We start from the raw sequence: 57,671 nt of genomic DNA, 5'->3' as shown, positions 1-57,671 counted from the left end.
GGCAGGATAACATTCCAGTCCTGTTTTTTGTTGATGAGGGATTAAAACGCAGTCAGCAAATGTTTGCCGATCTGAACAAATACGCAATACGTCCTAGTCCTTCACTGTCATCACTCTACGATCACCGTGATGCTAGCTCTAGTCTGGCGCGTTATCTGGCTATGTCTGTTGAACCGTTTATCGGGATGACCGAGCTTGAAAAATCAGGTATCAGCCAACGTTCCAATAAATTGTTTACTTTGAGTAGCATCAAGCAGGCAACTCGTGCACTACTGGGTAAAGATCCCAAAGAAGAAAATTTTGAAGAGTGCACTCAACTCGCAGCAAACTACTGGAAAGCTATTTTTAATGTCATGCCAGACTGGCAGCTAGCCGCTAAAAAAGAGGTGTCACCTGTTCAGCTACGCCAGGATTACGTGCATGCTCACGGTATTGCTTTACAGGCGCTCGGACAACTAGGGCATTGCCTGCTGGCAAACTATCCTGAGCACTGGCCAGAGAAAATCGCTGCCCTCAAAACCTTTAACTGGCGCAGAAACAATCCAGATCTGATAAAGCGCGCAATGCAGCACGGTAAGCTGAGTAAAACCAGTTCGGCAATCCAACTTACGTGCAATGCATTAAAGACCGCACTTTCAATTCCCCTCACTCCTGAAGAACAGGAGCTTGAAACTCAAATGGTTACCTTATGAGTAAATTAGTTCAGGCCTTCGATCTGGCTGAATATGAAGATTTTATTAATCAGGAACAGTTCGCTGGGCGTCCCTTAGCCGAATTTGTTGCTGAAGTACAAAGAATTTACTGCGCAGATAAACGTCCGTGGGTTATTGGCTACAGTGGAGGAAAAGATTCTTCCGCAGTGATCACGCTGGTGTATCTGGCATTACTCGGCTTACCCCCGGCAATGCGCAGTAAAGATGTTTTTTTGGTCTCGTCCGATACGTTGGTTGAAACTCCAGTAGTTGTAGATTTGATTAAGAAAACAATGCTTCAGATCGAGGCGGGTGCAAAGCGTAACGGCCTGCCAATAACTCAACATGCAGTAACGCCCAAAACCAACGAAACCTTCTGGGTAAATTTGCTTGGGAAAGGTTATCCAGCCCCAACCCGTAGCTTCCGTTGGTGTACTGAACGTATGAAGATCAACCCGGTTAGTGACTTTATTAAAGATAAGGTCAGCCAGTTTGATGAAGTTATTGTGGTTCTCGGTTCACGTAGCAGCGAAAGTGCCTCCCGTGCCCAAGTAATTGCAAAACACAAAATCGATGGCTCGCGCCTGGCCCGGCATACCACGCTAGCAAACGCATTTATCTATACCCCTATTGATACATGGGATGTAGAAGACGTCTGGAAGCTACTGCGCGGCGCGTTCCGCTATGCCCCTGAAGATATCAACGAGTGGGAAAGCCCATGGGGCGGAAACAACCGTCCTCTATGGACGCTTTATATGGATTCTTCTGCACAAGGCGAATGCCCACTTGTTATCGATGAAAGTACCCCGTCATGCGGAAATTCTCGTTTTGGCTGCTGGACTTGTACAGTTGTAACTAAAGATAAAGCGATGGAAAGTCTGATTAAAAGTGGAGAAGAATGGATGTCTCCGCTGTTGAAATATCGCGACCTGTTAGCCTTTACCACCGACCCGGTGAATAAAGACACTTATCGTAATTACAAACGTCGTACAGGCAAAGTGAGTTATCAGTACGCTAAAGAAAGTGATGAACCAGGCGCTGAGCGTAAACATGTTCCAGGTCCTTACTGGCTAAAATACCGTCAGGAGTGGCTGAGAGAGTTATTGAAGATTGAGCGTGATTTGAATGCTCAAGGTCATACTATTACGTTGATTACCGAGCCGGAGCTACATGCGATTCGTCAGGAGTGGCTGAAAGATCCTAATGAACCAGACTGGTATGACACACTGCCTAGTATTTACCGTGAAGTGTATCAGCGGGATTTAGACTGGGTGGTTGACGATCAGTCCCGCTTTGATGCCAGTGATGCAGACTTACTCGCGCAAATAGCACAGGGATTTAATGTTGTTCCTGAAATGGTAATGAAACTTATTGAGCTGGAAGTCTCAATGGAAGGATTAAGCCGTCGTCAGGGGATCTTTGAAAAACTCGGCACGATTTTGAAGCAGGACTGGGGCACTCTTGAAGAAATCCAGCAACAACAAGTAACGCTTCAAAAACGCAACGAACGGGATATTCATCAGGAAGAAATCACGAAGTTGGAAACTGAACTTCAAGTTTTACAGCGCAGGATCGTTGATGCCAGTGAATCCTCGGTACTTATTGGAGAGGAGAATTAACATGCTTATCAAACAACTGGTATTAAATAATTTTAGGGTATTTAATGGTACACATACCATTGATTTGGCTCCAAGACAGCGTCCCCGCGATTCGAATCCCCGACCGATTGTTCTTTTCGGCGGTTTAAACGGTGCAGGAAAAACATCGATCCTGTCGGCAATTCGTTTAGCACTGTATGGTCGGCTGGCATTTGGTCTTGCAACGCAACAGCAGGATTATATCGAGCAGCTCAGTTCGTTAATTCACAACGGAGCAAGCTATATTGAGCCACGGGAAGAAGCTTCTGTCGAACTGACCTTTACCTATAATAAGGAAGGTCATGAAGCGGAATTTACTGTTACCCGAGCCTGGAAAAAGGGCAAGAAAGATCGACTTTCACTGCAACAGGATGGACAACCACTTAGTGAGTTGGATTACGATCAGTGCCAAGGTTTTCTGAATGAATTAATCCCGCATGGCATTGCCGATCTTTTCTTTTTTGACGGCGAGAAAATTGCTGAACTGGCGGAAGATGAATCCGGCAATATTCTGCGCACTGCTGTGCGCCGTTTATTGGGTCTCGATCTGATATCCAAACTGCGTAATGACTTAATGATTTTTGTTAAGCGCCAGCAATCCAGCCAGTTATCGGATATTCAGCAACAGCAGATTGAAAAGCTTGAAAAACAAAGTAAGGAATTAGCCTGCCAGACAGAAGCATTACTTGAAAGCGCCGATTTTGCCAAAACACGAATGGATTTTCTTTCTAAAGATATAATCCGTTATGAAGGCCTACTAAATGCTCAGGGTGGCGCGTTTGCCCAGACTAAAGCGCAGGAAAAGCAGAAAGTTGACACACTTTTAAAAGATAAAGAAAATCTTGAAAAAGCATTGAGGCAAGAATGTGATGGCTCGCTACCTTATGCGCTTGCGCCCAATATTTTGTCTCGTTTGCTACAAAAAATTGCCGATGAAATGCAGATTAAACAAGCGAAAAGCTTTGAAAAAGAGCTGAGCCAGTTTTTAACCCAACTCAGAAATGATATTGCATTTCGTTCAGCTGGCACTGGTAAAATAGCCGCTGAAGCGATCACTGATAATCTACAAGATTACATGGCAACAAAACCCAAAGGCGATTTGCTCTTTGATATCTCTGAGCGTGAAGCGGGTATGCTTCAACAGTCCATAGAGATAGACAGTAAGAGAGCATGGCAGCGTTTTGAGCTTTATCGCACGCAGTTATCTGAGACTGAAAAGCAGTTAGAACAAGCAGCTGCTAATATTGCCCGTGCCCCTGAAGATGATCAGTTGATGGATCTTTTTGAGAAATTACGTGATCTGGATAGGCAGCGTGAAGCCCAATTGCAGAAATATCGATCATTGCTGGAAGATGCTAAGCGCATTAAACAGCAGCAGTTGGATTGTGTTCGTCAAATACAAAAAGCGCATGATGCTGCTCGTTATCAGCACAGTTACAGTAGTGCATTTCAAAATGCCCAAGAAACGATAAATTTACTCGATCGCTACAGTGATGTATTAACTCAGGCTCGAGTTAAAACGCTGTCTACAAACTTTGAGCTTGCTTACCGTAAGTTGGCTCGTAAAGAGGATTTACAACTTAGCGCACATATCAATCCTCAAACGTTTGATGTGGAGTTGATTGATGAGAATGGCTCAGTAATTAACCGGAAGTTACTTTCTGCTGGTGAAAAGCAGATTTATGCAATTGCCATTCTTGAAGCGCTAGCGAAAACCTCTGGTCGTAACTTACCGGTGATCATTGATACACCATTGGGACGTCTGGATTCTCAGCATCGGGATAAATTGATTAACCACTACTTCCCTGAAGCCAGCCATCAGGTTGTTTTGCTCTCCACTGATACTGAAGTAGATGAGCGTTATTTTGTTGATCAGTTGCGTGATGATATCTCTCATGCTTATGAAATTGTGTTTAATGCGCATACTAAATCATCGGCTCTAAAACCCGGATATTTCTGGGAATTAACTAAAGAGGCCATCTGATGCTCCCAAATCGAATGGTACTGAGTCGTCAGACTGAAGACCAGCTTAAGAAGTTAAAAGTGTATACAGGGATCACTCCTAATATTGCTGCTCGACTGGCATTTTTCCGCTCGGTGGAGAGTGAGTTTCTTTATTTGCCTGAACGGGATAGTAACAAACTGGATGGTACGCTGGTGTTGGATAAGATTACGTGGTTGGGAGAAACATTGCAGACTACGGAACTGGTGCTGAAGATGCTTTACCCTCATTTAGAACAGAAGACATTGATTAAAGCGTGGGCGGCGCATGTTGAGGATGGAATTGCAGGATTAAGAAATTATCGCACACTAATATCAATGGTTAAAGCTATATAAATAAAACCCTACTATAAGCGCAATGCCAAAATAAAAGTCGGCATTGCGCTATTATTTATATATCTTTTAGCAATCGTTTATACTCTGAATTTTCTGCATCATTTTTTATATTCAAATCACTAATCGTCTTTATTCCGGACGCAACAAGTAGTGTATTTCTAATCCTAACTCTTAATTTTGATTGAACACCGAAAAATGGGTCATTATAATTAACAGTGGAAGCTTTTTTTAATAGACCATTAATGTCACAATGTAAATAACCATCCTTTTCACAAATATTTCTAAGAAAGTCAAAACATGCTTGCATACCTAATGTTTTCTTGAAAACATCAAATTCCCACAGATGATTGACGATGGCTTTAAGGAAATTTAGAACAATATCAAATAATGTTTTATCTTTATTGCTGATGTATAATTCTCTAAGAGGGGCTTTAGATGTCATACTCAAAAGCATGTTTCTATTACGACCTTCAGAAACTTTTTTTGTTTGCAATGTATCTCTGTCAGCTCTGGGGTTGTTTGTAATTAATGATAGTATTCCATCAATTATTGATGCCATTGATATGGTTGAGTTTGAGCTACCATTAACTACGCCTAATTTTATTTTACCTTTCAGCGGGGAATTTTCATCCTCTGATAAAACTCTAGTGAAGTAAACTGCAAGAGTCTCTGGTGACCAAGATGATGACTCACCCTGTTCCATATCAAATTGAAATAAATTATAAGCTAGGTTTTTATCCACTCTCCTTTGGTTAATATTTATATTTGTGAAAATTTTACCATGATAAGCTAAGGGGAGATCTAAATAAACCGAGCATAACAACTCCATGCTTTTACAGTTAGAATTAGTGAATCCAAACACTCGGTGTTGCCCATCTATGATAGAAGCTAATTTCTCTTCTGTAGGGATAGTGAGATAATAAAAGCCATTTTCTTTCTGTTCTATATCCCAGCGCTCAGCTTCATCTGTTACCAAAGTTCCATCGCTAGAATAGTTTACACCTAAAATAATTGAATTTGGAAAGCTAGCATCTACAGTTTCAGTATACCTCTTTATTTCATCAAGCCTTGACCTTGTTGTAACCCTCTGATTTCCAACCAGTTTACTTATAAATGTACCTACATGGGAAATAGATTCATCTTCGTAGCCATCTAATATTTCCGCTCGAATTGTATAGCAAACTTTCAGCAAAACCTCAGCAGGAATTGATACGACATAAAAATCCCCTAACGGTTGTTCTATTTTGATTGCTGGCAACTTCATGGGGAATTTATTCATTTTTTTCACCATCTTTAATATTTGATAGAGTAGCCTTTTGATATCCTGTCGGGCCGGGCTCCATTCGGGACGTTTCATTATCAAACTTGTCATCATTTACATTAGCGCATATAAATATAAGTAATGTAATAAAGGTGCCGAAGTTTAATAAGTACGAACTTCCTGTCTTTGTTGTCAAGTATCCTATAACACAGAAAATAAGGGCGACAAGTCCAAATATCATCCCTAAACCTAAGAAATCTTTTGTCGATTTTTGATTATTTAAGATTACATCAACGCATAACGTCCCAAGTATAGCGAACGAATAAGTAAAGACATTTACGCTCTCAAAAAATGATGCATTTTTATCCCCTGAAATTATAGCAGACAAATAGGGTAGCCATAATCCAACACCTCCGACAAAAAGTATCCCTGCAAAAAAAAATGCAATAAATGAGATACTGTTAAATGTATTAACAATTCGCATCCATAATTCTTTAAATACTCCTCCCCATGGATTATGCCTCACCTTTCCCATAGTTAGCCTCCTTTACATAAAAAAGACAAGAGGCAGCCCTATATGCAGGGTGAAATAATTCATTGTCCATAAATCAACTCCCAAAATGCTTTGTCACGCATCTTTTTCACTTGCTTATCTCCATCAATATATAAACTAAAATGCTTCTCAAGTTGCCTAATCTGCCCCATCAGAGACTCCTGCTCGCCTTTATCATCAATGTTAAATACGGCCTTGATATCAGAATTCTTGATCTCAGAAACTCGATGAATTACCCAAGTCAGAATATAAGAAGCATAATTATTCTCGCCTGTTTTAAAGTGGGTAATTTCTTGTGTTGACAGGATTGCCCCGACTCCATATTCGCGGCCTTCTTTAAGAATTTTACGTAGGCTCGCAAAATCCTGCCGCATAAAGTTATCGGCTTCATCAACCAGAATCATTTTAGTTAGCTGGCGATAATCCCCTTGCACCTTCGGTTTGCCGCGCTTTTGCATCTGTGCATAAAACAGGTCCAGCGTCAGCGCAACTACCAGATTTTGAATCTCTGATGGATAACCAGCTAGTTCAATAACTGTGACGCCATCAACCAGATCGTACAAGCTGGTCATCTTCTCTGGATCCGTTTCAAAAATCTGGAAGCCTGCCAGATTATAAAGCGCAGCATATAATGAATCTTCGTCGACTTTCTCTTGTGCCAGGTACTGCTGCCACACATCTTCAATAGTCGGTGCTACGCGATTCCATGTTGATCTATCATGAGGCACTATTCCAGCTAAGTCATAGCACTCCATTATTAGCGTAACCAGCTTCATGCGTTGTTTTACGCCAAGGTTATACGCTTTGCCCATCGTTTCCGCGAACGCCATTGCTGTATGCCTCGGTAGCATGGGCATATCACCAAATAACGATAACGGATTATAAGGTAACAACGATAGCTGATATTTCTTGGCGCCTGTAGCTTCCAGAAATGCATCATCCACATAGTCAGATTTGTAGTCGAAGATCAGCAAGCCAATCGGTTTACCATCAACGTTGCAGGACTGATTGCGCATCAGTTGAGTTACTAGCGATTTAGTAAACTGGGTTTTCCCGGTCCCCATTGTTCCAATAATACCAGTATTGGTATTCATGAACTTCGCAGTGTTAGTTGGCTCCCAGTACAGTGGACTCTGGCGCACAGCATCATGTCCAAACAAGATCTTTAATGGTGTATTGCTGACATTATTGAGCGTCAGTGCTGATACCTCAGGTTGTGAGAACTCCGGTTCAGAAACAGGTTCTGGCTCAGTAGGTGTTGTCACTTGTATTGGTTGTGACGCACTGATATCACACACAGGTTTTAACTGATATTTTTCCGGTACCCGATAGCGTTCAGCCAATGGAGGTTGATCTCCTTGTGCGGCAATTAACGATGAGAGTATTGAGTAAGGAATTTCGATTTGTAAGATTTTCTCTGCAGTCTCTTTATATGAGATATCAAAACAGCTCTCACTATCTACGTGCGCAACCACAAAGCCATCAGCATAGTCGGTAAGTTCACCCAACTGATAGTCGCCGGTGAGCCACCATTCGCGTCGTTCCAGCAGAGGGGATAGTTTATTGTTATCCAGCACGCCATACAGACGCAACTTCTCTACCTGCATTAATACCTGACGAATAAAAAGTGACCGGTATAGCTGTGATGCCAGAGTTTGCTGCCCAAGAATATCTTGCTGTAAATAGCGTTTTAGCTCGCGAGCCTGCTTCCCCGCATAGTTGTAATCGGGACGAGCACCTGTTTTTACTTCAAGTGGCAACAGATAGAGGTTGTTATCTTTGAAACCTACAAAAAGCACATCGTCCGAGATTGCCCCGTTTTGATAACCCTGTAAGTGGCGAGATAAATCGCTTTCTTTCATTCTCAGTCCGACGTTACCAGATACGCGGATCATCTCGGCCACCGATAGCGGAATCCAGCATATATCGGACTGATGCAGCATAGACTGCACGAATTTATAAGCGCCAATAATGCCATGTTTCTCTTTGCGCTCTTTCTCACCAGAACGCAGCATTTTCAGCAGCCACTCACCGTTAAAGGCATTAAATTCAGCAAGTAATTGCTGGCTATCAACGTTGGGTTGTCTGGTGTGATTTCCTGTCTGAAGCAGACGTAAGAACAACTCAACCTGTTTCGTGACGGTTACGGCGTCATAACCTGCGCAACTGGTGTACTGATCAGAGTAATGAATTAGCACAACATCTTTTTGACTGGTAAAGAAATCGAGTGTGACCTTAGGATCGATAATTGTGGTCCAGAGCGAGCTGTCATAAGAGTAGTCGAGCAACTGCTTAAAGTTGCCGCTTACGGCCAGGCTAATTCCCTGACCATGATACTGGCTGTTACTCTGGCGCGCCGGTTGCCACAAACCGCCCAGCAAGCGGGCAAGGCGCAGAGTGCGGTAAGGTTCAGTATCGACATTACGTAAACCAAAAGCAGTAAAGTAGGCATCGCCTTGGGTTTCCGCCCCTTCACCAGCAATAAGCCCATGGCATAATACCCCGCTCGCGGCGTCTTCAATACGTATCTGACGGCAATCAACGGGTGTGGTATTAGTAAAAAATGCCAGATGGGCATAGGCCAGTTTGTCACTTTCTTGCGGCAGAACAAATTTACTGAACGTTAAGCGGCTGCGCAGCAAATCAATCAGCATATCGGCCTCAGCACGCCATGCGCCGCTGTTCAGATCAAGATCGCTTTTAAGCTGCTCATAGCTGCCGCTTTCGGCAAAATGGTCAAACGCATTAGGCAGCAGGCGTTCATCGTAGCAGTTAACATGCACTGAAATTGCGCTTTCTTTTTCCTGTTTAAAATATTCCACCAACCCAAGGAACAGTTCTCTGGCATTGCCCTGATTAATGGCATTGATGATCAGCGCGTTGTGTCCGCTACTCTGGAACAACCGAGAATAAGCATCAGTAAATTCGTTGAGTTTGTCTTTGACCAGCCGTTTAACATAGTCATGGCTCATCTGCCGCTGGGGAATTATGTCAATCCAGAAGCGGTTTTCCGCGACCGGCTGTAGCTGTGCGTACTCATGTTCACTATGGTACACGAACGGCATTAAGCCAGAGGCGATCAAACGATTGAGAGTAATCGGCGGTAATGAGGCAAAGGACGCTAATGTAGGTTGCTCTGGCTCTGCAATGATGGTTTCAGCTAGCTGTAGATGATAGGCCAATACCAACGGATGCAATGGCGATAAGCGTTCATGCATCTCGCCACAGCAAATACCTAGATGTAGCAGCCGTTTCTCCTGAGGTGCCAGCGTCCTGCTCAGCCCAATTTGTTGTAATGCCTGTTCAAATATATCAAGGACATGACTGACCAACGCACGATATTCCGCTGACCACGACACTAAGCTCGGCAAGGTGTTACGGAGCTGATAGTAAGCTAATAGTTGGCGATAGGCATTATGGAGGTCAGGATAGCTAGTATAAAGTTCATCCAGCGCAAATACGCTATTGTCATTGCCTGTACCAAGCAGATTCTGCTCAATTAATGAGGCTTCTAGCATCAGTAACTGCTGACGCACACCGACCACGTTGTGCTCGGTGTTATCCAGAATTACGCGTCCTTTCATCCGGTTCCAGGTCGCATTGCTATCTTCTTTAAAAAGCTTATTGAAGCGACTCTGATCAAAAAGCAGCGGCAGTGTTAACCCTTCCTCAGCCCCTGGCCCTTCTATGTTGAACAGCAGACGAGAATCACCAGAAATCAGCGCAAATTTAATTAACTCACTTTGGTTCGCCAGCCTTTCAAAATTCACCCGAGCATACTGCCGACAGTCAATATCTTCGCTCTCTTCATCCAGCGTACAGGTCTGGTCGCCAGTTTCCGCAATGCGTAACGTGTTATCTTCCAGCTGCAACGTCAGTTGGTCTTTACCCGGTTCAATACGATAACAATGCTGGATATCATTCAGCCAAAATTGTCCTTGTTCAACTAGCAACAGACGAAACTTATACTCCTCTGCCGAGTTATTGCGGTTGACTATTTCGAGGCTAAAAAAGCAGGGTTTGCCGTCAAAAGGTACTGACGCCATTATCCGGGAGGATTTTCCCCCAGCCCGACTGGTGCGCCAAAAAGGCTCTTTCTGTAACCGGCGATGATGAGCAATTTTTATCTGGTCATCCTGAAGGTCGTTGCTTTGAAAGCTGAATTCTAGTTCGACCTGCGATTGTCCCGGCTGTATCAGTACCAGAACACTAATATCACGCTTACCCGCTTTACTGGCGCTTTTGGCTCTTTGCCAGACTTCGCCGTTTACAACGCAGATGTTTTCCAGTACAAGTTTTTGTTCACTGTTGTGCGCTTTCTCATCCTGGTAGACAGAGAAATCAAGCTCGCGCCAGTCGTCTTTATCAACAAAATGTTCCTGAATAAATTTGGTACTGAACTCAGTTAGCACGTTCTCCAGTTGCCCACTGTAACGCTCGATACTGTCCTCTATCTGACGATATAGTTTCTGGTTTTCATTTAACCGGGAGCGAAGCTGTTTACCGCTAAAACTTAATAGATGACTATCGTTGAATAGTTTTAACTCAGAGAAATCAAGGTTACCGTCGTCTAGCAGACGATATAACGATGAAAAACCAAATACGGTTGCTCCTTCATCCAATATTGTTGTCAACTGATCACCCAGCAAACAACGGGATACTTGTGAATGGGCACTGTCTGTGGTGATTAATTTTTCGAGTTGATGACAAAAGGTTTCGGGATGCCAGATAGCACCAGGAGCAGCGACATCCTTGGTACTATTGAGCAAAGTATCCAGCATACTGTTATGAATAATCAACAACGCAGTCTGGGCAAAGATTCCATTGCGGCCGGAAACCTGATCCCGCAAATGGGAAATATAGTTTTCCGTAAATGTGAGCGCGGTATTGCCGTGCAATACCGGAATAAGCTGAACACCGTTACATGATACGTAAGAAAGATGCTGTTCTGGGGCAATCTCTAGTATGTTTCCATCAGCCAAGGACTCGAAAGCCTCCCAGAGCTTTAAGGCATTGTCAGGATCAGGAGATTTAAACTGGTAGCGTTCGCCTGGCTGGATGGTGCTGCTAACCCATGTAATGAAACTTTCCGCTAGATAGGTTTCATACTGTTTTACGGACATATACGGCGTCTCCACTGTCACTCATTCGTTCCACGTTCCCCATGCGTTCATAAAACGCTACCAGCATCTGTGTAGACTGGTTATCCAGATAAAATCCGCGTTGCTCGAAACCGCGCAGCAGTTCATGCAACCGGAGTTTTTTGTTTTTACCTACGGTAAGATTGGTCAGTAACAACAACCGATCCTGATTCAGCACCAGCACTTTCCCCGCTCGGCCACGCACCTGAATGAAGTCAGTACAAATCTGGCTCTCTAGTTCGTTAATGTATTTGCGATTTACTGAGGCGCGTTCGGATTTCTTACCCTGAAATTGTTCAACTGCAACAGATAATAGCTGCTGGAAAGCTTCGTCCAGGTTTGTGGCTCGCTCGCGAGCAGTGAGTTGGCGATCCGCAATAAATTCCTGCACATACTTGTTAAGGTCATTTAATGTCTGTGAAGTAGGCTCTGAATCATTCAAGGCATCCTGATAGACTTGCCACAATGGACGCTTTTTCGCGCCTCTACCCCATTGCAATACCTCCAGAGCTGAGAGTATCGGGAAAAGTTTTTCACTTTGGCTGGCGAACCACTTATAGCCGAAGCGTTTTATCTGGTCCCGCTCTGAACTAGCTTTTTCGGTATCAAGAATAAAAAAAAGCGATTTACTTTGTGGTTCGCCGTCCCGCCAGTTATCAAGATTGAGCGCCAGTTGAGCGCACCAGCTAAAAGCATACAAACGCAGGGTATTGGTCAATTCCTGCAAAAGATATTGCGGATGATCGGCCAGAAAGGCCATATCGGACTGGAAGCAAGTTACCATATAAGGCAGGTAAGGTTGTTCTTCGGCAAACGGACCTTCCCCCAGCAATTTTACTTTCTCATTGAGCTTATTCAGCATTTGCTGTTCGATAAAGTTAAGCTTGTCCTGTATCGGATAATCCAGACTGAACTCCCTCATTAGGTTAGCAAACAGCGTTCCAAGACGTTTATCTGCCGTGGAGCCTGCGTTTATCTTTTCACCATCAAACTGAGCATGAAACAGTAAAAAAAGTGGAGAGACTCGAAAGATGTCCTGATTGGAAAAATACATTCGTTCCAGCACAGGCCAGAAGGATGGTTCATCAATTAATGTTTGCAGGTGCGCTTTGCAGTCCTCACGAAACTGCTCAATATTGTAAGAGTCAATTTTACGCTTCAGGGCATAACTTAGTACCAGACCGGTGACGATTTGCCAGTCAATATTATTGTTTTTATTACGCACCGGCAGATAACTATCTAGCTGGTTGTTGCCTACTTTTAACGTAGATGCAATGGGGTTCATGATGTTACCCCTCCATGCCGCTAATGGTGATCATGTCGTCGTCCGCTCTTGCGCTGTAAACTCGCTGTGAACCATCATAAAATTTAATTTCACGGCTAGATTTGGCCTGTTCCGCAATCAATTCAACGATTTCATCCAGTAATACAATCGCGCTTTTATCATATTTATTTGGGCGATAGCCGTTATTCAATTTGCGTAACAACTCAAATAAATTAAGCCCGATACGAACAGGATCCAGTGAGTTTTGCCCCACTTTTAAGTAAACGTCAAAACAGGTTGGATGGGCCGTGTTTTTCTTAAGAATGGCGTCCCAATCTGGTTTCAGTGCGACTGGCGCGGTAATTTTAACGCCGCCAAATTCGCCTAAAAAAAATTCTTCTTTTTGCGTACTTAATTCTGGTGCTTTACGGTTTGCGTAGCGCTGAATACCCGCTATAAGTTCAAAAGAATAAAACCGGTTCAGTAATCTTTTCTGTTCAAGGTCTGCGGTGTAATTTTTATGCAGATGCCAAACGTCGGAATAATGTTCGAACAAAGACTCTTTAAAAAACGCCAAAAATTTTTGGTGATAATTATTCCCCAACGACTCATGTTGTAAAAGCCAGAAAAGTCGAATCAATGAGGCTGCATCTCCTAGCTTAACGCTTTGGCGATCAAATGTAAGATGTAAATGCGTAAGCGTACCCAGAAAATCATCCAGTTCAGGATCAACTAACCCAAGCTCATATCGTAAAATGAATTGATCAATTTCGTATGTATGCAATCTGGCAGGATCAAAATCAGAAATCTTTTTTATTAAATCATTTTCTACACCATTAAATAGATTATCAAAAAGATATTCTGGCCCAGTCAATAAGTGATGCAAAAAATCCAATAATGCTCTTGTAGTAACAAATTGATCTTTTATTAATCGTGACTTAAATAGCTGGGTTATTAAAACATTCTGAACGCCGGGCATACAAAGCAGTTTAAAGTTAGCAACGATTTTTAAATCATTCCCTACTGACTCATCGCGTTGATAAATCGTATAGAAAAGATTTTTATCGTCATTGGCTGTTAACTGATTTAATAATTTTTTGATAAAAGGGGAGTATTCCTGCTTTTCGTCAAACTCGAATTTCGGATAATGTTCGAAATCGAAGAAAATACAATTCCCACTGCGGTAAGGACGGTCACCTTCTTGTTGCTCTGATAAGAAGGAGTCAATAGCAGCGCGAATAGTCTTGTGGCTGTCAGCACCTTCTCTAGCAAAGTTGGCCAGCATCCCGGTGTTGATACCGATGAGAAGCGGGGATGATTGGGTATGATGATTTGCAAACAAGTCATTCAATGCATCAATTGCAGATTGTTGAGGCGCAAAGCTATGTGTTGCATCTAGGTGAAAAACAAACCTTTGTTGATAACGTGAATTTGATTTAAGGCGGGTTAAAATTTCTGATTTCCCATCGCCACTACTTCCACATAGAAAAATGATTTCGCCTAGGGCAGCTGTATCTAAATAGCGCTGCAGCTCTTCTTCAATATCTTGTTTAACAAAGAGTTGTTCTTTTAACCCATCGAAGACATCCCTCTGCCGATGAGTCTCGGTAGTAACAGAATACGAGGATGATTTTGCAAGCACACCTAAAGCTTTACGTAATGTTATTGCGCTCATAACTTCACGATCTCTAATGTAAGGATACCTTATTCTATAACAAACCAACAGCTGATCACCATATAGAGCCCCCCAGAGACACTAGGATTTTATAAAAAATCAAGATAAACCAAGATACGGACATCTAGATTATGAATTTATGGCAATCTAGCACTGTTAAGCCTGACTAACAGAAACTGACAGTATGTTCTTGTACAATCCTTTTATACTGCATTACGATGCAAATCTAAATAGACGTGAAGATATCTCTTTAATAATATTGAAATTATTGCTATCTCATACATAACTTCCATAGCTATAAAAGTTGTCTTTCTAAGGGATAGTTGAGGTTATTGCCATTACCCACTCGGTATATATGATGGGTTACACATACACAACCAACTTAAGATGAGTTAGCTTAGAAAGATTTTGTTGCAAGAAAAATGGCTTAAGGCCTTGCGAAAACTGGATTTTAGACACAAAAAAAGCCGCCTATAAGCGACTTTTCTCTTTTCCGTGGTGCCGAAGGCCGGACTCGAACCGGCACGTATTTCTACGGTTGATTTTGAATCAACTGCGTCTACCGATTTCGCCACTCCGGCACGGAAGGGATGCGGAAAACGCTGAGGATTATACCCTTACCCACCAGCCGCGCAACCGGAATCACCAACCCTGCACGCTAAACGTTGAAAAAAACATCACCTACCAGTAAGGCGCTCAAAAGGTTGAAGTCTTGTCTAAATGCGTGACGCTATGAGCAGGTGCTTACAACGCCTTTTCAAAAAAGCGAAACGCGGACTAACAGTACAGGCAAGGAAGCCATGCCCTCTTATCTCAGCAGGCATGATGGCGCCACACATAAAAACTTGCACTATTGATATCCCTTTTCGCGAAGCACTCTCTTCCATTGTTAGCCAGAAGCATTGCCGTGGCATCTGGATAATTTTACCCCGGCTTTCTCATTACTGCTTTACTTAATTGAATACTTCCCCTCCCCCGAGCGTCCACATTAATTACAGGAAGGTTTTACTTATAAAAATAAAATCCACAATGAAACAACTTTACGACAACAGAAAGAAAAAAGCACTCTTACAAGCCATCCTTTTTCACAACGATTTTATTTCTCTATTTATGATCTCCCCATGCTGATTTTGCGTAATCTTGAAGCAGAAAAACTAAGCGCACCTGAAATATAGGCCAGTAGCGTTAAGTAAAGAGATAAAGGATGTATCATAGCGAAAGAATAATTAAGGAAATGCAGGATAATAACATCCTCTCGGCCAAAGCATTAGATCGGGCCGTCGCGGGTGTCCGTGATGCTGTTGAAGAACAGGTTGGCAAAATTGATGCAGGAATGACACGCCTGATAAATTATGGCTCATGTTTTACAACGGATTTCTATGATAAGTGCACAGAGCAGAAGGTTGAAGACCAACGCTTTTTTGCAGGTATCTATCACCTCCTCAAGAAAAAAGAAATTTTCACAGAAATGCTCGAGGCCTATTTTGAATTTGTTTTTGACGGCCGTGACTCTCGACAACTACAAAATATTAAGCGCATGCTGATGCAATTTAATATACATATCGCAACGAGTACATTAACCAGCAGAGCACTTGCAACTGGTGTTGCCATGACTGTATGCATGTCACTAAATGTCAGTCTGCCGCTTAGCCGCTTTGCTGGAAGCACGTTGGGGGCAGCAGCATCGATTACAGGCGTCTACAGTATCGTTCAGGAAGCTGCAGAGAGCGCAAACCGTTTGAAAATATTGCACCCAGATTATTACCAGGCCCTCTATATCCTTGAGCTTGAGATGATGTTCTTTCTTATTGAGGATAGATTTTTAAATGCGCGGGCTTTGCGGCAGCAATGGTTATCTGATAATGAAGTTGCGGATGTTATTTACAAACTGGTGAGGTTTCCATGATTAACTTTTTAAAGAGGCTGCTAAAAGTTGAAATGCAGCTCACATTCTGGTCATGGTTTCCTGGCATCATGACAATAATATTCTTTTTTTTCGCTGTTAACTTTTTTCCTGATTATATGATTTCTCTTACCATAGCTTTTTGGATTGCTATGGTTTGCTTAGCGTATTTTCTGTGGCCGCCAGTTAAGTAAATTTGCTTTGATATGTATTTAATCGCTTTGCTGGCTTTTTTCGACAAAAAGGACTTCACTATGTCAACACCCGCTCACCTGTGGCTCACTGATGAAAACGGCTCTCCTGTGAGCGGTGGCTGCTTGATACCCTCTCGCACCGGCTCCATAGAACTGAAATCGCTATCCCATAACGTCACCATTCCTGTCGACCCACACTGGGGAAAGCTCACTGCTACCCGAGTGCATTCACCCGTAGTAATACAAAAGGAATTTGATCAAACGACCCCCGTCCTTTTTCGTGCGCTCTGTGAAGGCCGCACCTTAAAGAAAGCTATGATAAGAATGTACCGCATCATCGATGCTGGTGTTGAGAGTGAATATTTCAATATCGTACTGGATAACGTAAAGATAACCACTATCTCACCCGTTTTACGCCCTGGCGGACAGGTCAGTACGCATCTTGAAAATATTGAACTGCGTTACGAGTCGATTACCTGGAAATATACCGAGGGTAATATTATTTATCGCGACACCTGGAATAATCTGGTCAGAGCATGAATAGCTGCGACACCTTCATCACTGTCCCCGCTATGCTGCGACAGCCACAACCCTCCCCCTACAGAATCCTCCGATTCTCCCCCTTCTCACCTCCCGCACTCGGAACTTTCTCACCCCATGTTCCTCTTAGCAAAACTGGCGCAGCAATGCATCGCGCGCAGGTTGAACATTAACGAGGGTAAAATGAATAAAACCACGCTAGGCACAATTTTGGGGATGGGGTTCAGCGCGCTGCTGCTGGCAGGCAGCGCATCGGCGACAAGCTGGCAGGATCAGCTGAGCAGCGCGGCGTCGCAGCTCAGCCAGCAGAACAACAGCAACACCAGTGCGACCAACAGTACCGCGCAGAACGGCGGACTGTCGCTCGGCTCGCTAACGGGCCTGCTGAACGGCGGCGACAAGGCGGTCAGCGCCAACAGCATGACCAACGCCGCAGGCGTGATGCAGTACTGCGTGCAGCACAACGTGGTGGATAACAACGTGAAGTCGGTGAAAGAGCAGGTACTGGACAAGCTCGGTCTGAGCACCCAGACGGCGCAGACCCAGAACACCGACTACCAGCAGGGCATCGCCGGCCTGCTTAACACCGGCAACGGCCAGCAGCTGAATCTGCAAAGCCTGAGCAACTCGCCGATGGGCGAGAAGCTGAAAACCAAAGCCTGCGACGTCGTATTGAAGCAGGGCAAAAAATACATCGGCATGTAATCCGCCGCTGTACGGGCGCGAGCTGTCCCTCGCGCCTCTCTCTTCCGCTGTCAGCCACTCCCCGTAATCCGGGTTCTGCATCATCCATGTTGCTGGGGTTGTTGTCTCATGCTACCCGCAGCGAAGTCGGATGAGAGAGTCTTAGTTACTGTCACATCGCTCACCAGCTGCGCGCCAGCCATATGCAGGGCGCGCGGTGGGTGCTGGCGGCGGCATTGGGTATAAAAAAGGCCCGTTAAAGCGGGCCTGTAGACAGATGTTATTTCTCTTCACGCGATCCACTCATAAAATAAAGAGTCAGATCCTTAAAAATTGATATTCCCCCATAGAAACAATACAAAACCACTAAGAATCTTGCTATTCCCGGCGGCAACCAGGCCAACCAGCCATTTTGAGGGAAAATATCAACTGAAGTCAGGATCATACCTGCTGTAAGAATCCCTGGAAGGGTGCAAGCAGATTTGATTCTTTTTTCTTTACCAGGTGCATTGTGCGCCATAATTATGCCCCGAACCGCCACCGTTGCCATTGCCATTGCCATTGCCGTTTGAAAAACACTGACCTGTCACGGCTCCTGTTAGCCCATTTTTTATTGCATTGGGCACTGAGGGGGCTCCAGAAAGAGCGCCAGCGATAATTCCAACTGCACAAGGGTTATCATGAAGAACAGAACCCAAATCCAGGCCACAAGAATTGGTTCCTACAAACCCACCACCTTGTCCGCCATAGCGAGTATGGCCGGTATAATTGTTAGGGTTGTTGAAGGACTCATAGTTACCACCCCCGTTGGCACCCGCAACGTTAACAAGCTGTGCTTTATTCAAAAGTTCCATATTCGAATCTCCTGATAATTATCCATCATGAAGGTAAGCAGCGCTGCGTGATTATCGTACTCACAGAGAGACATTCGGTCAAATAAAACGCAGGCATTTAAAAAGGCACAGTATTTATCTGAAATAAATAGGTTTTTCTCAAAAAACCCTCGGTAATTTCGCAAATATTCCAAACTGGATTAATTAACTTTATAAATTCACATAATAACGAGGCGTAAATCACATTATTTTCCACGCATGAAAAAATAATGTTAATCGTAACTATTTTTTCACAGCGACTTTTAAACACAGATAGTACGACGCGGAGAGGTCGCTGTGCTGAGATATTTAAATTAGTGGAGCCAGTAAGTCACCGTTAATAATTCGGTTGCTGGTGCCGGGTTACAGCTTATTCCTTCACGGCCCTAATGCCTCGCTACCCTTCTCGTCTCCTCCTCCACGCCCTGCAGCAGCGCTTGCTCATACAACCGAATATTGATGTAGCCAGTCACCAGCCCGTAGCGCTTCTGCGCCTGCATATACCCGCCGGAGAGCGGCGGCACGCGCAGCTGATGTCGCTGCCATACCTCCGCCAGCGCCACATCCGAAAGGCTGCGCCGCATAAAGGCAACAATAAATCTAATCGGCATGCTCTGCTCGCCTGTATGGGCGACTGATGAAGTTAAAAAAAGCCGCTCGCCAGCCATACGCAGGATGCGCGGTGAGTGCCGACGGCGGCTTTAGGTATAAAAAAGGCCCGTCGAGGCGGGCCTTGCTGATGAGTTATTTGTCTAAAAGTCTCATAAAATACATAGTGAGATCTTTTAAGATAGATATGCCACCATAAAAGCTAAGTAAGATTAAAAAGAATTTCGCAATACCACATGGGATAATCGCCATCCATTCATTCGGCAAAATATTTAGCGATGATAAAAATAACCCAGCTAAAAGTATCCCGGGTATAATGCAACTTTCTCTAATCTTTCTTTCTCTACCACGTGCATTGTCCGCCAATGTTATTGCTCCCTGAGCCGCCGCCATTACCATTCCCGTTTGAAAAACACCCGCCGGTAATTGCTCCTGCTAAACCACCTTTAATTGCGCTTGCCCAGTTACTTGAACCAGCAAAAATCCCAGTAGCAATGCTAATAACGCATTTATTCGCATCGATAAGTGAGCCTAGATCTAGACCAGCAGAATTTGTTCCTACAAACCCACCACCTTGTCCGCCATAGCGAGTATGGCCGGTATAATTGTTAGGGTTGTTGAAGGACTCATAGTTACCACCCCCATTGGCACCCGCAACGTTAACAAGCTGTGATTTATTCAAAAGTTCCATATTCGAATCTCCTGATAATTATCCATCATAAAGGTAAGCAGCGCTGCGTGATTATCGTACTCACAGATAGCCATGCGGTCAAATAGAACACAGGCGCGCATAAAGGCGCAGTATTTGTCTGAAAAAACTGGCGTTTTCTAAAAAAAATTCTGGTGTCTTTTAAAATATTCCAAATTAAATTAATAAATTTTTTAAACCCACATAATAATGAGGTGTAAATCACATTATTTTCCACGCATGAAAAAACAATGTTAATCGTCACTATTTTTTCACAGCGACTTTTAAACACAGATAGTACAACGCGGAGAAGTTACGGTGCTGGGATATTTGAATTAAAGGAGCCAGTAAGTCACCGTTAATAATTCGGCTGCTGGCGCCTGGCTACTGCTTATTTCTTCACGGCCCTAATACCCTGCTACCCTCCTCGTCTCCTCCTCCACCCCCTGCAGCAGCGCCAGCGCCTGCTCATACGACCGAATACTGGTATAGCCAATCACCAGCCCGTAGCGCTTCTGCGTCTGCACATACCAGCCGGAGAGCGGCAGCACGCGCAGCTGATGTCGCTGCCACACCTCCGCCAGCGCCACATCCTGAATGCCGCGCCGCAGAAAGGCGACGATATGCATGCCGCCGTCGCTGAGCTGATACTCAAACAGATCCGGGAAGCACGCCTGCAGCGCGTCGAGCATCATGCGGCGCCGCTGCTGGTAGAGAATGCGCATCTTTTTGATATGGCGGTAGAAGTGCCCTTCGCTGAGGAACTGCGCGAGGATTTTCTGCGGCAGCAGCGGCAGGCCGTTCTCCAGAATCTTGCCCAGCTCGCGAAAGCGCGCCAGCGTCGCTCTGGGCATCACCAGATAGCCGATGCGCATCGCGGGCATGATGGTTTTACTGAAGGTGCCGGTGTAGATCACCCGGTCGTGCGTATCGAGGCTTTTTAACGCCGGGATCACCTTGCGCGTGTAGTGAAACTCTCCGTCATAGTCATCCTCGATAATCCAGCTCGCGTTCTCCTGCGCCCACGCCAGCAGCTGATGCTTGCGCGGCAGCGACAGCGTTACCGCCAGCGGGCTCTGATGGGTAGGCGTCACCACCGCAAAGCGCGCGTCGGCGTGGTAGCGCAGCAGATGATCGACGTCGATCCCGTCGCGATCGACCGGCACATAGTGCAGGTTGGGCGCGATCCGCTTCAGCAGCTTCTGCCCGAAGAAGTAGCCGGGATCCTCAAACAGCACCTTGTCGCCCGCCTGCGCCAGCACCGCCAGGATCAGCCGCAGGTTGACGCGATAGCCGCTGGTGATAAAGATCTGCTCCGGCTGGCAGTCGAGCCCGCGCGAGATGTTGAGGTAGCTGGCGATCGCCTCGCGCAGCGGCGTATAGCCCATCACCGGCGGCATCAGCATCTCATCCGGCCGCAGGCTGCGCGCCGCTTTGCCGGAAATCAGCAGCCACTTCTTCAGCGGAAAGGCGTCCAGCGACGGAACGCCGAGCCGCATCTCGCCCTTGCTCTCCCGCTGCTCAATGCGCAGCGGCAGGTCGCTCTCCTCTGGCTGCCACGCTGGCTCCTCTCTGGTGACAGGCGTAAGCGCCGGGTTGACGCGCGTGCCCTTCGCGCCCTCGCTGACGAAGTAGCCCTCGCCGACAAGGATTTCATAAGCGGCCTCCACCGTTTTGCGCGCCACGCGCAGCTCGCTGGCCAGCACGCGGATCGCCGGCACGCGGTCGCCCGGCTTCAGCACGCCCGCCTGGATCTGCTGACGATAGCGCGCGTAAATCTCTCTGTATCCCACCGCGATGTCCTGCCTGTTTTCACGTTTTATGGCCCTTTTTACTCTGACATAGAAGGCTATGATGCCTCCAGTTTTTAACCGCTTTCCATTACCGTTCTGCAGGAGGAAACCCCCATGACGTTACGCATTAACCACTTCAAAACCGTCCCGGCGCTGGCGAATGCCCTCGGCGAGGCCTCACTGGCGCTACGCAAAACCTCGCTGGACGCCACGCTCAGGCATCTGATAGATGTCCGCGCCTCACAGCTCAACCACTGCGCGTTCTGCCTTGATATGCATGTGAAGGAGGCGAAGCTGGACGGCGAGCGCGAGCTGCGTCTGCATCACGTCGCCATCTGGCGCGAGTCGCCGCTGTTTAATGCGCGGGAGAAGGCGGCGCTGGCGCTGACCGAAGCCCTGACGCGCCTCGGCGAACAGGGCGTGAGCGAGGCGCTCTACGGCGAGCTGCGCGAGCACTTCTCCGAGGTGGAGATCAGCGAGCTGGCCTTTGCCATCGCGCTGATCAACAGCTGGAACCGCCTGCAGATCCTGTCGCAGATGGCGCCGGGCGCGCTCGACAGCGCCTACGGGCTGGACCGCGCTGAACTGCATTAATTTTAACGCCAGCAGCGCAGGCTGCTGGTTGCCCCATGTTTTTCTGCGCGCCCTGAAGCTATAGTGACGTTTTGCACTACAAAGGACAGCACGCATGAAAGGCATCAATATTGCGATTTACTTCGATCCCGATCTCATTTTCGCGACCGTGCACCAGCCGGACGGCAGCTATCTGAGCAAAAACTTTCAGTACGACGATGCGGTAATTGAAGAGATTTATCAGTGGCTGGAACAGTTTACCCCAAATCGCACCCATATCTGCCTGCTTGAGCACGACACTGCCGATATCCTCGCCGACGAACTGGTGGATAACGGCTATCACGTTCATCGCGTCAGCACCCACCTGATGCTGGAGTGGTTTACCTCCTCGCCGCCCGCCACGCCGGACGGTTCGCCGGTGCGCGCGCTGCTGCGCTATCTGGAGGAGGAGAAGCCGGAACAGTATGTGTCGCGCACGCCGCAGATCGAGGCGCTGCTCGATATGTTCGACGATCTCGACGCGCTGGAAGAGGTGGAAGAGGAAGATGACGAAGACAGCCTGCCGGATGACGTGCTGCGCCTGGTGAAGCAGAAGAAGATCACCGCGCTCGCCGCCGCGCAGAGCCTGATCCCGGAGCTGAGCGAACGCATCCGCGAGCACCTGATGCGCTATCCAGAGCTGATGACGCCCGAGCTGCTGGAAGATTTTTTCCCGGAGCTGCTGGAAGCGATGGAACGGCCTAAACACTAATCCCGCGACAGAAGAGGACGCATATGCAGGCGTTATTAGAAGCGGTGGGATTAGGGCTGATCGTGCTGCTGCCGCTCGCTAACCCGCTCACCACCGTGGCGCTGTTCCTTGGGCTGGCGGGCGAGATGAACTTCAGCGAGCGCAACCGTCAGGCGCTGCAGGCCTCCATCTATGTATTCGCCATTATGATGGTGGCCTGGTACGCGGGCAACGCGGTGCTCAATACCTTTGGCATCTCGATCCCCGGCCTGCGCATTGCGGGCGGGCTGATCGTCGCCTTTATCGGCTTTCGCATGCTGTTTCCCGCGCAGCCGGTCGGCCACTCGGTGGAGGCGCAGCACAAGCAGGATGAGCTGGATAACAGCAGCACGCATCAGGAGCCGGTCAATATCGCCTTTGTGCCGCTGGCGATGCCGAGCACTGCCGGTCCCGGCACCATCGCGATGATCATCAGCACCGCCTCCACGGTGAAAAGCGGCGTCGATTTTCCCGCGTGGGTGATTACCGCCGCGCCGCCGCTCACCTTTCTGCTGGTGGCGCTGATCCTGTGGGTCGCGCTGCGCAGTTCCGGCAGCATTATGAAGCTGGTGGGGAAAGGCGGCATCGAGGCGATTTCGCGCCTGATGGGCTTTTTGCTGGTCTGTATGGGCGTGCAGTTTGTGATTAACGGCGTGCTGGAAGTGGCGCATAACTTCCATTAAGGCCGATGTCGAAGAGCGCACATCAGGCGGTCAATATGTTCTATCAGGCAGCTAACAAACTTGAAACGCGGGTGACATGGCCCGAAGAGCAAAGCGTCCCGCGACAGGGATGTCGCGGGCCGAGCGGGCAAGGATGCGTAAAGCGCCTTTGCGATCGGGCCTTGTCACCTGCGTCTGCACATAACAGCCAACAAAAAAGGGCGCCGCGGCGCCCTTCTCTTACTTCTCAGCCGTCTGAAAGAAGACGCAGTGCCCTTTAGTCGTGCTTCAGCGACTTCCGCACATCCGCAACCTGATCCTTGCTCACCGCTGGCGCATTGTTGCTCCAGCCCTGACGGATAAAGGTCGCGAGCTGCGCCACTTCGTCGTCGCTCAGACGCTTGCCGAAGCCCGGCATCGCCAGCGTCGACGGCGCCTTCTCGGTAGAGGGCTGCTGCGCGCCTTCCAGGATAGTGTGGATCAGTCCGGTCGGATCCTTGGCGTTAACAATCGTCGCCTGATCCAGCTCCGGGAAAATCCCCGGCGCGCCCTTGCCGGTAACAAAGTGGCAGGCGCCGCAGTTGTCGATGTAAAGACGCTCGCCTTCGCTCAGGTTCTTCGCCGCCGTCAGCTTCGCTTCGGTCTGCTGCTGCGCCTGCACGTTGTAGGCCTGCAGCGGCGGATTGCCGCCCAGGAACTTCAGATAGGCCGCGACCGCTTTGAGATCGGCGTCGGTCATGTGCGAGCTGCTGTGCTCAATCACCGACTTCATCTCGCCGCCTACCGCCGCCTTATCGTTACGGCCGGTCTGCAGGTAATCGACGATCTCCTGCTCGCTCCAGCGCGGCAGACCGCGCAGCGACGGCACGTCCCAGTTATTCAGGCTGCCGCCCGCCAGGAACTTCTCATCGCCGCTGTCGAGCGCCTTCTCGTTCATGCCGAGGCCGCGCGGCGTGTGGCAGCTGCCGCAGTGGCCGAGGCTCTCGACGATATAGGCGCCGCGGTTAATCTCTTCAGAGGCACCGCCGATCGGCTGGAACGGCTTGTCGCTGGTGAACGCCCAGTTCCAGAAGCGCATGCCCCAGCGCTGGCTGAACGGAAAGCTCAGGCTGGTCTCCGGCGGCTGCTCGGCGCTCGGCTGCACGCCCTTCATGAAGTAGACATACAGCGCGTGCATATCTTCATCGCTGATTTTGGCGTAGTCCGGGTACGGCATCGCAGGATAGAGGCGCGAGCCGTCCGGCAGCACGCCTTTGCGCACCGCGTCGGAGAACTGCTGCTCGCTGTAGTTGCCGATGCCGTGCTCTTTGTCCGGCGTGATGTTGGTCGAATAGATGGTGCCAAGGTTCGACTCAATCGCCAGCCCGCCGGAATAGTCCGGCTTGCCCGCAACAGAGTGACAGGCCATACAGTCGCCGAGGCGCGACAGGTATTCGCCCTTCTTGATCAGCTGGGCCTCATCTTCCGCATGCGCCTGGCTCGCCATGCATCCCAGCAGCACGGCGTTGGCGAGTAACAATGATTTCAGTTTCATATGCTTATGCCTGTACCAGTGGACCGGGGTTCTTCAGATACTGTTCCTTGATCGCCTGCGCCGCCATCAGGGTAATCGCGCCGATGGTATCGGTCGGGTTCGCCTGGAAGTTCTGCGGGAAAGCGTTGCCGCCCGGTACAAACACGTTATGCACGTCCCAGCTCTGCAGATACTTGTTCAGCGCAGAGGTTTTCGGGTTGTCGCCCATTACCGCGCCGCCCACGTTGTGGGTGGAGACGTACTTGGTCAGGTCGAAGTTGGCGTCCATCGGCAGGAAGCTCATGCTCATGCTGTCCGGGTTCAGCTCTTTGCTGATATTGCCGACGATGCCTTTCAGGTACTGCTGCAGCTTGAGCTCGTTCTGTTTCCAGTTAAAGGTCATGCGCAGCAGCGGCTGGCCGCGGTGGTCGGTGTAGTTCGGATCGAGGTCAAGATAGACGTCGCGGTACGACTGGCAGGTCGTGGTAATGCTGATCTTCATGGAGTGGCCGTACCACTCTTCCAGACCCTCTTTGTAGCCCATGCCCCAGCTCGGCGTGCCTTTCGGCAGCGAGGTGGCAATCGGCGTGCCGGTGGCCTGCGAGCTGTGGATCTTCGCGCCGCCGAGGAAGCCGAGGCCCGGACCGTCGAAGTTGCCTGGCGAGATGTCGTTGAACATCTGGCCGGTGGCGCCTGCGGTGGCGTACGGGTTGAAGTTTTTATCCTTGAAGAACAGGGTCGCGCCGCCGTTCGACAGGAAGGCGTAGTTACGTCCAACCACGCCCTCTTCGGTGATCGGGTTGTACGGCTTGCCGATGCCGGAGAGCAGCATCAGACGCACGTTGTAGAGCTGGAAGCTGGAGAGCACGACAATTTTCGCCGGCTGGAACACTTCATTGCCGTCGACGTCGTAGTAGATCACGCCTTTGGCGGTCTTCTTGTCGTCATGCAGCACCACCTTCACCACTTCCGCGTGCACTTCGTAGGAGAAGTTCGGCATGCGCTTCAGCGCATCCATCACCGCAGTCTGCGGCGACGCTTTGGAGTAGTTCAGGCAGGGATACTTCGAGCAGTAGCCGCAGTAGTTGCAGGGGGCGATCTGGTTGCCGTACGGGTTTTTCCACGCGCGGGAGACGCACGCCGACGGGTTCGGGAACGGATGGTAGCCCAGCTTCGTCGCCGCCTCTTTAAACATCACGTTGTTCAGCGTGTCTTCCAGCGCCGGCAGCGGATAAGGCTCGGAGCGCGGGCCTTCGAACGGGTCGCCGCCTTCCAGAATCTGACCACGCAGGTTGCCGGTGGTGCCCGACTGGCCGCAGATCAGCTCAAACTTGTAGTAGTAGGGCTCGATCTCATCCCAGGTGAACGGGAAGTCCATCACGCGCATATCTTCCTGCAGGATGCCCGGCTTGTAGGCCTCGTCCACGTAGGTTTTCAGCTTGATGTCGGTCGGCGTCGGACGGATCAGAACCGCCGTCCAGTGCATGCCTGCGCCGCCCACGCCGGTGCCCGGCGCGAAGGCGCCCCATTTGCGGGTCGGCAGCGCGGTCTGGGTGGTGTCGTAACGCACGGTGACCGCCACCTCTTTCGGCGTGGCGAACACTTTGTTACGCACGTTATAGGCGTATTCGTCAGCCGGTTTCGGGTAGGCGAAATCGGGGTAGTCGCGCTCGCCGCCGCGCTCCAGGGCGCGCACTTCGAGGCCCGCCAGCGCCAGTTCGATGCTCATCAGCGAGCCGGCCCAGCCGAGGCCGCAAACGACGACGTCGACTTCTTTTTTAGTAATCTGTGCCATGATAATCCTGTCTCAAATACCTGATTCAACGCCGTTAAGCGCGTTCACCCAAAAGGCTGACCGGCCCCAGCGGATAAGGCACGTTGTGCTGCTTCACCCATTCGGTGAAGCTGGCGCGCGCGCCGGGGAAGCCGATGGCGATCCAGGCTTTCATGCCTTTATTACCGCCGTACATCGGATCCGCGAGATAGCCGTGCTTGGTATCAGAGAGCAGCTGGCTGAAGAACTGCGACGCTTTCAGATTGCCTTCGCCCAGCGCGGCGAAGTCGATGCCGTTCTTGTTGAGTTTGGTCAACACGTCATCTTTCTCTTCCAGCGTGAGCTGCTGGAACGGCTTGTTATAGGTAGTCTGCACCCACTGCGTCACCAGCTTGATCGCCGTGTGGTACATCTGCTGCGGCGTGAACGGAATCTGGTAGCCGAAGGTCGGATCGGCGTGGACGTTGAACGGGCCCTGCAGGTAGATCTCGTCGCCGAACTCGCTGGTCTGCAGCTGCTGGTCGATAAAGATCGGCACGTTGGTTTCCAGCGCGCCTGGCGCTTTGCCTTTGCCGCCTGCCGGGATCAGGCGATCGGTTGCGGCCAGAATAAACTGCCACTCGTCCGCGCTAAAAAAGCCCGGTTTATAATCGGCCAGATCCGGCGCGGCCATTTCTGCTGCCTGTGCGGCGGTCAGCCCTTTTAAAACCAGGTCACCTAGCGGCAATGCCAGTAGAGACCCGAGCAAAAACTTTCGTCTGGTGGTGGGTTTATCAAGAAGCATAGCGGCACGACTCTCACTTGCTGTAAAAGTAATATATTTGTTAAACACAAATCTTATCGGTCATTTCCGCGGCAATATTAGGGATATAGATATGTCTAAATGTAACAATAAAAGTAGAAATGTGTTTTAGTGAAAATTTATAATTGTGTTATTGGATGGTTACAGACGGGTAACGGGCTGTGAAGACAGGAATTTTGTTTAAAAATGCACAATTGATGGTTTATTGAACAGAAAATTTGTGCGCAGGACCATTTTTATTTGCGCTGCGTGACAGTTGCTAAAAATAATCAATCAAAAAAAATCATACTTCCATACAAGAGAACTATTCTCATCAGCAACAATATATTCACTTAATTACAGCAGCAATGACATATAGCGGAAAATGTGATCGCTCTTTTATCACGCGACTGTTTTAAGGCGGCGGCTGAATAAATGCATTCCCCTCATCCCCACCGCGCTAAAACAGTGAAAAGCGCGAAAAATAGCAGACGATCTTTTTATGCAAAGCTCATAACAAAGCGGCATTTTGACTCTGGCGCGCCGCGGATATAGTCGGTTTATCAACGACTCAGGATAAACTTCTATGCGACGCATTTTGCTTGTGATGTTAAGCGCGCTGGCCTTCGCGCCGATGGCGCACGCCGGGACGCCGAAAGATACGCTGGTTATCGCCGTGCCGCTCGACGGCATTATCAGTTTCGATCCGGCAGAGAGCTTTGAAACGGTCAGCAACAGCAGCCTGCGTAATGTTTACCAGACGCTGGCGGAGCCGAATAAAGACGATCCGCAAAAGCTGTCGCCGCTGCTGGCGCGCAGCTGGCAGCCGGGCGAAACGCCCCATAGCCTGATCTTCAACCTTAATCCCGATGCGCGCTTCGTCAGCGGCAATCCGGTGACCGCGCAGGATGTCATCTTCTCGCTGACGCGCGCGGTAAAGCTCAACAAAGCGCCCTCGTTTATTCTCGGCGAGTTCGGCTGGACGCCGGAGAATATCGACAGCCAGTTCACGGCGCTCAATGACCACCAGCTGGCGATCCGCTGGCCGGCGCAAATCGGCCAGGATCTTGCGCTGCGCCTGCTCACCGCGCCGGTCAGTTCAGTCGTCGACAGCAAAACCGCGCTGCAGCACGCCAGCAACAACGACACCGGCAACGGCTGGCTGAAGACCCACTCCGCGGGCAGCGGCGCGTTTTCTATCAAACAGTTTGTGCCGCTGCAGGCACTGGTGCTGGAGGCCAATCCGCACGCCGTACCGCAGCCGCACCTGAAGCGCGTGCTGCTGAAGGGCGTCGCCGATCCCGGCACCCGTCGTCTGCTGGTGCAGCAGGGCGACGTCGATGTCGCCTACCAGCTCGGCCCCGATCAGATCGCCGCGCTGAAGCGCGATGCCAACGTGCGTATCGACGCCTTCCCGTCGAGCCTGGTCTACTATCTCGGCTTCAACACCAAAAACGCCCAGCAGCCGGCGCTCGGCAACCCGGCGCTGTGGCAGGCGGCGCGCTGGCTGGTGGACTACGACAGCCTCGCCAACCAGCTGCTGAAAGGCCAGTACCGCATCCACCAGAGCTTCCTGCCGGACGGCTTTGACGGCGCGCTCAACACCACCCCGTTCCACTACGACGTCAGCAAGGCAAAGGCGATCCTGAAGGATGGCGGCATCGCCCCGGGCACCCATATCGCCCTGACGGTGGTAAACCAGCCGCCCTATATCGACGTGGCGCAGGCGCTGCAGGCGAGCTTCGCGAAAGCGGACGTTAATCTGGATATTCAGCCGGTGGCGGAGTCGGAGCTGTGGAGCAAAATGCGCGGTCGCGACTTCCAGTCCATCTTCATTTACTGGGGCGCGGACTATATCGACCCGAACACCAACGCCAGCGCCTTCGCCTATAACGTGCCGGGCGGCTCGAAAACCCTGGCGTGGCGCGTGGGCTGGGATATCCCGGCGCTGAGCGCCGAGACGCGCAAGGCGGCGGGCGAAAGCAATGCCGAGCAGCGCCGCGCGCTCTACACCCATTTGCAGACCGAGGTGCAGCAGAACTCGCCGTTCGTCACTATTCTGCAGGGCGCGCAGCAGGTGGCGGTGCGCAAGAATCTCAGCAACGTTAAGCAGGGCATCGGCGTCAGCATGCTGTTGCTGGACGAGGTGCAAAAATAACTCTCGTGGCGCGCGGGCATCGTTCCGCGCGCCAGCCTTAACGGCGCTTATATCGCACAGCCGTTTCAGCGCAATCCTCTCACTTTCCCCCGCCGCGCTTGCTATCCTTCAGACACTGTCCTTTGCCAGAGAGTGAACCTATGACCGCCCCGCTGCTTATTGCCCAGACGCCCGATGTGCAACTCCACCTTCTGCCCGCGATGGCGAACCGCCACGGGCTGATCACCGGCGCGACCGGCACCGGCAAAACCGTGACGCTGCAGAAGCTGGCTGAATCCTTCTCCGCCATCGGCGTGCCGGTGTTTATGGCGGACGTGAAAGGCGACCTGACCGGCATCGCGACAGAAGGCCAGCAGAGCGAGAAACTGCTGGCGCGGCTGGCGAAGATCGGCGTCACCGACTGGCAGCCGCAGCGCAGCCCGGTGATGCTGTGGGACGTTTTCGGCGAGCAGGGCCACCCGGTACGGGCCACCGTCTCCGACCTCGGCCCGCTGCTGCTGGCGCGCCTGCTGAATCTCAACGAGATCCAGAGCGGCGTGCTGCAGATTATCTTCCGCGTCGCCGACGATCAGGGACTGCTGCTGCTCGACTTCAAAGATCTGCGCGCGATGACGCAGTACATCGGCGACAACGCCAAAAGCTTCCAGACGCAGTACGGCAATATCAACAGCGCGTCGGTGGGCGCCATCCAGCGCGGGCTGCTGGCGCTGGAGCAGCAGGGCGCAGAGCACTTCTTCGGCGAGCCGATGCTCGATATCCGCGACCTGATGCGCGTCGACGCCGACGGCAAAGGCTTTATCAATATCCTGGCGGCGGACAAGCTCTACCAGCAGCCGAAGCTCTACGCCACCAGCCTGCTGTGGCTGCTGTCGGAGCTTTACGAGCATCTGCCGGAGGTGGGCGACCTGGAGAAGCCGAAGATGGTGTTCTTCTTCGACGAGGCGCACCTGCTGTTCAATGACGCGCCGCCGGTGCTGCTGGAGAAGGTGGAACAGGTGATGCGCCTGATCCGCTCAAAAGGGGTCGGCGTCTGGTTCGTTACCCAGAACCCCGCCGACGTGCCCGAGAGCGTGCTCGGCCAGCTCGGCAACCGCGTGCAGCACGCGCTGCGCGCCTTCACGCCGAAAGATCAGAAGGCGGTGAAGAGCGCCGCCGACACCCTGCGCGCCAACCCGGCTTTCAACACCGTTGAGGCGATTCAGGCGCTGGGCACCGGCGAAGCGCTGATCGCTTTCCTGGATGAAAAAGGCAGCCCGTCGGTGGTCGAGCGCGCGATGGTGATCGCGCCTGGCTCGCGCATGGGGCCGGTTACCCTCGACGAGCGCAACGGCCTGATTAACCACTCGCCGCTGGCGGGCAAATATGATGAGGAGGTCGACCGCGAATCCGCCTATGAGAAGCTGCAGCAGGGCGTGAAAGGCGCCAGCGAGCAGGCCAATGCGCCGCAGGCGAAAGGCAATCAGGTCGAGGTCGACGACAACATTCTTGGCGGGCTGAAAAAGGTGCTGTTCGGCCATACCGGCCCGCGCGGCGGCAAGCATGACGGCATCGTGCAGAGCGTGGCGAAGAGCGCCACGCGGCAGATCGCTAACCAGATCATTCGCGGCGTGCTCGGCAGCCTGCTGGGCGGGCGCCGTCGCTAAGGCGGTTTCCGCGGCGGTTTCGCCTCTGCTAAGCTGTGAGCATGGATAAATTACGCGAACTTAAACGGACTAAACGTCTGGCGCTCGGCCTGCTGCTGCTGGCCGCCGCCACCTTTATCACCACCCTTTTTCTGCCGCCCAACTTCTGGGTCAGCGGCGTGAAGGCGATCGCTGAAGCGGCGATGGTCGGCGCGCTGGCGGACTGGTTCGCCGTGGTCGCGCTGTTTCGCCGCGTGCCGGTGCCCTTTATCTCGCGCCATACGGCGATTATTCCGCGCAATAAAGATCGCATCGGCGACAACCTCGGCCGTTTCGTGCAGGAGAAGTTTCTGGATACCGACTCGCTGCTGGCGCTGATCCGCCGCCACGACCCAGCGCAGATGCTGGCGCAGTGGCTTAACGCGCCGGGCAATGCCGACCGCGTCGGGCGTCATATGTTGCAGGTGATGCGCGGCTTCCTCGATCTTACCGACGACGCGCGCATCCAGGCCTTTATGCGCCGCGCGGTGCATCGCGCCATCGACAAGGTCGATCTGTCGCAGACCAGCGCGGTGCTGCTGGAGAGCCTGACCAAAAACAACCGCCATCAGGAGCTGCTCGACGCGGCGATTGATCAACTGCTGCGCCTGATGCACAAGCCCGCCACGCGCGACTTTATCGCCCTGCAGATTGTGCGCTGGCTAAAGCGCGAGCACCCCATCAAGGCCAAAATGCTGCCGACCGACTGGCTGGGCGAGCACAGCGCCGAGCTGGTCGCCAACGCCGTGGATTCGGTGCTGGACGATGTGGCGGCCGATCAGGGCCATGAGCTGCGCCTCGGCTTTAACCGCGCGGTGGATCGGCTGATTGAGAAGCTGAAGCACGATCCCGAGATGGCGGCGCGCGCGGAGGAGATCAAGCGCTGGATTAAAGAGGACGCGTCGCTGAACCGCTATATCGGCGAGCTGTGGAACGACCTGCGCGCCTGGCTGAAAACCGATCTCAACAGTGACGACTCGCGCGTGCAGGAGAAGGTGCGTCAGGCGGCGCTCTGGCTGGGCGAGAACCTGGCGCGCGACGACGCGCTGCGCGCCTCGATGAACCGACATCTGGAGGAGGCCGCGCGCAGCGTCGCGCCGGAGTTCGCCGCCTTCCTGACGCGTCATATCAGCGATACGGTGAAGAGCTGGGACGCGCGCGATATGTCGCAGCAGATCGAGCTGAATATCGGCAAGGATCTGCAGTTTATCCGCATCAACGGCACGCTGGTGGGCGGCACCATCGGGCTGATCCTCTATCTGCTGTCGCAGCTGCCGGCGCTGTTGCCGCTGCTGGCGCGTTAACACCCCGCAAGGCGAAAAACAGAACCCGCTTGTTAAGGCGGGTTCTTTTATGGCGTTGATCGGTGTGGAGTACAGCTTAGGACGGTTACTGGTCGTCGAGGCGGTCTAATTCTTCTTCCGTCAGCCCGGTAGCCTGCAAGATGGTATCGCGCGGCAGCTGCATTTTCAGCAGGCTGCGCGCGACTTCCAGTTTGCCCTTTAGCTCACCTTCCTGCTTAAGCTGTTCTGCAATTGTCATCAGTGGGACCTCATGTTGCGGCATTCGTTGCGCCAGTTCGCGAACAAAGGCGCTGGCATCTGTGGTTTCGCCTGCCTGAATAATATAGTTTACCAGCGGGAGTGTTTGTGATGAAGATTTGTCCGCCTGCCAGGCTGCTACCAACAGGTCCATTATCTCTGCTAAATCGCGCTGGCGAATATGTTTTTGCAGCAGCGTCAGCGCCGCCACACGACGATGCTGCACGATTTCATCGTCAGGAATAACGGTGACGTCGACCAGCGGAAAAGCCTTGCCGTAAAGCGCGGCGGCCAGCGCCGGGTCGCTGAACCCGTCCAGCCAGCAGGTTGAATATGGATAAGGGCTGCGCTGACCGACGTAAAACAGCACTGGTATCACCAGCGGCAATCTCTTATGTCCGGCGTCGAGGTGGCGCTTCATCGCCGCCACCGCGTAGCGCAACAGCCGAAACGCCATCTGTTTGTCTGGCGTCGACTGATGCTCAATCAGCACCTGCACATAGCCGTCGTCGCCGCTGCGGGTTTTCATGCTGTAAAGTACATCGCTGAAGCAAGGGCGCAGATCATCCTCCACGAAAGAGCCGGAGGCCAGCCTGAGCGTGCTGAGGTCGCAGAGCGCAAGGAGTTGCGGCGGCAGGTGGATTTCCATAAAGTCGCGCGCCACGTCCGGCTGGCTGAGAAGCTGTCGGAAGACGGCGTCGTGCGGGGTCGGCGTACTCTTTTTCTTCTTCATCTTTCCTGACTCTGAAAAAACCTGCGCAGAGCCTGGCATAGCTGAAAAAGCGAGTCATTAGCGATACCGGTTAAGGCTACCGGTTTTCAGCGAGTTATAAGAGTGAGGCCGCAAATTGCGGCCTCATTTTTGCTTCTGGGTTGTTGCCCGGGCTTAACGCCGCTTAACCAGCAGGAACAGGCTAATGGCGAAGAAGGCGGCGCTGGGCAGGATCGCGCCCATTACCGGCGGCAGGCCGTAGACCAGGCTCAATGGGCCGAAGATCTGGTCGAGCACGTAGAAGAGGAAGCCGAAGCTGATGCCCGTCACCACGCGCACGCCCATCGACACGCTGCGCAGCGGCCCGAAGATAAACGACAGCGCCATCAGCATCATTACCGCCACCGACAGCGGCTGGAAAATCTTGCTCCACATATTGAGCCGGTAGCGTCCCGACTCCTGGCCGCTCTGCGTCAGGTATTTGCTGTAGTTATAAAGGCCGCGAATCGACAGCGCGTCGGGATCGAGCGCCACTACGCCCAGCTTGTCCGGCGTCAGGTTGGTTTTCCACTCGCCGCTCAGGCTTTGCGAACCGCTAATCTGCTTCGGATCGTTAAGGTCCGACTCATCCACCTGCGCCAGGTTCCAGCGCTTGTTCGCCTGGTCCCAGGTGGCGCTGGCGGCGTAGCGCACGCTCTTCAGACGACGGTCGTCGCTGAAGTTATAGATGCTGACGCCATCAAGCTGGTTATCGCCGCGCACGCGTTCGATATAGATAAAGTTGTTGCCATCCTTCGCCCACAGGCCGCTCTGCGTTGACACCAGCGCGCCGCCGTAAAGCTGGGTCGCGCGGTAGTTGCGCGCCATCTGCTCACCCGCCGGGGCGAGAAACTCGCCGATCGCCATGGTCAGCAGCACCAGCGGGATGGCGGTTTTCATCACCGACAGCGCCACCTGCATGCGGGTAAAGCCCGCCGCCTGCATCACCACCAGTTCGCTGCGCTGCGCCAGCGTGCCCAGGCCAAGCAGCGCGCCGAGCAGCGCCGCCATCGGGAAGAAGATCTCAATATCCTTCGGCACGCTGAGCAGCGTGTAGTAACCGGCAGCCAGCGCGGTATAGGCGCCCTGCCCGGTCTTGCGCAGCTGATCGACGAACTTGATGATGCCGGAGAGCGACACCAGCATGAACAGCGTCAGCATAATGGTATTGAAAATGGTTTTACCGATATACCGGTCGAGAACGCGAAACATCAGACGGAACCTCCGCGGCTGAAGCGGGCGCGCACGCGGCGCATCGGCACCGTATCCCACAGGTTAAGAGCCACCGCCAGCAGCAGATAGCTGATATTCACCACCCACATCCAGATCGCCGGATCGAGCCGCCCTTTCGCCGCATTCGACTTCAGCGAACTCTGCAGCAGGAAGAAAATCAGATAGAGCAGCATCGCGGGCAGCATTGACAGCACGCGTCCCTGACGCGGGTTGACCACGCTGAGCGGCACCACCATCAGCGCCATCACCAGCACCGCGAAGATCAGCGTAAAGCGCCAGTGCAGCTCGGCGCGAAATGCCGGCGTGTTGTTGCTGAGCAGCGTGTTGAGATCGGACTGCTCGGCGTCGTTTGGATCGAGCGTCGCCTCTTTATAACCGACTCGCGCCTGATAGTGGGTGAAGTCGGTGATACGGAAGTCGCGCAGCAGCGCCGTGCCTTCGAAGCGCGTGCCTTTATCCAGCGTCACTATCTGCGAGCCGTCTTTGCGCTGCTCCATATGGCCGCTGTCCGCCAGCACCACCGACGGTCGCGCGTTGCCTTTGGCGCGCAGCTGCGCCAGGAAGACGTTGCCGAACTGGTTGCCCTTAACGTTTTCGATAAACAGCACCGAACTGCCATCGCTGGAGCTCTGGAACTGGCCGGCCGCGAGCGCCGCCGCGCCAGGGTTGGCTTTAGCGTTTTGCGTCACCTCGTCCTGATAGCGCGAGGACCAGGGACCGAGCCAGATAACGTTGACCGCCGCCACGACGGAGGTGAGCAGCATCAGCACCATCGCCGCCTTCACCAGCACGCTTTTGCCTAATCCGCAGGCGTGCATCACGGTGATTTCGCTATCGGTATAGAGCTTGCCCAGGGTCATCAGGATCGCCAGGAACAGGCTCAACGGCAGAATAAGTTGTGCCATTTCAGGCACGCCAAGCCCTAACAGAGTCAGAACGAGATTTGTTGGGATTTCGCCGTCCACCGCAGCCCCTAAAATCCGCACTAACTTCTGACAAAAGAAGATAAGCAGCAGGATGAAAAGGATAGCCAGCTGGCTTTTGAGCGTCTCCCGAACCAGATATCTAATGATGATCACGCTTAGTACGCCTGTGATAACTTGTCTTTTTGCAGGAAAATCGCTAGTTTCAACGCTTATTAGCCATTTTTCTTCATCAATGGCCTGCGTCGCAGCTAAAATGGTATGACAAACGCGTCAGGGTGGTGAAAATTAACGCATTGCCACACTAAACGTAGTTCGAACGCTGATTACCCACAAAATATTTTACCTCTGTGGTATCAAGCGGACCATTCTAGCGACAGCCGCGGCCGTTGTCTTTAAGATTCAGGAGAGTGCATGGAGTTCAGTGTAAAAAGCGGAAGCCCGGAAAAACAGCGCAGCGCCTGCATTGTTGTCGGTGTTTTCGAGCCGCGTCGTCTGTCGCCGATCGCCGAGCAGTTAGACAAAATCAGCGATGGCTACATCAGCGCCCTGCTGCGCCGCGGCGAGCTGGAAGGCAAAGTGGGCCAGACCCTGCTGCTGCATCATGTACCTAATATCCTTTCCGAGCGCATTCTGCTGATTGGCTGCGGCAAAGAGCGCGAGCTGGACGAGCGCCAGTATAAGCAGGTGATTCAGAAGACCATCAATACGCTGAACGACACCGGCTCAATGGAAGCGGTCTGCTTTCTCACCGAGCTGCATGTAAAAAGCCGCAATACCTACTGGAAAGTGCGCCAGGCGGTCGAAACCTCCAAAGAAGCGCTTTACAACTTCGATCAGCTGAAAAGTAACAAAACCGAGCCGCGCCGTCCGCTGCGCAAGCTGGTGTTCAACGTGCCGACGCGCCGCGAACTCACCAGCGGCGAGCGCGCCATCCAGCACGGTCTGGCGGTCGCCGCGGGCGTGAAGGCGGCGAAAGATCTCGGCAATATGCCGCCAAACATCTGCAACGCCGCCTATCTCGCCTCGCAGGCGCGCCAGCTGGCGGACGCCTACAGCAAAAACGTCACCACCCGCGTTATCGGCGAACAGCAGATGAAAGAGCTGGGCATGAATGCCTATCTTGCGGTGGGTGCCGGATCGCAGAACGAGTCGCTGATGTCGGTCATTGAGTACAAAGGCAACCCGGACGCAGACGCGCGCCCTATCGTGCTGGTGGGCAAAGGGCTGACCTTCGACTCTGGCGGCATCTCCATCAAGCCGGCGGAATCGATGGATGAGATGAAGTACGACATGTGCGGCGCGGCGTCGGTCTACGGCGTAATGCGTATGGTGGCGGAGCTGAACCTGCCGCTTAACGTGGTCGGCGTGCTGGCGGGCTGCGAAAACATGCCGGACGGCCGCGCCATGCGTCCGGGCGATGTGCTGACCACCATGTCCGGCCAGACGGTGGAAGTGCTCAATACCGACGCGGAAGGTCGTCTGGTGCTGTGCGATACGCTGACCTACGTAGAGCGCTTCGATCCGGAAGTGGTGATCGACGTGGCAACCCTGACCGGCGCCTGCGTTATCGCCCTCGGCCACCACGTCAGCGGCTTGCTGTCGAACCACAATCCGCTGGCACACGAGCTGATTGGCGCGTCTGAGCAGTCCGGCGACCGCGCCTGGCGCCTGCCGATGGCGGACGAATATCATGAGCAGCTGGAGTCGAACTTCGCCGATATGGCGAATATCGGCGGCCGTCCCGGTGGCGCCATCACCGCCGCCTGCTTCCTGGCACGCTTTGCACGCAAATATAACTGGGCGCACCTGGATATCGCCGGCACCGCCTGGCGCTCCGGCAAAGCCAAAGGCGCAACCGGTCGTCCGGTGCCGATGCTGTCGCAGTTCCTGCTTAACCGCGCTGGCCTGAACGGCGACGACTAAGCTCCGCTGCGCGCCGCTCTCAGGGGCGGCGCGCATTGATGTATAGCAAACGCCATCTCCATCTCATCGGGAAGTGCTACCGCGCGCCTTAGCTGGTAATATCGACACCTCTCCCCCACAAGGCATTTCCATGAAAAACGCAACCTTCTACGTAATGGAAACGGACTCGCCCAGCGACGAGCTGAGCGCCATTGAGGCGCTGGTGTGCGATCTGGCGGAAACGCGCTGGCGGGCGGGCAAACGCATTTTGATCGCCTGCGAAGACGAACAGCAGGCGATTCGCCTTGACGAGGCGCTGTGGCAGCGCCCGGCTAACGCCTTCGTGCCGCACAATCTGGCGGGCGAGGGTCCACGCTACGGCGCGCCGGTCGAGCTCGCCTGGCCGCAGCGTCGCGGCAGCTCGCCGCGCGATTTGCTGATCAGCCTGCTGCCGCAGTTTGCAGATTTTGCTACTGCTTTCCATGAAGTGATAGACTTCGTACCCTACGAAGAGTCTCAGAAACAGCTGGCGCGCGACCGCTATAAAGCGTACCGCAGCGTTGGTTTCCAATTGAATACGGCCACGCCGCCGCAGCCGCAAACGACATAGCAGAAATGGAAAAAACATATAACCCGCAAGACATCGAGCAGCCGCTTTACGAGCACTGGGAAGAGCAAGGCTATTTCAAGCCTAACGGCGATACCAGCCAGGAAAGCTTCTGCATAATGATCCCGCCGCCGAACGTCACCGGCAGCCTGCACATGGGTCACGCCTTCCAGCAGACCATCATGGACACCATGATCCGCTATCAGCGCATGCAGGGGAAAAACACGCTGTGGCAGGTCGGCACCGACCATGCGGGCATCGCCACCCAGATGGTGGTAGAGCGCAAGATCGCCGCCGAAGAGGGCAAAACGCGTCAGGACTACGGCCGCGACGCCTTTATCGACAAGATCTGGCAGTGGAAGGCGGAATCAGGCGGCACCATTACCCGCCAGATGCGCCGCCTCGGCAACTCCGTGGACTGGGAGCGCGAGCGCTTCACCATGGATGACGGCCTCTCCAACGCGGTGAAAGAGGTGTTTGTTCGCCTGCATAAAGAGAACCTGATCTATCGCGGTAAACGCCTGGTGAACTGGGATCCGAAACTGCGCACCGCGATTTCCGATCTGGAAGTGGAAAACCGCGAGAGCAAAGGTTCGATGTGGCATATCCGCTATCCGCTGGCGGACGGCGTGAAAACCGCCGAAGGCAAAGATTATCTGGTGGTGGCCACCACGCGTCCGGAAACCCTGCTGGGCGATACCGGCGTGGCGGTCAACCCGGAAGACCCGCGCTACAAAGATCTAATCGGCAAAGAGGTGATCCTGCCGCTGGTGAACCGTCGCATTCCCATCGTGGGCGACGAGCATGCGGACATGGAGAAAGGCACCGGCTGCGTGAAAATCACGCCGGCACACGACTTCAACGACTATGAAGTTGGTCGTCGCCACAAGCTGCCGATGATCAACATCCTGACCTTTGACGGCGATATCCGCGAGCGCGCCCAGGTGTACGACACCAACGGCGAAGTCAGCGACGCCTGCTCGGATGAGATCCCGGCAGCGTTCCAGAAGATGGAGCGCTTCGCCGCGCGTAAGGCGATTGTCGCCGCCGTGGACGAACTGGGCCTGCTGGATGAGATCAAACCGCACGACCTGACGGTGCCTTACGGCGATCGCGGCGGCGTGGTTATCGAGCCGATGCTGACCGACCAGTGGTACGTGCGTACCGCGCCGCTGGCGAAAGTCGCGGTCGAGGCGGTTGAGAACGGCGATATCCAGTTCGTGCCGAAGCAGTATGAAAACATGTACTTCTCCTGGATGCGCGACATTCAGGACTGGTGCATTTCGCGCCAGCTCTGGTGGGGCCACCGTATCCCGGCCTGGTATGACAACGATGGCAACGTCTATGTCGGCCGCAGCGAAGAAGAAGTGCGCAGCGAAAACAACCTGGGCGCGGACGTGGCGCTGCGTCAGGACGAAGACGTGCTCGACACCTGGTTCTCCTCTGGCCTCTGGACCTTCTCGACCCTTGGCTGGCCGGAGAACACCGAGGCGCTGCGCCAGTTCCACCCGACCAGCGTGCTGGTGAGCGGCTTCGACATTATCTTCTTCTGGATCGCCCGCATGATCATGCTGACCATGCACTTCCTCAAAGATGAAGACGGCAAGCCGCAGGTGCCGTTCAAGACCGTTTATATGACCGGTCTGATCCGCGACGAAGAAGGCCAGAAGATGTCGAAATCCAAAGGCAACGTTATCGATCCGCTGGATATGGTTGACGGCATCTCGCTGGACGATCTGCTGGAGAAGCGCACCGGCAACATGATGCAGCCGCAGCTGGCAGAGAAGATCCGCAAGCGCACCGAGAAGCAGTTCCCGGACGGCATTGAGCCATCAGGCACCGACGCGCTGCGCTTTACCCTGGCGGCGCTCGCCTCAACCGGCCGCGACATCAACTGGGATATGAAGCGTCTTGAAGGCTACCGCAACTTCTGCAACAAGCTGTGGAACGCCAGCCGCTTCGTGCTGATGAACACCGAAGATCAGGATTGCGGTCAGAACGGCGGCGAGATGACGCTGTCGCTGGCGGATCGCTGGATCCTCGCCGAGTTCAACAACACGGTGAAAGCGTACCGCGAGGCGCTGGACAGCTACCGTTTCGATATCGCCGCCAATATTCTCTATGACTTCACCTGGAACCAGTTCTGCGACTGGTACCTGGAGCTGACCAAGCCGGTGATGAACAACGGCAGCGAAGCGGAGCTGCGCGGCACGCGCAACACGCTGGTGACGGTGCTGGAAGCGCTGCTGCGTCTTGCCCATCCGATCATTCCGTTTATCACCGAGACCATCTGGCAGCGCGTGAAGGGGCTGAAGAACATCAGCGACGATACCATTATGCTGCAGCCTTTCCCGCAGTACGACGCGGCGAAAGTGGATGCGGAAGCGATGGCGGACATCGAATGGATGAAGCAGGCGATTGTCGCGGTGCGTAATATCCGCGCCGAAATGAATATCGCCCTGAGCAAGCCGCTCGACGTGCTGCTGCGCGACTGCTCTCCTGCGGCACTGCGCCGTGTGGAAGCGAACCGCACCTTCCTGTCGCGCCTGGCGCGCCTGGAAAGCCTGACCATCCTGCCAGCGGGCGAGAAAGGCCCGGTTTCGGTGACGAAAATTATCGAAGGCGCCGAGCTGCTGATCCCGATGGCGGGACTGGTAGACAAGGCGGCGGAGCTGGATCGTCTGGCGAAAGAGCTGGGCAAGCTCGACGTCGAAATCGAGAAGATTCAGGTCAAGCTGGCGAACGAAGGCTTTGTTTCCCGCGCGCCGGAAGCGGTGGTAGCGAAAGAGCGCGAGCGCGTTGCCGAGCTGGAGCAATCGAAGGCGAAACTGATTGAACAGCAGGCGGTGATTGCGGCGCTCTGATTCAACGCCGCGTCTGTAGAAAAACCCTGCGTTTCGGCGCGGGGTTTTTTATTGGCTACTTATTGAGTTGAACAGAAACCAGCCGCACCATCCATATGGCAGAGGTGCGGGCGATTTTGATTTAGGGTTTAAAAAATCAGTTTAATCGGGCAGCGATTCAAGTAAAACTCTCAACGCCTCGCCTGCTCTCACCTGATCGCTTTTCGCTATCAAACAAAACTGACTCAGCTTATTGACTGCAAGTTTAGACTCCTGGTCGGTTTTCCAGAGTAAACCATTATGCTCCAGAGCCTTTTGCCTTAATGCTTTCAACGATGAAGGACACACAAGCAAGACATCGCCATTGGAAAAGACTTCGATTCCTTTAACAAGGCGGATATTACCCTCATCCCATTTCCGCGATTCCCCCCACCGATCTTCGGGAAAATAGTATGCAGGGAATTGTTCTGCGTTAAAGGCAAAAACCTTTGTTTGCCAGGAAGACATTCCGACCAACTCGATTCCTCGCTGGTTGATCTGAATAAGTAGCGCGGAAAAAACACCAAAAACAACAATAAGCACGGCTGGCGCCAATGCCAGCGTTGGATTTACAGGCTGCACCTGAGAAGGCTTTATTTTAAAAACACCAATAAGCGCCGGCATAAAAAGAAGAATGTACAACACGACAACAATAGCATATTGCACCAACAAACTTTCGCCAGAAAAATATATCCTTGAGCCAGTCAGGATATAAAGCGGCACAATTGAAAAAAAGGCAATTAGCAGTGACAAAAAGCAGTAGAAGATGTTTATTACCGCTGCACTGGCCTTGAACCTCTCACATCTAAACCAGATTGATAAAGCACGATCCATTTTATTTTTACGCTCATGCATACGCTGCAATCGAACAATAAAAACTCTCAGGTATCTTTGCCTTTTATTATTAATCATGAAGTTACAGAGCACATGGCTAACAAGCGCTGTAAAAGAAGTAATATACAACAACTCCATGTTTATTTTTTCTTTCAGGAAAAGCACTGTCACCGCAGTGATGACTGCCACTAAAGCAGTTGCAGCAGCACATCCTTCGCTATAATAAACGTTAAGCCGTTCCCTGAGACTTCGTTTCTTTTTGTCCTTAATGGGACTTTTTAGCCCCGTTAAAGCACAAAGCGCAGATGGCATAACAAACATAAAAGATGTCGCGACAAAAAACACCAGAGAACATATTAATATCGCCAGGCTTCCTGCAACATTGCCGATAATAAAGGGAAAGAAATCTACGCGGCCGATCCACTGAAAGTAAGCCCAGACGTTTATAAAACCCATTACAATAAAAAGAACAGATAAGTTTTTATAGTTTTTAAATAACCAGCGTAATGCTGCCATTCTATGCCTCCATGCATTATCAGCTATATTGCTTTTCCCCAACGATAATGCTATTTCTGGTGAATGTCTAACCGATTTTAACCACGCTATTTCGCCATGATCCCTGATACTCAGCCGTCACTTAAGCTGCGCCCTATCAGCGCTGCCGACAATCCCTATATCGCCCAGGTTATCCGCACCGTTTCGGCAGAGTTCGGCCTGACCGCCGACAAAGGCTATACCGTGGCCGATCCGCAGCTCGACAGCCTGTATGAACTCTACAGCGCCGAGCACAGCGCCTACTGGATTGTGGAGCATCAGGGGAAAGTGGCAGGCGGCGGCGGCATCGCCCCACTCGCCTGCAGCGCGCCCGATATCTGCGAGCTGCAGAAAATGTATTTTCTGCCGGAAGTACGCGGTTTCGGCGTGGCGCGCGAGCTGGCGCTGCGCGCGATGGAGCATGCGCGCCAGCGCGGCTTCCGCCGCTGCTACCTGGAAACCACCGGCAGCCTGACGCGCGCCATTAAGCTCTATGAGTCGCTGGGCTTTGCGCGCATCGACGATGCGCTCGGCTGCACCGGACACGGCGACTGCGAAGTGCGCATGCTGCGTAGGTTATAGGCCGCGCTCAACGTAACTCATGTCATTGACCGACTCGATTAGGAACGTTCCGCTATCGTTATAGCGCAGCCGGGTAATGCTGACGTTCTTCAGCGGCTGATTTAGCGACGTATCGCCGAGCGCTTGCAACAGCGTCGCGATGGCCATGCCATGGGTAACAACTAACACATTGCCGCCGCCCTGCCGCTGAGCCTGCTGCGCAATGTTGGTCATACTGTCGAGCATGCGTTTCGCTACCTGTTGATAGCTTTCCGCTTCTCCTGCGGATTTAATGCCTTTCAGAGACGGCGTGCCGGACGCTTCCGCTTGATGGATAGCATCAATAACCCCGCCCATATGGATTTTGCCAGCGCTATAGGCGCTTAGCAGCGCCGCGCCCGAAGCGTAACCTGCCTGGTGGGCCGCGCCATTTAGCATGTTCTCATCCAGATCGCCTTCATAAAGCCCAAAACAGACTTCGCGTAAGCCTTTATGCTCTTTTAGCGGCAGCGGCGTTTTCCATTGCTTCATAACAAGCTGCGCGGTTTCTCGTGCCCTGCCCGCATCGCTGGACCAGACCGCGACAAAATCGATCGATTTTAAGCCTCTTCCCAGTTTCTCCGCTACCGCCGCGCCGGCCGGCGTGAGCGGCGTATCCGCCCACCCCTGTGCGCGATGCACGGTATTGAACATCGTTTTCCCGTGTCTGGTCACGTAGAGTATGACATCAGCAGCGCAGGCTTCGCCCAGGCTGATACCGACCAGAATGAAAAGCAGTAGCGCCCTCGCTGTTTTTCTCATGTTTCTCTCCTTAACGTAACAGATTAAATTTATACTCAATTGCGATCTCGCCAGAAAGGTTGTGAGAGCGCATATATTTTCCATGCGCATCAAGAAGCGGCGTCTCTTTATTGTTTTTATAAGACCAGCCGTAACCAAAAAGCGTAAATACTGAAAGATTTTTAAGTGAAGGAACAGGTTCAACAACGCGGTTGATGAACGAAACTTCGCCCGTACGCACACGGTTATTGCGATAGCCAAACTGGCCGTAGTTAATTTGCACGCCGCTGTAAACGCCTTTGAATATTTCATATTGCGTGAATGAGACCAGCGCCAGCTCTTTATCACGGGTGTAATCCTTGCCAGCAGAGGTTAGCGAAATAAAACGACCGCGGGTATTTTTGGTTAACGGCCGAGCGTAATAGCCTGTGGCATCCTTTTTGGATGCCGACGTCCACGCTGCAGCGAATTTCTGCGTCCAGTCACCCTGCCTCCATTCCGCCTCGCCCAAATAGTGCCAGGCATGCTCGTCAAACGATCTTTTGCTGGCAGACATGCGTTTGTATTTTTCCAGTCCCTGACTGCCGTAAATTTGCGATGAAAAGCGCAGGTGCGGAGAAAGGGCATAGCTGGCTTCGATAACGTGACGTCGCTGATACGCTTCCGCTTCGCCAAAAGCGTAGGCGAGCCGTCCGCGCTCGCCTTTATAGCTCAATGCGCCAGTATAAATTGCTGCTATTCGCTGGTTGTCCTGCGTTTGCAGCGCAAGACTGTGAGGAGAGTCATGGCGAATGCCTTTGGTGACATACGCCATATCAAGCCGGATATCCAGCCAGTTCAGCGCGCCGCTGTAGCCGAAATAGCTGTTGCGCGACAGGCGGTCAGTGGTAGTCAACACGCCGACATTTTTCAGTTCCTGCCAGCCTGCTTTCGCCTCGACCCCACGCTTTTTATCTCCCTGCTTTATTTTCAGATAGCGCTGACCAAACTTGCTAAAGCCGTGGGCTTCGGCTTTCCGCCTGTCACCGCCGCTGTCATAGAGCAATCCACGCGTCGCAAAATAGTCGCTGGCAGCAAGCCTTATCGCCCGCGTATAGGTAGCATCGAAGCCCAGCCAGCCCCCCAGGTAGCCAGAACGGAAATCCAGGCTTGCCGCCTGCCCCCAGGCGTTATGGACGGCAGTAGGCTGCGCTTCGTTTTCTTTGAGATATTTCCACTGATTGCGCAGCCTCAAATCGAGCTGGGAATCGCGCATAAGGCTATTTTCTGAGACAGAAAAGGGCGCCTGATTATTATTCGCCTGCAACAGCGACGATTGTAAAAAAAATGGAATCATTAATAAGAAATACTCTTTCCTTTTCATTTTTTTGCTCCATCCCTTAAAGGCTTATCAGCAAATTCGGCAGTCTGGACAAAGGCGATAAAAATTAATACCGCCGTGCCAGATGCAAAAAAAACCCAATCCACAGCGCCTCTATTACGAGAGCCATGAATCAGGTTTTGCTTGAAAATAACAATCCTAAATCAGCAGGAGAAATATACTCGCTTAAAAAAGAAAAAAACAAAAAAAGCGCCTGCTCTGTGAATCGCTGCACAAAATAAGCGCTATTTAAAAAAACAAACAGGCATTTTTATCGGAGAATGTAAACCGTTCGTTTTAATGGCAAATGAAAATACAGATTAAATAAAAGGGCTAAAAATTGTTATCACACTTACTTTCATCTCAGAAGGCGCCGCGGATAAACGGCGCCCTAAAAAAGCGCCGTTGCTTAACTCTTCCATGCGGGCACGCCGCTGTGAAAGCGCAGCTCCGCGTCCGGCTCGCTAATCAGCTTCGCCTCCGCTTCGCCAATCGCCCGCACGCGCGGCGCGATATCCTTCGGCGAGATCTGCGCCGCCAGGGCTAAATAGTCCTGATAGTGGCGCGCTTCAGAACGCAGCAGCGAGATGTAGAACTTCTCCAGCTCCGCATCCAGCCAGGGCGCCAGGCTGGCGAAACGCTCGCAGGAGCGCGCCTCGATATAGGCGCCGCAGATCAGCTTGTCCACCAGCGTATCGGGCTCGTGCGTGGTGATCTCCCGTAGCAGCCCTTTGGCGTAGCGGCTGGAGGTGATCTTTTTATAGGGCAAGCCGCGCGCCTGCATAATCTCCCATACCTGATAGAAGTGGTGCAGCTCCTCTTTAATCAGCAGCACCATCTTCTCCACCAGATCGTCCGCCCAGGGCAGCTCGTTGCGCACGATGATGCTTTTAGAGAGGCTTTTATGCGCCTGAATAAACTGGCTGTCGGGCTGCTCGCGGAAAATAAAATCTTCGTAGGGCTTCAGCCAGGCGAGAATCGCCTCGCCGCTCGGCTTGTCGGCGACATATTTGCGGATCAGCCAGGTGGCGGTCTGTGCCGCTTTCAGTTCGCAAACCAGATGGTCGGTCAGCAGCAGCGTCAGGTTTTCCGGTTTGCGCGCCTCGTCAATCCAGGCTTGCGGCGTGCGGCAGAGTAAAAAATGATAGATGGGCTCAAGCAGCGGTGCGTAGTTCATGTCGGTTCAAAAGGCAGGATGCGGGAAGGCGGAGCGCGCGGCTCCGCCAGGGGAAATCAGTGGCGCACGCCGGTATCTTCGTCACCGTCGATAATGTCGCCATCTTCGTCGTCATCTTCATCTTCGGCGTCGGGATCTTCGAAGTAAGTGCCCCAGCCGTCGTAGTCGACGTTGTATTTGCCCACCAGATTGACCAGCTGCTCAACCTGCGCGTCGATCAGCTCTGGCTTCAGCGCCGACTCGCTGAGGATATCGACGCACATCACCGTGGTGCCGTCCTCCAGCTCCAGCTCTTCGGGCTCGGTCACTTCATAACCCAGCTTGAACGCGTCGACGGCCGCTTTTTCCAGCGAGTCGAAGTTGTTGCAGGAGAGATGATGTTCAATGGTATAGAGCGCATCCGGATCGCTGCCGTCTTCCAGCAGCTCATCAATGATCAGGCGTGTCTCTTCACGCTGCTCTTCCAGCAATGCTTCATATGCCATGGCAAATTCCCCTCAGTGTTCGGCAATAAACAACTATTTTCCCACACTGCCCGGCGCGCCACTACTCAAAACGGAAAGTTTCTTTACGCTGGGGTTGAAAATGAATATTCATACGTTTAGATTGAATTTTCATTCAATCAGAATGGCTGTACTGGAGCCCGTTATGAGTCACCTTTTTCAACGCCACTTCCTTCGGCTGCTCGATTTTAGCCCGGCCGATATCACCTCCCTGCTCGACCTCGCCGCTGAATTAAAACGCGCTAAAAAAAACGGTAGCGAAACCCCGCGCCTGAAGGGCAAAAACATCGCGCTCATCTTCGAAAAAGACTCGACCCGTACCCGATGCTCTTTCGAAGTTGCCGCATATGACCAGGGCGCCCGTGTCACTTATCTCGGCCCGAGCGGCAGCCAGATCGGCCACAAAGAGTCGATGAAAGATACCGCCCGCGTGCTGGGCCGCATGTATGACGGCATCCAGTATCGCGGCTACGGCCAGGCGCTGGTGGAGACGCTGGCGGAATTCGCCGGCGTGCCGGTGTGGAACGGCCTTACCACGGAATTCCACCCTACCCAGCTGCTGGCAGATCTGCTCACTATGCAGGAGCATCTGCCGGGCAAGGCGCTGAGCGAGATGACGCTGGTCTATGTCGGCGACGCCCGCAATAACATGGGCAACAGCATGCTGGAGGCGGCGGCGGTAACCGGCCTGGATCTGCGCCTGGTGGCGCCGAAAGCGTGCTGGCCGGAAGCCGATCTGGTTGAAACCTGCCGCCAGGCGGCGCAGCAAACCGGCGGCAGCATCACCCTGACCGAGGATATCGCCGCAGGCGTCAGGGGCGCGGACTTTATCTATACCGACGTCTGGGTGTCGATGGGCGAGGCGAAAGCGGTATGGGAAGAGCGTATCGCGCTGCTGCGCAACTATCAGGTCAATCAGGCGATGCTGCAGCTGACCGGCAACCCGCAGGTGAAGTTCCTGCACTGTCTGCCGGCGTTTCATGACGATCAGACCACGCTGGGCCGTCAGATGGCCGAGCAGTACGGGCTGCACGGCGGCATGGAGGTGAGCAACGAGGTTTTCGAATCGGAGCACAGCATCGTGTTCGACCAGGCGGAAAATCGTATGCACACCATTAAAGCGGTCATGGTGGCGACGCTGAGCCAGGCATAGCCGCTCAGCCAGCCGCTCCGCAAACGTTTTCCCTTGATGCAAAACGCCGGACGGGTATAATGCGCCCCAATTTGCCGGAGGAAGCATGCAACAGCGCAGCGCACACATTCACGCGACATCACGCCTGAACGCAGGCGGCGCCCCTGTTTTTTCCGTCATCAACCCGATCGTAAAAATAGCCCCTTAATCAGGGGCTTTTTTTTGTCCGCAATTCGGCAGCGCAGAGAGGCGAACTATGGCTAACCCGTTATATCGCAAACATATTATTTCTATTAACGATCTCAGCCGCGACGAACTGGAGCTGGTGCTGCACACCGCCGCGCAGCTGAAAGCCAATCCGCAGCCGGAGCGGCTGAAGCACAAGGTGATCGCCAGCTGCTTCTTTGAAGCCTCGACGCGCACGCGCCTGTCGTTTGAAACGGCAATCCACCGGCTGGGCGCATCAGTGGTGGGTTTCGCCGACGGCAGCAACACCTCGCTCGGCAAAAAGGGCGAAACCCTGGCGGATACGATTTCCGTTATCGGCACCTACGTTGACGCCATCGTGATGCGTCATCCGCAAGAGGGCGCGGCGCGGCTTGCCACGGAATTTTCCGGCGGCGTACCGATCCTTAATGCCGGAGATGGCGCCAATCAGCATCCTACCCAGACGCTGCTGGATCTTTTTACCATTCGCGAAACCCAGAGCCGCCTGGACAACCTGAGCATCGCCATGGTCGGCGACCTGAAATATGGCCGCACGGTGCACTCCCTGACGCAGGCGCTGGCGAAGTTCGACGGTAACCGCTTCTACTTTATCGCGCCCGACGCGCTGGCGATGCCCGCCTATATCACCGATACGCTGGACGAGCGCGGCATCGTCTGGTCGCGCCACGACAGCATCGAAGCGGTGATCCCGCACGCCGATATTCTCTATATGACCCGCGTGCAGAAAGAGCGTCTCGACCCGTCGGAATACGCTAACGTCAAGGCGCAGTTTATTCTGCGCGCGGCGGATCTGGCTGGCGCGCGCGACAACATGAAAGTGCTGCATCCGCTGCCGCGCGTTGACGAGATCGCCACCGACGTGGATAAAACGCCCTACGCCTGGTATTTCCAGCAGGCGGGCAACGGCATCTTCGCGCGTCAGGCTCTGCTGGCGCTGGTACTCAACAGCGAACAGGATCTGTAAGGAGCCATCGCCATGACACATGACAATAAACTGCAGGTAGAAGCGATCAAGCGCGGCACGGTCATTGACCATATTCCGGCGCAGGTCGGTTTTAAGCTGCTGTCACTGTTTCGCCTCACCGAAACCGACCAGCGCATCACCATCGGCCTTAATCTCCCCTCGGGCGAGCTGGGGCGCAAAGATCTGATCAAGATCGAGAACACCTTCCTTACCGAGGATCAGATCAACCAGCTGGCGGTTTATGCGCCGCACGCCACGGTAAACCGCATCGACGACTATGAAGTGGTGGCGAAAATTGCGCCGACCTTGCCGGAGCGCATTGAGCGCGTGCTGACCTGCCCCAACGGCAACTGCATCAGCCGCAGCGAGCCGGTCTTCTCCAGCTTTGCGGTGAAAAAGCGCGACGCAGAGGTGCTGCTGACCTGCAAATATTGCGAGAAAGCCTTTGCGCACCACGTGGTGCTCGGTCACTGGTAATCGATCTGCTCGTCCCTATAATGGGGCGATGTTTCTCACCAGCGGCGGCCTGCTGCCGCTGCGTCACCCTTAAGGAGCAAGTATGTCTCGCGAAATCAGTACGGAAAAAGCGCCAGCGGCGATCGGTCCCTATGTGCAGGGCGTGGATCTGGGCAGCATGATCATCACTTCTGGCCAGATCCCGGTGGATCCGGCGACCGGCACGGTGCCAGACGCGATCGACGCCCAGGCGCGTCAGTCGCTGGAAAATGTGAAAGCGATCGTCGAAGCGGCTGGCCTGCAGGTCGGCGACATCGTGAAAACCACGGTTTTCGTTAAAGACCTTAACGACTTCGCGACCGTCAACGCCACCTATGAAGCCTTCTTCACCGAGCATAAGGCCAGCTTCCCGGCGCGCTCCTGCGTGGAAGTGGCGCGTCTGCCGAAAGACGTGAAGATCGAGATCGAAGCGATCGCCCTGCGCCGCTAAGGATCTGCTGCGCGCTGCGCCCGCGGCGCGCCTCCCCTCTCCCTCCGTTTGCTCCTCTGCCTGGCTTTGCGCCACGACCCGAACTTCTTTGTTTCAGGTCAAAACCGTAGCGATTATATTCTCCTGACATCCATATATAGTGGTTAAAATCCTTCAGGACACAACATGTAGCGAATGAAGGGGGAGAGTATGGCAAAGGTAGTGGTGAAGCGCGACGGCTGTCGCTCAGCGTTTGACGCGGCGCGAATCGAGGCGGCGGTCGCTGCTGCGGCGCGCGCGGCGCAGGTTGAGGATGCATCCTGGTGCGCGACGGTAGCGCAACGCGTTAGCGAAAAACTGGCCGATCGTGCTGAAGTGGATATCCGCGATATTCAGTTCGCGGTCGAAGAGACGCTCATGAGCGGCCCCTGGCCCCAGCTGGCGCGCGCCTATATCGAATATCGTCACGATCGCGACGTGGCGCGCGAGCAGCGCGGCAAGCTGCACCACGCCATTCGCGGCCTGGTCGATCAGACTAACGCCGCGCTGCTGAACGAAAACGCCAATAAAGACAGCAAGGTGATCCCGACGCAGCGCGACCTGCTGGCGGGCATCGTGGCGAAACACTATGCGCAGCAGCAGCTGCTGCCGCGCGATGTGGTCCAGGCGCACGAGCGCGGCGAGATCCACTATCACGATCTCGACTACTCCCCTTTCTTTCCCATGTTCAACTGTATGCTGATCGATCTCAAAGGCATGCTCACCAACGGCTTTAAGATGGGCAACGCCGAGATCGAGCCGCCGAAGTCGATCGCCACCGCCACGGCGGTCACCGCGCAAATTATCGCGCAGGTCGCCAGCCATATTTACGGTGGCACCACCATCAACCGCATCGACGAGGTGCTGGCGCCCTTTGTCGAGCTGAGCATGGAAAAGCATCGCGCTATCGCCGCCGAATGGCAGATTGCCGACGTCGAAGCCTACGCGCGGGCACGCACCGAGAAAGAGTGCTACGACGCCTTTCAGTCGCTGGAGTACGAGGTCAACACGCTGCACACCGCCAACGGCCAGACGCCGTTCGTCACCTTCGGCTTCGGGCTAGGCACCAGCTGGGCGGCGCGGCTTATCCAGCAGTCGATCCTGCGCAACCGTATTGCCGGGCTGGGCAAAAACCACAAAACCGCCGTCTTTCCCAAGCTGGTGTTCGCGATTCGCGAAGGGCTCAATCGCCGTCCGGGCGATATCAACTACGATATCAAACAGCTGGCGCTGGAGTGCGCCAGCAAGCGCATGTATCCCGACATTCTTAACTACGACCAGGTAGTAAAAGTTACCGGCTCCTTTAAAACGCCGATGGGCTGCCGCAGCTTTCTCGGCGTCTATGAGGAAAACGGCGTCGAAATTCACGACGGCCGCAACAATCTGGGCGTCATCAGCCTCAATCTGCCGCGCATCGCGCTGGAGGCACAAGGCGACGAGGCGCGCTTCTGGAGGCTGCTCGACGAGCGGCTGGCGCTGGCGAAGCGCGCGCTGATGACCCGTATCGCCCGCCTGGAAAAAACCAAAGCGCGCGTGGCGCCGATCCTCTACATGGAGGGCGCCTGCGGCGTACGGCTCAACGCCGATGACGAGGTGGGGCCGATTTTCCGCAACGGGCGCGCCTCGCTGTCGCTGGGCTATATCGGCCTGCATGAAACCCTGAACGCGCTGAGCGGCGGCGCGCGCCATCCCTATGACGATCCCGCGCTGCGCGCCAAAGGAATCGAGATTGTCTCGCGCCTGCGCGCCGCAACCGACGCCTGGAAAGCGGAAACCGGCTACGGCTTCAGCCTCTACAGCACCCCGAGCGAAAACCTCTGCGACCGCTTCTGCCGCCTCGACGCCGCGCAGTTTGGCGTGGTGCCTGGCGTCACCGATAAAGGCTACTACACCAACAGCTTCCACCTCGACGTGGAGAAGAAGGTCAACCCTTACGACAAGATCGACTTTGAAGCGCCCTACCCGCCGCTGGCGAACGGCGGCTTCATCTGTTACGGCGAATACCCCAACGTGCAGCGTAACCTCAAGGCGCTCGAGGATGTCTGGGACTACAGCTACCATCGCGTGCCCTATTACGGCACCAATACGCCGATCGACGAATGCTATGAGTGCGGCTTTACCGGCGAGTTCAGCTGCACCAGCCGCGGCTTTACCTGCCCGAACTGTGGCAACCACGATCCGGCGCGCGTGTCGGTAACGCGCCGCGTCTGCGGCTATCTCGGCAGCCCCGATGCGCGCCCGTTCAACGCCGGCAAGCAGGAGGAGGTGCAGCGACGCGTTAAACATCTGGAGAGCGGACCGCTGGGATGATGCATTTTCATCGCTACTACGATGTCGATATCGTTAACGGCCCCGGCACGCGCTGCACGCTGTTCGTGGCTGGCTGCGAGCATCAGTGCCGCGGTTGCTATAACCAGAGCACCTGGCGGCTCGACTCCGGCACGCCTTTCACCCTGGATCACGAAGAGCGCCTGATCGCCGATCTGCAGGACAGGCGCATTCGGCGCCAGGGACTGTCGCTGAGCGGCGGCGATCCGCTGCATCCGCACAATGTGCCGCATATCCGTCGGCTGGTGAAACGGGTGCGCGCCGAGTGTCCTGGAAAAGATATCTGGCTCTGGACCGGCTATCAGCGCGCCGGGCTCAGCTGCGCCCAGCGCGAGGTGCTGAGCTATATCGACGTGCTGATTGACGGGCGCTTCAATGAGGCGGAAAAAGATGCGACGCTGCTGTGGCGCGGCAGCCGCAACCAGATTATCTGGGACCTGAGCAAAGAGCGCGGCTAACGCGGGATTTGCCCCGACTCAATAATCTCGACGCGGTCGCCGCCTGGCTGAAAGGCGCAGGCGTGCATGCATTTCGCCACCGCCAGCGCAGAAACCGAACGCCAGTTACCGGGCAGCATGCTGAACAGCGGCGCCATCAGGCTTTCGCCGGTACGTTTGCGCGTGCGCTCGCCCAGCAGCAGCGAAGGCCGCACCAGCGTCAGACGTGGCCAGCCCTGATGACGCAGCGCCGTCTCCATCTCGCCTTTGACCCGGTTATAGAAAAAGGGTGAATGACGGTTCGCGCCGTGCGCGCTGACCGCCACCATCTGCTTCGCCCCCAGCCGCAGCCCGTTCAGGCCGGTATCCACCACCAGCGTATAGTCGACGTGCAGAAACGCCGCTTTGCTGCCCGCCTCTTTGCGCGTGGTGCCGAGGCAGCAAAATACGCTGTCGATAGCGACGTTGAGTGGGCGCAGCACGTCGGTCAGGTCCGCCTCCACCAGATTGACCACCTTATTCATCGGCGGCAGCGGACGGCGCGTCGGCGCGATGATTTCGTCAACGCGCGCATCCGCCACCAGCAGGCGCAGCAGATGCGCGCCCACCAGGCCCGTCGCGCCGGTTACCAATACACGATGCATCTCGCCTCCCGCTAACCTGTTGCCATTACTCTGAAATATAGTCAGCTTTTACCGCACGGCTTGCATTTTCAGCATAAACAACCAGGCTTAACCTGTTCATCAGGAGAGCGCATCGTGCGCAAACCATCATGAGGAGGGGAAAAATGAGCAAGAAGATTGCGGTGTTGATTACCGACGAATTTGAAGACTCAGAGTTCACCTCGCCGGCCGACGCCTACAAACAGGCGGGCTTCGAGGTGGTGACCATTGAGAAAGAGGCGGGCAAAACCGTCACCGGCAAACAGGGCGAAGCGCAGGTGAAAATCGACCGCGCCATCGACGAGGTCAGCCCGGCCGAGTTTGACGCGCTGCTGCTGCCAGGCGGCCACTCGCCTGATTCGCTGCGCAGCGACGACCGCTTCGTCGCCTTTACCAAAGAGTTCGTCGCCAGCGGCAAACCGATTTTCGCTATCTGCCACGGTCCGCAGCTGCTAATCAGCGCCAACGGCGTGCGCGGCCGCAAGATGACCTGCGTGAAGGCGATCGCTATCGATTTGCGCAATGCCGGCGCGGACTTCTATGACGAAGAGGTGATTGTGGATGACGATCGTCTCGTCACCAGCCGTACGCCAGACGATCTGCCCGCCTTTAACCGCGAGTCGCTGCGTATACTACAGGCGTCGTAATGCCGGTTTCCCTTTCCCTCAGGGGAAAGGGATTTCATTTTCTTCCCGCCGCCAGCTGATTTTTTTACCAAATCCCAGCGCGTTATCGGTCATCTTGACCTCCTCCAGCTGAATCTCCCACAGCGGCGCAGAGACTTTGCGCGCCACCGGAAAACGTTTTTGATACGCCTTGCGCGCCTGCGCTTCCGCGTCGCCGTCGAGCAGCGTGATATGGCCGCGATACTGCACGCCTTTAATCAGCAGCACGGTTTTCGGCTGGCCGTTCACCGTGCCCGCGACCTGCGGATTCGCCTGCAGCAGCGCCCCATGGCGCGTGTCGGGTGCGGTCATCAGCCAGAACGCCATACGCGCCTCGTTAAAGACGTAGAAGCAGTTGGCACACCAGAGATCGCCGTCAGACTGGCAGCAAAGAGAGAGGACATGCTGTTTTTTCAGGTAACGCACCAGATGAGAATGGTCAGACACGTTCTGTTGCTCCGTGCAAAGATCGCCGGATAGCCGCCGCGCCGCTGGCGCGCTACACTGCCCGGCAGTAAAGATTCAGGGATGCAGATTATGAATGAGGGCTGGCAGCTCTATATCGTCCAGACCGCCGCTGGGGCGCTCTACACCGGCATCACCACCGACGTAACGCGGCGCGTCGAACAGCATGCAGCCGGACGCGGCGCGCGCGCGCTGCGCGGCAGAGGCCCGCTGGCGCTGGTGTATCGCTGCGACGCTGGCGACCGCGCCGCGGCGTCGCGGCTGGAGTACCAGGTTAAACAGCTCAGCCGCCAGCAGAAGCTGCGGCTGGTGGCGCAGCAGCCAGACTGCCTCGCCAGCTGGCTTACGCAAGCCGGTTAAAGGGCTCGGCAAAATCGATCTCGCCTTCCGCGCCGACAAAAGCGTCATCCGCCAGGCGATAAACCTGAAACGCCGCTTCGGCGCCCGGCCAGCGGCAGCGTAATCCGTGGCGCGCGGCAGGCTCAAAGCCGAAGCGATTGTAATAAGCGGGATCCCCCACCACCACCACCGCGCCATAGCCAAACTCATTCAGCGTATCCAGCCCGGCGTAGATCAGCTGCTCGCCGATTTTCTGGCCGCGTACGCTTTCGTCTACTGCCAGCGGCGCCAGGCCAACCCAGTTGCGGTCTTCGCCCTGCAAGGTTACCGGGCTGAACGCGGCGTAGCCCAGCACCTGGCCTTCGTCGTCCGTCGCCACCACGCCCAGCGTCAGCAGCCCGTCTTCCCGAAGCTGCTGAACCAGCTCGGCTTCCGCTTCGGTCTTAAAGCTGCGTCTTAACAAACTGTCGATGCTTGCCGCATCCACCCCTATTTCTGTGCGAATTAACATACACTCTCCGCGCGCGCCTGTGCGGCCTTCGCGTCCTGTTTCATTCCCGCTTCGACAAACGCAGCCAGCTGCTGCAGTCCCGTGCGCAACGCCGTGGGCATGGCCTCAAGTTCCAGAGCATCCATCAGGTTTTTTACCTCTAGTCCCAGCTCCGTGTCGCCTTCAATCAGCAGACGACGCTGGAAAAACAGCATATCCGGATCCGCTTTACGGGCGGCGACCAGCAGCAGATCGTTAGCATTGCCGCGAAACCAGACGTCCGCCTCGGCATGCTGTACGACCCTGAGCTGGCCCTCTTCAATGGTGGTAATCCAGCGTAAACCCACATCCGCGATCTCAATACCCAGATGACGCGCCTGCAGAAAGTCTAACTCACCTTCCGCCAAAGCATGACGAAATTGCCAGTTCAGGAGTTGTTGCAGAAAGGCTTTTTTTAACGGGAACGGGGTTAGAGAAACAGGTAAGGCAAGGAATTTTGGGCCTTTTTTTACTAACTCAGCGCGTAACTGTTGAAACACCGTCGTCTCTCCCTTCAGAAAATTTTAGGTATATTGCCACATCCGCCGCCGCACGCTGCAGCCGAGATCAATAAATTCACCGCCACGCTGCGCAAATTTTCCGCTATCCGTCGCGTCAACTGGCGAATCACTGCCCCAAATCAACATTTCCCTCCAGCCGCTTGCCTAGACTCGTCGCCTTATCCTGTCGACGAGGGATCACTATGGAACTGCTGTGTCCGGCCGGTAATCTGCCCGCCGTGCGTTCAGCGGTGGAGAATGGCGCCGATGCGGTGTATGTCGGATTAAAAGATGACACCAACGCGCGCCACTTCGCCGGGCTGAACTTTACCGACAAGAAGCTGATGGAAGCGGCGCGCTATCTGCATCAGCATCGCCGTAAATTACATGTCGCCATTAATACCTTCGCTCATCCTGACGGTATGGGCCGCTGGCAACGCGCCATCGACGTGGCGGCGCAGAACGGCGCGGACGCGCTGATCCTTGCCGATATCGCGACGCTGGAGTACGCCGCACAGCGCTACCCCGAGGTTGAACGCCATCTGTCGGTGCAGGCCTCCGCCACCAACCTGGAAGCGGTGCGCTTCTATCATCGTCACTTCGCGCTGAGCCGCGTGGTGCTGCCGCGCGTGCTGTCTCTGCATCAGGTGAAACAGCTGGCGCGCGAGACGCCGGTGCCGCTCGAGGTATTCGCCTTCGGCAGCCTCTGCATTATGGCGGAAGGCCGCTGCTATCTCTCTTCGTGGCTGACCGGCGAATCGCCCAACAGCGCGGGCGCCTGTTCGCCGGCGAAGTTCGTGCGCTGGCAGCAAACGCCCAGCGGCATGGAGTCGCGGCTTAACGACGTGCTGATTGACCGCTACGCGCCGGATGAGAGCGCTGGCTATCCCACCCTGTGCAAAGGCCGCTATCAGGTCGACGGGCAGCGCTACCACGTGCTGGAGGAGCCCACCAGCCTCAATACCCTGACGCTGCTGCCGGAGCTGCTGCGCGCGGGCGTCGCCTCGGTGAAGATCGAAGGACGTCAGCGCAGCCCGGCCTATGTCGCGCAGGTGGCGCGCGTCTGGCGACAGGCGATCGATCGCTGCAGGCGCGAGCCGGGAAACTTTGCCGTCACCGAGGCCTGGACGGCG

Annotated in this window: 51 protein-coding genes and 1 tRNA gene (2 of these 52 only partly in view); 26 read left to right on the top strand and 26 right to left on the bottom strand. The window is 53.6% G+C overall.

The genetic code is table 11. The annotated features are described in order from the left end of the window. The 4 genes in view from dndB to dndE are tightly spaced (at most 1 nt apart) and all read left to right on the top strand, a layout consistent with a single transcriptional unit that may run on beyond the window. Positions 1-692, top strand: the 3' portion of a protein-coding gene (dndB, locus tag ACR6A7_RS08355; RefSeq protein ID WP_434124369.1) for a DNA sulfur modification protein DndB. 394 nt of this gene lie to the left of the window's left edge; 692 of the gene's 1,086 nt are visible here — the last part of the coding sequence; the start codon falls outside the window, past its left edge; it ends in the stop codon at positions 690-692. Further along, positions 689-2,311 (top strand): DNA phosphorothioation system sulfurtransferase DndC, encoded by a 1,623-nt coding sequence (dndC, locus tag ACR6A7_RS08350; protein ID WP_434124367.1) that lies wholly within the window; start codon positions 689-691, stop codon positions 2,309-2,311. The genes dndB and dndC overlap by 4 nt, the downstream gene beginning before the upstream one ends. Before the next feature lies 1 nt (position 2,312). After that, positions 2,313-4,313: a DNA sulfur modification protein DndD gene (dndD, locus tag ACR6A7_RS08345; RefSeq protein ID WP_434124365.1), complete on the top strand. Its 2,001-nt coding sequence runs from the start codon at positions 2,313-2,315 to the stop codon at positions 4,311-4,313. Continuing rightward, positions 4,313-4,666, top strand: coding sequence for a DNA sulfur modification protein DndE (gene dndE, locus ACR6A7_RS08340; protein ID WP_434124364.1), 354 nt, complete (start codon positions 4,313-4,315; stop codon positions 4,664-4,666). Before dndD ends, dndE begins: the two co-directional genes overlap by 1 nt. Positions 4,667-4,721: 55 nt before the next feature. Here the strand turns inward: dndE and ACR6A7_RS08335 are convergent, their stop codons facing one another. From ACR6A7_RS08335 to ACR6A7_RS08310, 6 genes are all read right to left on the bottom strand, one after another. Continuing rightward, positions 4,722-5,945, bottom strand: coding sequence for a DGQHR domain-containing protein (locus tag ACR6A7_RS08335; protein ID WP_434124363.1), 1,224 nt, complete (start codon positions 5,943-5,945; stop codon positions 4,722-4,724). Continuing rightward, positions 5,938-6,462 carry a hypothetical protein gene (locus tag ACR6A7_RS08330; RefSeq protein WP_434124361.1) on the bottom strand — a complete coding sequence of 175 codons (525 nt, stop codon included), beginning with the start codon at positions 6,460-6,462 and terminating at the stop codon, positions 5,938-5,940. Before ACR6A7_RS08330 ends, ACR6A7_RS08335 begins: the two co-directional genes overlap by 8 nt. A 59-nt stretch (positions 6,463-6,521) precedes the next feature. After that, positions 6,522-11,603 (bottom strand): DNA phosphorothioation-dependent restriction protein DptH, encoded by a 5,082-nt coding sequence (gene dptH, locus ACR6A7_RS08325; RefSeq protein WP_434124359.1) that lies wholly within the window; start codon positions 11,601-11,603, stop codon positions 6,522-6,524. Then, positions 11,584-12,906 (bottom strand): DNA phosphorothioation-dependent restriction protein DptG, encoded by a 1,323-nt coding sequence (gene dptG, locus ACR6A7_RS08320; RefSeq protein WP_434124358.1) that lies wholly within the window; start codon positions 12,904-12,906, stop codon positions 11,584-11,586. Before dptG ends, dptH begins: the two co-directional genes overlap by 20 nt. A gap of 4 nt (positions 12,907-12,910) precedes the next feature. Next, positions 12,911-14,560, bottom strand: a complete 1,650-nt coding sequence (gene dptF / locus ACR6A7_RS08315) for a DNA phosphorothioation-dependent restriction protein DptF (RefSeq protein ID WP_434124357.1) — start codon at positions 14,558-14,560, stop codon at positions 12,911-12,913. Between the two features lie 496 nt (positions 14,561-15,056). Beyond that, a tRNA-Leu gene (locus ACR6A7_RS08310) sits at positions 15,057-15,141 on the bottom strand. 623 nt (positions 15,142-15,764) lie between these two features. Between ACR6A7_RS08310 and ACR6A7_RS08305 the strand changes: the two genes are divergently transcribed. From ACR6A7_RS08305 to ACR6A7_RS08295, 3 genes are all read left to right on the top strand, one after another. Beyond that, entirely contained in the window at positions 15,765-16,466 is a 702-nt protein-coding gene (locus tag ACR6A7_RS08305) for a hypothetical protein (RefSeq protein WP_434124356.1), read from the top strand. A 251-nt stretch (positions 16,467-16,717) separates the two neighbouring features. Continuing rightward, positions 16,718-17,197: an Hcp family type VI secretion system effector gene (locus tag ACR6A7_RS08300; RefSeq protein WP_434124355.1), complete on the top strand. Its 480-nt coding sequence runs from the start codon at positions 16,718-16,720 to the stop codon at positions 17,195-17,197. A gap of 183 nt (positions 17,198-17,380) precedes the next feature. Continuing rightward, positions 17,381-17,902, top strand: coding sequence for a YjjA family protein (locus ACR6A7_RS08295; RefSeq protein WP_434124353.1), 522 nt, complete (start codon positions 17,381-17,383; stop codon positions 17,900-17,902). A gap of 259 nt (positions 17,903-18,161) precedes the next feature. Here ACR6A7_RS08295 and ACR6A7_RS08290 read toward each other — a convergent pair whose 3' ends face one another. From ACR6A7_RS08290 to pdxR, 5 genes are all read right to left on the bottom strand, one after another. Further along, the gene (locus ACR6A7_RS08290) at positions 18,162-18,401 is read right to left on the bottom strand and encodes a hypothetical protein (protein WP_434124352.1); all 240 of its coding nucleotides are present in this window, start codon (positions 18,399-18,401) and stop codon (positions 18,162-18,164) included. Further along, positions 18,379-18,735 carry a hypothetical protein gene (locus ACR6A7_RS08285; protein WP_434124351.1) on the bottom strand — a complete coding sequence of 119 codons (357 nt, stop codon included), beginning with the start codon at positions 18,733-18,735 and terminating at the stop codon, positions 18,379-18,381. Before ACR6A7_RS08285 ends, ACR6A7_RS08290 begins: the two co-directional genes overlap by 23 nt. 404 nt (positions 18,736-19,139) lie before the next feature. Beyond that, complete coding sequence (locus tag ACR6A7_RS08280) at positions 19,140-19,364, bottom strand: hypothetical protein (protein ID WP_434124350.1); 225 nt, start codon at positions 19,362-19,364, stop codon at positions 19,140-19,142. A gap of 341 nt (positions 19,365-19,705) precedes the next feature. After that, on the bottom strand, positions 19,706-20,053 hold the full coding sequence (locus tag ACR6A7_RS08275; protein WP_434124349.1) for a hypothetical protein: 348 nt from the start codon (positions 20,051-20,053) through the stop codon (positions 19,706-19,708). Between the two features lie 404 nt (positions 20,054-20,457). Further along, the gene (gene pdxR / locus ACR6A7_RS08270) at positions 20,458-21,843 is read right to left on the bottom strand and encodes a MocR-like pyridoxine biosynthesis transcription factor PdxR (protein ID WP_434124348.1); all 1,386 of its coding nucleotides are present in this window, start codon (positions 21,841-21,843) and stop codon (positions 20,458-20,460) included. A 114-nt stretch (positions 21,844-21,957) separates the two neighbouring features. Between pdxR and ACR6A7_RS08265 the strand changes: the two genes are divergently transcribed. The 3 genes from ACR6A7_RS08265 to ACR6A7_RS08255 all read left to right on the top strand — a co-directional run bounded on the left by ACR6A7_RS08265 (position 21,958) and on the right by ACR6A7_RS08255 (position 23,868). After that, on the top strand, positions 21,958-22,437 hold the full coding sequence (locus ACR6A7_RS08265; RefSeq protein ID WP_434124347.1) for a carboxymuconolactone decarboxylase family protein: 480 nt from the start codon (positions 21,958-21,960) through the stop codon (positions 22,435-22,437). Positions 22,438-22,531: 94 nt separating this feature from the next. Continuing rightward, complete coding sequence (locus ACR6A7_RS08260; protein WP_033749355.1) at positions 22,532-23,167, top strand: hypothetical protein; 636 nt, start codon at positions 22,532-22,534, stop codon at positions 23,165-23,167. Between the two features lie 23 nt (positions 23,168-23,190). After that, a complete protein-coding gene (locus ACR6A7_RS08255; RefSeq protein WP_434124346.1) occupies positions 23,191-23,868 on the top strand; it encodes a MarC family NAAT transporter in 678 nt (225 codons plus the stop codon). Between the two features lie 256 nt (positions 23,869-24,124). On the opposite strand, the gene ACR6A7_RS08250 is transcribed toward ACR6A7_RS08255, so the two are convergent. Genes ACR6A7_RS08250 through ACR6A7_RS08240 form a run of 3 tightly spaced genes read right to left on the bottom strand, consistent with a single transcriptional unit; the run spans position 24,125 to position 27,918 of the window. Next, the gene (locus ACR6A7_RS08250) at positions 24,125-25,381 is read right to left on the bottom strand and encodes a c-type cytochrome (protein WP_434124345.1); all 1,257 of its coding nucleotides are present in this window, start codon (positions 25,379-25,381) and stop codon (positions 24,125-24,127) included. 4 nt (positions 25,382-25,385) lie between these two features. Beyond that, complete coding sequence (locus tag ACR6A7_RS08245) at positions 25,386-27,155, bottom strand: GMC family oxidoreductase (protein ID WP_434124344.1); 1,770 nt, start codon at positions 27,153-27,155, stop codon at positions 25,386-25,388. 34 nt (positions 27,156-27,189) lie between these two features. Further along, positions 27,190-27,918 (bottom strand): gluconate 2-dehydrogenase subunit 3 family protein, encoded by a 729-nt coding sequence (locus ACR6A7_RS08240; RefSeq protein WP_434124343.1) that lies wholly within the window; start codon positions 27,916-27,918, stop codon positions 27,190-27,192. Positions 27,919-28,501: 583 nt separating this feature from the next. Here ACR6A7_RS08240 and ACR6A7_RS08235 point away from each other — a divergent pair. The 3 genes from ACR6A7_RS08235 to ACR6A7_RS08225 all read left to right on the top strand — a co-directional run bounded on the left by ACR6A7_RS08235 (position 28,502) and on the right by ACR6A7_RS08225 (position 33,038). Continuing rightward, positions 28,502-30,073, top strand: coding sequence for an ABC transporter substrate-binding protein (locus tag ACR6A7_RS08235; RefSeq protein ID WP_434124342.1), 1,572 nt, complete (start codon positions 28,502-28,504; stop codon positions 30,071-30,073). A gap of 140 nt (positions 30,074-30,213) precedes the next feature. After that, positions 30,214-31,716: a helicase HerA-like C-terminal domain-containing protein gene (locus ACR6A7_RS08230; RefSeq protein WP_434124341.1), complete on the top strand. Its 1,503-nt coding sequence runs from the start codon at positions 30,214-30,216 to the stop codon at positions 31,714-31,716. A 41-nt stretch (positions 31,717-31,757) separates the two neighbouring features. After that, on the top strand, positions 31,758-33,038 hold the full coding sequence (locus tag ACR6A7_RS08225) for a DUF445 domain-containing protein (protein WP_434124340.1): 1,281 nt from the start codon (positions 31,758-31,760) through the stop codon (positions 33,036-33,038). Positions 33,039-33,123: 85 nt separating this feature from the next. Here ACR6A7_RS08225 and ACR6A7_RS08220 read toward each other — a convergent pair whose 3' ends face one another. The 3 genes from ACR6A7_RS08220 to lptF form a co-directional block, all read right to left on the bottom strand. After that, a complete protein-coding gene (locus ACR6A7_RS08220; protein ID WP_434124339.1) occupies positions 33,124-34,008 on the bottom strand; it encodes an Rpn family recombination-promoting nuclease/putative transposase in 885 nt (294 codons plus the stop codon). 153 nt (positions 34,009-34,161) lie between these two features. Continuing rightward, complete coding sequence (lptG, locus tag ACR6A7_RS08215) at positions 34,162-35,238, bottom strand: LPS export ABC transporter permease LptG (RefSeq protein ID WP_434124338.1); 1,077 nt, start codon at positions 35,236-35,238, stop codon at positions 34,162-34,164. Next, positions 35,238-36,338, bottom strand: coding sequence for an LPS export ABC transporter permease LptF (gene lptF / locus ACR6A7_RS08210; RefSeq protein WP_434124337.1), 1,101 nt, complete (start codon positions 36,336-36,338; stop codon positions 35,238-35,240). Before lptF ends, lptG begins: the two co-directional genes overlap by 1 nt. 258 nt (positions 36,339-36,596) lie before the next feature. Between lptF and pepA the strand changes: the two genes are divergently transcribed. The 3 genes from pepA (at position 36,597) to ACR6A7_RS08195 (ending at position 41,558) form a co-directional block, all read left to right on the top strand. Next, the gene (gene pepA, locus ACR6A7_RS08205; protein ID WP_434124336.1) at positions 36,597-38,108 is read left to right on the top strand and encodes a leucyl aminopeptidase; all 1,512 of its coding nucleotides are present in this window, start codon (positions 36,597-36,599) and stop codon (positions 38,106-38,108) included. A gap of 130 nt (positions 38,109-38,238) precedes the next feature. Next, the gene (locus ACR6A7_RS08200) at positions 38,239-38,697 is read left to right on the top strand and encodes a DNA polymerase III subunit chi (protein ID WP_434124335.1); all 459 of its coding nucleotides are present in this window, start codon (positions 38,239-38,241) and stop codon (positions 38,695-38,697) included. Between the two features lie 5 nt (positions 38,698-38,702). Continuing rightward, positions 38,703-41,558 (top strand): valine--tRNA ligase, encoded by a 2,856-nt coding sequence (locus ACR6A7_RS08195; protein WP_434124334.1) that lies wholly within the window; start codon positions 38,703-38,705, stop codon positions 41,556-41,558. 141 nt (positions 41,559-41,699) lie between these two features. Here ACR6A7_RS08195 and ACR6A7_RS08190 read toward each other — a convergent pair whose 3' ends face one another. Beyond that, the gene (locus ACR6A7_RS08190; RefSeq protein ID WP_434124333.1) at positions 41,700-42,926 is read right to left on the bottom strand and encodes a hypothetical protein; all 1,227 of its coding nucleotides are present in this window, start codon (positions 42,924-42,926) and stop codon (positions 41,700-41,702) included. A gap of 96 nt (positions 42,927-43,022) precedes the next feature. Here ACR6A7_RS08190 and ACR6A7_RS08185 point away from each other — a divergent pair, with 96 nt between their 5' ends. Beyond that, complete coding sequence (locus tag ACR6A7_RS08185) at positions 43,023-43,526, top strand: GNAT family N-acetyltransferase (RefSeq protein WP_434124332.1); 504 nt, start codon at positions 43,023-43,025, stop codon at positions 43,524-43,526. Here the strand turns inward: ACR6A7_RS08185 and ACR6A7_RS08180 are convergent. From ACR6A7_RS08180 to rraB, 4 genes are all read right to left on the bottom strand, one after another. After that, the gene (locus ACR6A7_RS08180) at positions 43,521-44,306 is read right to left on the bottom strand and encodes a histidine phosphatase family protein (RefSeq protein WP_434124331.1); all 786 of its coding nucleotides are present in this window, start codon (positions 44,304-44,306) and stop codon (positions 43,521-43,523) included. The genes ACR6A7_RS08185 and ACR6A7_RS08180 overlap by 6 nt on opposite strands. 10 nt (positions 44,307-44,316) lie before the next feature. Next, entirely contained in the window at positions 44,317-45,648 is a 1,332-nt protein-coding gene (locus tag ACR6A7_RS08175) for an OprD family outer membrane porin (RefSeq protein ID WP_434124329.1), read from the bottom strand. A gap of 406 nt (positions 45,649-46,054) precedes the next feature. Next, on the bottom strand, positions 46,055-46,822 hold the full coding sequence (miaE, locus tag ACR6A7_RS08170) for a tRNA isopentenyl-2-thiomethyl-A-37 hydroxylase MiaE (protein ID WP_434124327.1): 768 nt from the start codon (positions 46,820-46,822) through the stop codon (positions 46,055-46,057). Positions 46,823-46,878: 56 nt separating this feature from the next. Next, positions 46,879-47,307, bottom strand: coding sequence for a ribonuclease E inhibitor RraB (rraB, locus tag ACR6A7_RS08165; protein ID WP_048781961.1), 429 nt, complete (start codon positions 47,305-47,307; stop codon positions 46,879-46,881). Positions 47,308-47,470: 163 nt separating this feature from the next. On the opposite strand from rraB, the gene argF reads away from it, so the two are divergent. From argF to nrdG, 6 genes are all read left to right on the top strand, one after another. Continuing rightward, positions 47,471-48,478 (top strand): ornithine carbamoyltransferase, encoded by a 1,008-nt coding sequence (argF, locus tag ACR6A7_RS08160; protein WP_434124325.1) that lies wholly within the window; start codon positions 47,471-47,473, stop codon positions 48,476-48,478. Between the two features lie 235 nt (positions 48,479-48,713). Beyond that, positions 48,714-49,649: an aspartate carbamoyltransferase gene (gene pyrB / locus ACR6A7_RS08155; RefSeq protein ID WP_434124324.1), complete on the top strand. Its 936-nt coding sequence runs from the start codon at positions 48,714-48,716 to the stop codon at positions 49,647-49,649. 12 nt (positions 49,650-49,661) lie between these two features. Next, positions 49,662-50,126, top strand: coding sequence for an aspartate carbamoyltransferase regulatory subunit (gene pyrI / locus ACR6A7_RS08150; RefSeq protein WP_033749334.1), 465 nt, complete (start codon positions 49,662-49,664; stop codon positions 50,124-50,126). Between the two features lie 82 nt (positions 50,127-50,208). After that, positions 50,209-50,595, top strand: a complete 387-nt coding sequence (ridA, locus tag ACR6A7_RS08145; RefSeq protein WP_434124322.1) for a 2-iminobutanoate/2-iminopropanoate deaminase — start codon at positions 50,209-50,211, stop codon at positions 50,593-50,595. A gap of 189 nt (positions 50,596-50,784) precedes the next feature. Next, the gene (gene nrdD, locus ACR6A7_RS08140; RefSeq protein ID WP_434124321.1) at positions 50,785-52,923 is read left to right on the top strand and encodes an anaerobic ribonucleoside-triphosphate reductase; all 2,139 of its coding nucleotides are present in this window, start codon (positions 50,785-50,787) and stop codon (positions 52,921-52,923) included. Beyond that, the gene (nrdG, locus tag ACR6A7_RS08135) at positions 52,920-53,399 is read left to right on the top strand and encodes an anaerobic ribonucleoside-triphosphate reductase-activating protein (protein ID WP_434124319.1); all 480 of its coding nucleotides are present in this window, start codon (positions 52,920-52,922) and stop codon (positions 53,397-53,399) included. Before nrdD ends, nrdG begins: the two co-directional genes overlap by 4 nt. Here nrdG and ACR6A7_RS08130 read toward each other — a convergent pair. Continuing rightward, a complete protein-coding gene (locus tag ACR6A7_RS08130) occupies positions 53,396-54,022 on the bottom strand; it encodes an NAD-dependent epimerase/dehydratase family protein (RefSeq protein WP_434124317.1) in 627 nt (208 codons plus the stop codon). The two genes, nrdG and ACR6A7_RS08130, sit on opposite strands and share 4 nt — an antisense overlap. Before the next feature lie 143 nt (positions 54,023-54,165). On the opposite strand from ACR6A7_RS08130, the gene ACR6A7_RS08125 reads away from it, so the two are divergent. Beyond that, a complete protein-coding gene (locus tag ACR6A7_RS08125) occupies positions 54,166-54,687 on the top strand; it encodes a type 1 glutamine amidotransferase domain-containing protein (RefSeq protein ID WP_033749328.1) in 522 nt (173 codons plus the stop codon). Positions 54,688-54,705: 18 nt separating this feature from the next. On the opposite strand, the gene ACR6A7_RS08120 is transcribed toward ACR6A7_RS08125, so the two are convergent. Then, positions 54,706-55,152, bottom strand: coding sequence for a YhbP family protein (locus ACR6A7_RS08120; RefSeq protein WP_434124315.1), 447 nt, complete (start codon positions 55,150-55,152; stop codon positions 54,706-54,708). Between the two features lie 90 nt (positions 55,153-55,242). Here ACR6A7_RS08120 and ACR6A7_RS08115 point away from each other — a divergent pair, with 90 nt between their 5' ends. Next, positions 55,243-55,530 (top strand): GIY-YIG nuclease family protein, encoded by a 288-nt coding sequence (locus tag ACR6A7_RS08115; protein ID WP_048781979.1) that lies wholly within the window; start codon positions 55,243-55,245, stop codon positions 55,528-55,530. On the opposite strand, the gene ACR6A7_RS08110 is transcribed toward ACR6A7_RS08115, so the two are convergent. Then, positions 55,514-56,020 carry a GNAT family N-acetyltransferase gene (locus ACR6A7_RS08110; RefSeq protein WP_434124314.1) on the bottom strand — a complete coding sequence of 169 codons (507 nt, stop codon included), beginning with the start codon at positions 56,018-56,020 and terminating at the stop codon, positions 55,514-55,516. The genes ACR6A7_RS08115 and ACR6A7_RS08110 overlap by 17 nt on opposite strands. Further along, the gene (ubiT, locus tag ACR6A7_RS08105; protein WP_434124313.1) at positions 56,014-56,538 is read right to left on the bottom strand and encodes a ubiquinone anaerobic biosynthesis accessory factor UbiT; all 525 of its coding nucleotides are present in this window, start codon (positions 56,536-56,538) and stop codon (positions 56,014-56,016) included. The genes ACR6A7_RS08110 and ubiT overlap by 7 nt, the downstream gene beginning before the upstream one ends. A 203-nt stretch (positions 56,539-56,741) precedes the next feature. On the opposite strand from ubiT, the gene ubiU reads away from it, so the two are divergent. Continuing rightward, a protein-coding gene (gene ubiU, locus ACR6A7_RS08100) for a ubiquinone anaerobic biosynthesis protein UbiU (RefSeq protein ID WP_434124312.1) crosses the window boundary here: on the top strand, positions 56,742-57,671 show its 5' portion. The gene runs 66 nt beyond the window's last position; only the first 930 of its 996 coding nucleotides appear in the window; it begins with the start codon at positions 56,742-56,744; its stop codon lies off the right edge, out of view.

The sequence above is a fragment of the Pantoea phyllosphaerae genome (genome assembly GCF_051025595.1).
In the GTDB taxonomy this organism is placed as follows: Bacteria; Pseudomonadota; Gammaproteobacteria; order Enterobacterales; family Enterobacteriaceae; genus Pantoea.
Note: the sequence above shows the minus strand (reverse complement) of the source record. Positions and strands in the feature narration are given on the sequence as shown.

Coding starts and splice junctions, on each gene's coding strand:
- pepA (WP_434124336.1), top strand. CDS start 36,597: ATGGAGTTCAGTGTAAAAAGCGGAAGCCCGGAAAAACAGCGCAGCGCC.
- ACR6A7_RS08110 (WP_434124314.1), bottom strand. CDS start 56,020: ATGTTAATTCGCACAGAAATAGGGGTGGATGCGGCAAGCATCGACAGT.
- dptH (WP_434124359.1), bottom strand. CDS start 11,603: ATGTCCGTAAAACAGTATGAAACCTATCTAGCGGAAAGTTTCATTACA.
- ACR6A7_RS08305 (WP_434124356.1), top strand. CDS start 15,765: ATGTATCATAGCGAAAGAATAATTAAGGAAATGCAGGATAATAACATC.
- ACR6A7_RS08295 (WP_434124353.1), top strand. CDS start 17,381: ATGAATAAAACCACGCTAGGCACAATTTTGGGGATGGGGTTCAGCGCG.
- ACR6A7_RS08330 (WP_434124361.1), bottom strand. CDS start 6,462: ATGGGAAAGGTGAGGCATAATCCATGGGGAGGAGTATTTAAAGAATTA.
- ridA (WP_434124322.1), top strand. CDS start 50,209: ATGTCTCGCGAAATCAGTACGGAAAAAGCGCCAGCGGCGATCGGTCCC.
- dptG (WP_434124358.1), bottom strand. CDS start 12,906: ATGAACCCCATTGCATCTACGTTAAAAGTAGGCAACAACCAGCTAGAT.
- ACR6A7_RS08335 (WP_434124363.1), bottom strand. CDS start 5,945: ATGAATAAATTCCCCATGAAGTTGCCAGCAATCAAAATAGAACAACCG.
- ACR6A7_RS08240 (WP_434124343.1), bottom strand. CDS start 27,918: ATGCTTCTTGATAAACCCACCACCAGACGAAAGTTTTTGCTCGGGTCT.
- ACR6A7_RS08180 (WP_434124331.1), bottom strand. CDS start 44,306: ATGAGAAAAACAGCGAGGGCGCTACTGCTTTTCATTCTGGTCGGTATC.
- pyrB (WP_434124324.1), top strand. CDS start 48,714: ATGGCTAACCCGTTATATCGCAAACATATTATTTCTATTAACGATCTC.
- ACR6A7_RS08185 (WP_434124332.1), top strand. CDS start 43,023: ATGATCCCTGATACTCAGCCGTCACTTAAGCTGCGCCCTATCAGCGCT.
- ACR6A7_RS08125 (WP_033749328.1), top strand. CDS start 54,166: ATGAGCAAGAAGATTGCGGTGTTGATTACCGACGAATTTGAAGACTCA.
- ACR6A7_RS08255 (WP_434124346.1), top strand. CDS start 23,191: ATGCAGGCGTTATTAGAAGCGGTGGGATTAGGGCTGATCGTGCTGCTG.
- ACR6A7_RS08220 (WP_434124339.1), bottom strand. CDS start 34,008: ATGAAGAAGAAAAAGAGTACGCCGACCCCGCACGACGCCGTCTTCCGA.
- dptF (WP_434124357.1), bottom strand. CDS start 14,560: ATGAGCGCAATAACATTACGTAAAGCTTTAGGTGTGCTTGCAAAATCA.
- ACR6A7_RS08245 (WP_434124344.1), bottom strand. CDS start 27,155: ATGGCACAGATTACTAAAAAAGAAGTCGACGTCGTCGTTTGCGGCCTC.
- ACR6A7_RS08300 (WP_434124355.1), top strand. CDS start 16,718: ATGTCAACACCCGCTCACCTGTGGCTCACTGATGAAAACGGCTCTCCT.
- ACR6A7_RS08260 (WP_033749355.1), top strand. CDS start 22,532: ATGAAAGGCATCAATATTGCGATTTACTTCGATCCCGATCTCATTTTC.
- ACR6A7_RS08175 (WP_434124329.1), bottom strand. CDS start 45,648: ATGAAAAGGAAAGAGTATTTCTTATTAATGATTCCATTTTTTTTACAA.
- ACR6A7_RS08235 (WP_434124342.1), top strand. CDS start 28,502: ATGCGACGCATTTTGCTTGTGATGTTAAGCGCGCTGGCCTTCGCGCCG.
- ACR6A7_RS08230 (WP_434124341.1), top strand. CDS start 30,214: ATGACCGCCCCGCTGCTTATTGCCCAGACGCCCGATGTGCAACTCCAC.
- ACR6A7_RS08225 (WP_434124340.1), top strand. CDS start 31,758: ATGGATAAATTACGCGAACTTAAACGGACTAAACGTCTGGCGCTCGGC.
- dndC (WP_434124367.1), top strand. CDS start 689: ATGAGTAAATTAGTTCAGGCCTTCGATCTGGCTGAATATGAAGATTTT.
- pyrI (WP_033749334.1), top strand. CDS start 49,662: ATGACACATGACAATAAACTGCAGGTAGAAGCGATCAAGCGCGGCACG.
- lptG (WP_434124338.1), bottom strand. CDS start 35,238: ATGTTTCGCGTTCTCGACCGGTATATCGGTAAAACCATTTTCAATACC.
- rraB (WP_048781961.1), bottom strand. CDS start 47,307: ATGGCATATGAAGCATTGCTGGAAGAGCAGCGTGAAGAGACACGCCTG.
- ACR6A7_RS08130 (WP_434124317.1), bottom strand. CDS start 54,022: ATGCATCGTGTATTGGTAACCGGCGCGACGGGCCTGGTGGGCGCGCAT.
- ACR6A7_RS08275 (WP_434124349.1), bottom strand. CDS start 20,053: ATGGAACTTTTGAATAAATCACAGCTTGTTAACGTTGCGGGTGCCAAT.
- ACR6A7_RS08195 (WP_434124334.1), top strand. CDS start 38,703: ATGGAAAAAACATATAACCCGCAAGACATCGAGCAGCCGCTTTACGAG.
- ACR6A7_RS08200 (WP_434124335.1), top strand. CDS start 38,239: ATGAAAAACGCAACCTTCTACGTAATGGAAACGGACTCGCCCAGCGAC.
- ACR6A7_RS08250 (WP_434124345.1), bottom strand. CDS start 25,381: ATGAAACTGAAATCATTGTTACTCGCCAACGCCGTGCTGCTGGGATGC.
- ACR6A7_RS08265 (WP_434124347.1), top strand. CDS start 21,958: ATGACGTTACGCATTAACCACTTCAAAACCGTCCCGGCGCTGGCGAAT.
- ACR6A7_RS08115 (WP_048781979.1), top strand. CDS start 55,243: ATGAATGAGGGCTGGCAGCTCTATATCGTCCAGACCGCCGCTGGGGCG.
- ACR6A7_RS08285 (WP_434124351.1), bottom strand. CDS start 18,735: ATGGAACTTTTGAATAAAGCACAGCTTGTTAACGTTGCGGGTGCCAAC.
- ACR6A7_RS08290 (WP_434124352.1), bottom strand. CDS start 18,401: ATGGCGCACAATGCACCTGGTAAAGAAAAAAGAATCAAATCTGCTTGC.
- nrdG (WP_434124319.1), top strand. CDS start 52,920: ATGATGCATTTTCATCGCTACTACGATGTCGATATCGTTAACGGCCCC.
- ACR6A7_RS08190 (WP_434124333.1), bottom strand. CDS start 42,926: ATGGCAGCATTACGCTGGTTATTTAAAAACTATAAAAACTTATCTGTT.
- argF (WP_434124325.1), top strand. CDS start 47,471: ATGAGTCACCTTTTTCAACGCCACTTCCTTCGGCTGCTCGATTTTAGC.
- nrdD (WP_434124321.1), top strand. CDS start 50,785: ATGGCAAAGGTAGTGGTGAAGCGCGACGGCTGTCGCTCAGCGTTTGAC.
- dndD (WP_434124365.1), top strand. CDS start 2,313: ATGCTTATCAAACAACTGGTATTAAATAATTTTAGGGTATTTAATGGT.
- ACR6A7_RS08280 (WP_434124350.1), bottom strand. CDS start 19,364: ATGCCGATTAGATTTATTGTTGCCTTTATGCGGCGCAGCCTTTCGGAT.
- dndE (WP_434124364.1), top strand. CDS start 4,313: ATGCTCCCAAATCGAATGGTACTGAGTCGTCAGACTGAAGACCAGCTT.
- miaE (WP_434124327.1), bottom strand. CDS start 46,822: ATGAACTACGCACCGCTGCTTGAGCCCATCTATCATTTTTTACTCTGC.